This is a genomic window from Alcaligenes sp. EGD-AK7 (genome assembly GCF_000465875.3).
Classification (GTDB): Bacteria; Pseudomonadota; Gammaproteobacteria; order Burkholderiales; family Burkholderiaceae_B; genus Alcaligenes; species Alcaligenes phenolicus.
Window position 1 is genome coordinate 1 of sequence record NZ_AVOG02000008.1, and the last position, 49,041, is coordinate 49,041.

The following is a 49,041-nucleotide window of genomic DNA, read 5'->3' on the forward strand; positions in this document are numbered from 1 at the left end:
GACGATTTACCACCGCGCCCATGGACTGGGCCGCGATCTGCGCACACTGCATGGTTTGCTGATTCGTCGTGGAGCTGGTCAGCAGGGTCACGGTTTGACCTGCTTGCAGCTTGGACAGACGTAGAACCTCTTGCCATGCTTCGATAAGTTGATAATCACTCACTGCCATTTTGTCTCTCCTAGTGAGACACCTCGGCTTCAAACCGACATGCCTAATCACGACAGGGCCGCCTTGGCGGCCCCTGCTCAACATCACACCAAGCGCTGGCCCAGGAAGTCACCGAAGGCTTCGTAAAAGCCTGCTTCGTTATCCCAAGGAATCATGTGACCGGCATCAGGCACGCGAACGTGCTGAACGCCAGGGGCCAACTGCTGAATCTCGGCTACGTCTTCATCGCGTACCACATCCCCGCGCTCGGCTGTCATCAGCAAGGCAGGCACGGTCAAATGCGGGAAGTCGACATGAATATCGTCGGTATGAAAGCCCTCAAAGCTGGCCAGAATCGCAGGCTCGTAACAGGTGTGCAGCCACTGGGCACGCAATTGCAATTGCTCTTCGGTCCAGGTCGGGCAGAAGGCACGCATATCGTCAGCCGTGCAACCCTTGCGAGCCATCGCCATGGAATCCACGTACCAGGGCAACTTGGAGGGATAAGCGCGACGACCTGGGCCAGACACTGGCGGATCAACCATCACCAGACGATTCAGGCCCTCGCTGTTCTTGTGAGCGGCACGCAAACCAATGCGGGCACCCATGGAGTGACCAACCACGATGTAGTCCTTCAGGCCCAGCGCCTGAGCCAGTGCAATCAAGTCATCCGCCTGCGCATCCAGGCTGTAATCCATACCTTCAGCCGCTTCGCTCAAGCCGCGACCACGCACGTCTTGAATGTAGGTATCAAAATGCTTGCCGAATTGTTCACCCACAAAACCCCAGGTCACCGCCGGGCTGGTAATGCCGGGAACGATGATGACGGCAGGACGCTGGTCACGCCCACCAACGGAACCACCAAAACGCAGGTAATGCTGACGAATGCCATTGGCGTGCACATGAGCGCCGTACAGAAATGTGCTCATGCTTAGCTCCGGTCCAGCTTGAACAGACGGGCAGCGTTGCCGTAGCAAACCAGCTCGCGTGTCTTGTCATCCATAGGCGCTGCCTCGATGAAATCAGCGGCCAGCTCGGTGGACTCGTAGGGGTAATCAACCGAGAACAGCACGGCTTCGGCACCCATTTCACCAATTGCGCCCATTAGCGTTGGGGCAGAACAGACACCCGAAGTAGTGATCAGGATGTTGCTGCCGATGTACTCGGAAGGCTTGCGCTTCAAGGTCACACCATGTGGGTACACGGCAAAGCGGCTGTCGTAGCGCCAGCGCTGGAACGGCAAGCCTTCACCCATATGACCCAAGATCAACTTCACATCCGGGCAGCGATCAAACACACCACCGAACAACATGCGCAGCGCGTGGGTGCCGGTTTCCACGCCCCAGCCCCAGGTTGCACCCATCAGCTCCGGGTGGCCCGTGTAAGCGTGCGGCATTTCATAAGCATCAAAGGGGTGCAGATAGAACGGCACATCCAGCTTCTGCACGGTTTCCCAGAAGGCATCATATTCGCGGCCATCGTAGTACACGCCATGCGTGTGACCGTTAACCAAAGCGCCTTTCAAGCCCAGATCATGCACCGCACGCGTCAATTCCTGCGCGGCAGCAGCCGGGTCTTGCATGGGCAAAGTGGCAAAGCCGCCCAGACGATCGGGATGGCGTGCAATTTGCTGCGCCAGGAAATCATTGTTCTGACGTGAACGCTCGATAGCGACGGACACATCCTTTTCCACCTGTACCCCAGGGCCGGTCTGCGACAGCACAACGTACTCGATACCGGCACGATCCATCACCTCCAGACGCTGGGCGTCGAAGTCATGCAAACGAGCCATCAGTTCACGCGCGTCGGCACTGTCAATATGTTTGACAAAGGCCTTGGAATAATCCTCAAAGCCAACGGCGTTGAAGTGCTCCTCCAGTGCTATTTTTTTAATACGTTTCACCGTAAATTTTCCCTAAATTATTGATTTACATAAGGTCAATCGTTTGACCCCCCAACAATATCTATCAGTATGCTGATTATTATTGTTTTCAGCAAGTCGGGAAATCACATATACTTTGGGGCGTGGACAGCGCCTGTAGAAATGACTGCAAATCAGAAATCAGGGCTTTTGTTCACGTTAGCGTAGCCCTGCTTTCCTTGTAGACGCCGACCTTGCAGCCGTACCCTTTGCAGGTCGTCCCGCTTTCAGTGTGCTGCCTTGTTGGCAACGGGCTGAAGGCCACTCAATCGATGACTGACTTATCCATGAAGAATCACGCCGAGCTAAAGCAAGAAGAACGACTGGAAGCCGACGAGGCCGAAATCCTGGGTCCAGTGGAAGAAGAAAATGCCGAGCTGTATCGACGCAAACTGTGGTCCCGGCCTGGTTTTCTGGTCCGCCGTCTTAACCAGATTCACTACGCCATGTTTTACGAGGAGTGCAAAAGTGACCTCACCCCTGTCCAGCACGGTGTCCTGTCCGTGTTGATGGGTTCACCCTGGCTGGATCAAACCACGATCGGCTACGAGCTGGGGCTGGATCGCACCACCTCGGCCGATGTCATCCGCAGGCTGGAGGAAAAAGGTTTGCTGGGACGCCGTATCAACCCCGAAGACCGCCGCTCCCGCCAGACCTACATCACCGAAGCAGGATTGGCGGCGATGAAGGAAATCAGTGCGGGCATGAACCGCGCCCAGGAACGACTGCTGGACCCACTGACCGCCAAGCAGCGCCAGACCTTTATGACCATGCTGACGCGTGTAGTGGAGCACAACAACCAATATGGTCGTGCTGCCTTGAAAAACATGTGAGAAGCTCGGGGGGCCTCAGGCCCCTCGCGCATACCAATCAGGTAGTTCAAAGGCATGCGCTGGCAGTTGGTACAGCTGGCGCAAACTGGCCTGACTAAGCATGTCGCGGGGCTCTCCCTGCGCCAATATGCCCCCCTCCCGGTACAAGATCACCCAGTCCGCCACGCGGGCCGCATGTTCGGGTTGATGCGTACACAAAAGCACACCCAGACCTTCCTGACGCAAGTGCGAGACTTGATCCAGTACCCGTAATTGATTCGCGAAGTCCAGGCTGGAGGCGGGTTCGTCCATGATCAAGAACTGTGAACGCTGCACCAAGGCCCGTGCAATCACGCACAGCTGGCGCTCTCCCCCGCTGATCTGATCAATGCGCTTTTGAGCTAGCTGCCCGATGCCCAACCGCTCCAGGCAAACGCCTACCCATTGCCGGTCGGCGGCCCGAGGTTGGGTGTACCAGGCCAGCTCACTGGCACAACCTAGCAAGACCCATTGTTCTACCGTGAAGGCAAAGGCCGACTCCTGCGCTTGCGGTACATAGGCCAGTTGTCTGGCCAGGGCACGCGCACTCCATCGCTCCAGGGGCTTGCCCTGCACCTTCACCTGCCCTTTTAAAGGCGGCTGCAGGCCCAGCAAGGTGCGCAGCAAGGTGGACTTACCGCTGCCATTGGGCCCGAGCAAACAAACGACCTGCCCGGTCTGTACGCGCAGATTCAAATTACTGGCGACTTGCTTGCGCCCGTAGCCTACAGCCAGATCAATCGCTTCCAAGCCTTGTTCGCTCATCGCTGCCTCGCACCACGAGCCAGCAACAGCAAGAAGCCGGGAGCACCCACCAAGGCCGTCAGCACACCCAAGGGCAATTCCAGCGTGCCTATGCTGCGTGCCAAGGTATCGGTTAACAAGAGGAAGGCGGCGCCCACCAACAAGCAAACGGGCAATAGACGGGAGAAGTCCGGGCCAACCAATAAACGGGCCGCGTGCGGGATCAGCAAACCGACCCAACCTATAATTCCAGCCAGGGCCACGCACACCGCCGTCATCAAGGTCGCGCAAACGATCAGCAGACAACGCAAGGCAGAGACGGACATACCCAAGGAGCGGGCCTCGTCATCTTGCAGGGCCAGGACATTGATACGCCAGCGCAAAAGCCAGACAGGGACGATGCACGCCAATACCATCAATGCAGCGGGCCAGACTTCGTAAGAGCGCACAGCGCTTAGCCCACCCAGCAGCCAGAAGGTCATGGAAGGCAATTGGGAGTATGGATCAGCCAGAATCTTGATAAGCGATAGGGCAGCACCCAGCAAGGTACCCACCGCCATCCCGGCCAGAACCAGTATCAGGATAGGTGGATGATGGCGCAGCATGCGCGCCAGACTCAAGACAATGCCCACCGCTAGCAGGCCGCCAACAAAGGCCGCCATCTGTACGCCGAACAAGGAAAAATTCAAATAAATGGCCAGAATCGCCCCCAGACCTGCACCCGAGGACACACCCAGGATATCGGGTGAAACCAGTGGATTGCGAAACATGGTTTGATACGCCGCGCCTGCGGTCGAGAGCGCCGCCCCCACCAGCAAAGCCGCTGCAATACGTGGCAGACGCAAATCCCAGACCACGCGTACGGCCTGACCCTGCCCCGCTTCTGGATCGCTACCAAAACCGGCGACCAAGGCGCGCAGCACTTCTGTTCCGGACAAGGGATACGCCCCCTGCCCCAGGGCAAACACCACCAATACGGCCAGAACTAGCCCCAGTAAAAGCAGTAGTAGCCCGTAGGACAAACCTGACTTCATGCTCCTTGCTGCGAACCCAGCAGGTCCAGCCCTTGTACCAATCGCTTGACCTGCTCGTCGCTCAAGGACATGCCGTAAAAAGCCGAGTAAAACTCCTGCAACTCTGAATACATGCGTGGCATGGCAGCACTGCCTTCCAGCAAGGCATTAAGCCAGATCACCCCGGCCAGACGATTGACTCCCGGCGGGCCATCCAGCCAGCCAAAGGGCAAGGCGGGTACGCGGTACAAGCGTCCTTCCTTCACTGCCTTGAGCTGATTCCAGGGAGCCTGAGTACGGGCCAGCTCAAAGAAAGCATCATCCTGAGCAAACAGCATGTCCGGGTCCCAGGCCAATAATTGTTCGTAGGAAATACGGCCCAGGCGATTATCGGTTTTCTCGTCACCCATTACCGTCAAACCGCAAAGCCGCAGCACCTCGGTATGAATGGATTGACCCATGCCGGTTTCCAGACCATCGTTACCGCGTGCCAAATAGGCTTTCAAGCCTTTGGCGCGGGGGTTGGCGGCCTGATGTGCGGTATCCAGAATCGCTTGTGCACGCAAGGCCAATTGCTGGCCGCGCTCGGCCTGCCCCAGGATATGACCTGCCTGACGCAACTGCGCCGGGCTGTCTTTCAGGCGACCATCCAGCAAGACATAAGGCACGCCCGTCTGCTCTTGCACGGATTTGGCGGCAGACTCGTAATAGGGATTCACATCGCCTATATCCACCACCATATCGGGCTTCAAGGCCAGCAGGCTTTCCAGGGACAAGGTACTGCCCCGACCGGCCAGACGGCCAAGATACGGCAAGGAAAAACCAGCGGCCTCCATCATGCTGCGTGCAGCAGGAGCCAGCTGAAAAGGCCAACCTAAGAGCGCGTGGGGTGCCAGGCAATACACCAGCACAGAAGCGGGCGGACCGGCTGCCACTACCCGCCCCACTTGAGCCGGATCAGGCAGCTTGCCCGCCACACTGATATGCAAGCTGATAGAGCGGCTGGTCCCGGCCTGTTCGGACCGGGCCAGCAAACGGGCATGAGGCGCCAACATAGTCAGTGCCACCCAGGCACGCAATACATCACGACGCTTCATTTATGCCTCTCCCCCTTTAACTGCAAATCACAAAACGGCTTTAGAAACGATAGCTTCCGCCCACAAACCAGACACGTCCGGGCATGGGGTAGCCTTCTTTGTATTGGTACAGCTTGTCGCCCAGATTACGCACACCGGCTTCCAGTGTGATGTCCGAATTCGGACGCCAGATACCTTTCAAGCTCAACAAGGCAAAGCCCGGTGTTTTTTCGTAGATCTGATCACCCTTGCTATTGGCGTAGGAGTAGTAGCGGCCGCTTTCGGTTTCCACCGAACCCATCACTTCCCACTGCGCAGTGGGCTTCCAGCTCAGGTGAGCAAACAGGCGATGATTGGGTGTATCCACCAATTTGACGTCCGGGTCAGACTGGTTGCGACGATTCAAATATGTGTACGCCAGGCCTGCCGACCAATGAGCAGAAAGCTCCTGCTGCAAAGACAGCTCCAGACCCATTTGACGAGCCTTGCCGACGTTGGTGGCCTGATCACAAAAACCCACTGGACGGTACTTGTCACAACCGGGAGCCTGAATAACCGTGCTTTGAATCATGTCACGCACCTGGCTCAAGAACAGCGCCGATTCCAGCTGTGCACCTTCCCATGGCTGACCGCGCAAGCCCAGTTCATAGTGAATGGCGTGCTCGGGTTTCAGATCCGGATTAGGTTGGGCGTAGCCCATGCGGCTGGAGTAGCGATCTTTAATCGTGGGAAAACGAGTCTTGTAAGCCACGCTACCGTAGACCTGCATGGCATCGCTCCAGTCGTAACCCAGCTCCAGCAAACCGTTGGTGGCATCGGTATCGCCGGTTTCAAAGTTGTGCGCTTCTTTGGCTTTGCGACGTTCGTGGCTGGCACCCACGCGCAACTGCCACAGCTCACCCACAGCAATACGGTCTTCAAACGCCAGAGACGTGGTCACGTCCTTGTAGTGCTCAGTGCCCGATGGCTTGGGATCACGGTGCTGATCTTCCTTGTAGTGCAAGGCAAAATGCAGCTCGTGATTGTCCAGGCTGGTGTTGACCCATTCCAGGGCAGCGCCACGGGTACGGTCCGTGTACTCGCTGGTCGGGCCAGTCAGGGTCGCGTATTGATCATTGCTATACATATCCAGACCGTTCTTGTACTTGTCTTCGTACACGCGGGTCTTGATCGTGTTGCTCTCGCCAATCTGTGTGGAGCTCAGGAAGTACAGGCTTTCCTTGTCCCAGTATGGCCAGCGCCAGTAGCGTTGACCCAGCTTGGCATCGTTCACGCCGGTGTAGACCGGATTGTCTTTCTGACCTTTCTGGTTCACGTAGCCAATAACGTATTCATCCGTCGCATTGGGAGTGATACCCAGTTTGAAGGACGCTTTCTTGTCCATTTGAGAAGCATTGCTGCGCATGCCACCCGTGTCGGTAGGACGTGCTTTTTGATCTTCAAACCCACGACCCAAGGGGAAGCTGCGTTCGCCTGACCAGGACAAGCCTGCCTGCATGTACCAGGAACCCTGATTGGTGCCCACGTTCAAGGCACTGTAGCGTTGATCGCCCGTAGCGTAACCGGCGCGGAACTCGCCTTCAAACTCTTTGACGGGTTTACGGGTCACCAGGTTGATGGCACCGCCCATGATATTGGGGCCATACAGTAAGGAAGCTGCTCCCTTGGCCACGCGAATTTCGCTCAGGTCCATGGTGGTGAAACGGGTAAAGTCCACATAGCCGTCGTACGGCACGTACTGTGGAATACCGTCAAGAAACAAGGGCACCTGACGCGAATCGAAGCCACGCACATAGACCATCTGTTCGTTACGAGCACCGCCCGCCGAAACGGTCACGCCGGGTTGCACACTAACGGCGGCACCCACATCGCGCAAATCAAAAGCCTGCATTTCTTTCTGGCTGACTGCGCTCTCCCCCAAAGGAGCCTCGCGATCCAGGCTGGACTGAACAACCACTTTGCCCAGCTGAAACACACGGTCATTGTTTTCCTGAGCCTGAGCCTGGCTAACTGCCAAGGCCCCCATCATGCTCAAGACCAATGCGCGCGGCACAAAGCAGACGGACTGATGACGCGCTGCTGTGGCACGTTTGGACTGATGTCTCATTCCCCTTCCCTATTCGATCTTTCTAATTGATTTATGAACTGACGCCACGCAAAGATGCGGCACAAAAAAAAACGGACCCCAAGGGGCCCGTAAATAGAACCCATCATCGAGCGATGAGTGATGGTTCTTTCGAAAACACCGCTATATAGTAGAGCATATAGCGAAGAACTACAACTAGCCAGAAACTTTAAGGTTCAGGTTTTCCCGTCTTCCCAATTTGCGGCTTCTCGCCAACAATACGGCTGTACTGAGCATTCCTATCAAAATGCTGCCAGCAAAGTGCCTGCACAAACAGGCATCAAAACGATCCCAAGACATCTGGACCCGCGCAAATACTGGCGCAAATCCACAGGAGCACAATTTATGTTTAAAGCCATGACGCGCGGTTCGGTCCGCCTGGTTGAACGCTATCTACCCGATCCGTATATTTTCGTCATCCTGCTCACACTGATTGCCGGTATTGCGGCAATGGCGTTTGAGCAACGCTCTCCCATGGAGATCATCCAATATTGGGGTAACGGCTTTTGGGGTCTACTGACCTTTGCCATGCAAATGTTGCTGGTCTTGCTGACCGGTCACATGCTGGCCAGCACGCCACTGGTAAAAAGCTGGTTGCGTGGCCTGGCCTCGCTGGCCCGTTCGGCTGGATCCGCCATCATTCTGGTGACCCTGGTGTCGCTGGCGGCCAGCTGGATCAACTGGGGTTTCGGCCTGGTGGTCGGTGCCCTGTTCGCCAAAGAACTGGCTCGTCAGGTCCGCGTGGACTACCGCTTGCTGGTTGCCAGTGCCTACTCGGGCTTTCTGGTCTGGCACGGTGGCCTGGCCGGTTCTGTACCACTGACCATTGCCACCTCGGGCCACTTCTCTGAAGACAAGATCGGCATCATCAGTACATCTGACACCATCTTCGCCTTCTTTAACCTGGCCATTGTGATCGCCCTGTTCATTCTGGTGCCGCTGATCAACCGCTTGATGCTGCCCAGCGACAAGGAAAGCATTTACGTCGACCCCAAGCTGCTGGAAGACACGCCAAACGACGTCAACCAGACCACCGATCGCCCAGCAGACCGTCTGGAAAACAGCCGTCTGATCTCCATCGTGATTGGTGTCGCTGGCCTGGCCTACCTGTTTGACTACTACGTGCTGCGTGGTGCAACCCTGAACCTGAACGTGATCAACTTCACCTTCCTGATTCTGGCCATCTTGCTGCACGGGACTCCACGTCGTCTGCTGAAAAGCCTGGATGAAGCCATTCGCGGCGGTGCCGGGATTGTGATTCAGTTCCCCTTCTACGCAGGCATCATGGCCATCATGATCGACTCCGGTCTGGCTGCCAGCCTGTCCGAGTGGTTGGTGTCCTTTGCCACTGCTACCACCCTGCCCTTCTGGACCTTCATGAGCGCCGGTCTGGTCAATATCTTTGTGCCCTCGGGCGGTGGCCAGTGGGCGGTACAAAGCCCGGTCGTGATTGCTGCCACACAGGCTCTGGATGCTGACATGGCGCGCACCGCCATGGCCGTTGCCTGGGGCGACTCCTGGACCAATATGCTCCAGCCTTTCTGGGCCTTGCCGGTATTGGCGATTGCCGGTCTGAAAGCCAAGGACATCATGGGCTTTTGCCTGATTCAGCTGATTGTCTCGGGTATTGTTATCTCGATTGGTTTGACCTGGTTGTAAGACAGGCCGGGATGCCTTCATCAGGCACCGTATCCTGACTGGCAATAAAAAACGCCCCGTGAATATCCATGGGGCGTTTTGCATTGAGCAGGCAGCAATTAGCCCAAGCATAAGCAGGACGCAAACAAGCCGCCACAAAAAAGGGCAATGACACTATGAGGGGGAATTAAATGAAGGTAGAGATGGTGGGCGGTACAAGGTTCGAACTTGTGACTTCCACCGTGTGAAGGTGGCACTCTACCACTGAGTTAACCGCCCGGAGCTTTAAAGAACTACAAAAGCTGCGAAGAAAAAAACTATAGCATGGCCCTGATTGATTTACAAGTTCAGGGCCAGCTCTTTTCTTAAATAATTACTCCGTTGCCGGGTTGAGCATCTCACGCCACATGGGCGGCTTCTTGTTCTGCTTTTCCAGCACGTCCATGTATTTCTCATGCTCGGCCTGATCGGCTTCGGACGCGCGCAGCACTTTCAGCACGCTGGCGTCAAACTTGCCCAGGCTCAGATTGCTGCCATCCCCACCTTGCCCATCAGACTCGTCAAAGTCCATCAACAAGGCGTCCTGGCCACGGGTCATGGCCAGCCAGACATCAGCCAGCAACTCCGAGTCCAGCAAAGCGCCGTGCAAGGTACGGTGGGAGTTGGAAATGCCGTAGCGTTCGCATAGGGCATCCAGGGAGTTCCGTTTGCCGGGGTGCATTTCCCGCGCCACCAACAAGGAGTCGGTGATGCTGTCGCAGTACTGGGAGAACGGGCCTTTACCTACCTTTTGCAGCTCGGCATCCAGAAAGCGTGTATCAAAAGAGGCGTTATGAATAATGACTTCCGCACCCTGCACAAAATCCAGCACCTGATCCACCACATCCTTGAAACGTGGGTGGCCGGACAGAAATTCCGTGGTCAAGCCGTGAATTGCCAAAGCTTCAGGATCAGAGTCCCGGTCCGGGTTTAGATACAAGTGCAGATGGCGGCCCGTCAATTTACGATTGAACAGCTCTACCCCACCCACTTCAACAATGCGGTGCCCTTCACGAGGCTCCAGACCGGTGGTTTCAGTATCCAGAATAATTTGACGCATTCACTTTCCCTACAAATTCAATCACAGTAATGGCACTCGACAAGGAGGCTATACAAACAGCTTCCCCGCAGACCAGCACCACAGGTTCAGACAGAGGCCTCGGGCTTATCAATCAATTCCAGTTGCTTGTCCTGCCCTTCTTTCTTGCCCGCAATCAGCGTATAGGCCACCGGCACCACAAACAAGGTCAACAAGGTTCCCAGGGACAAGCCGCCCACCAGCACCCAACCAATCTGCTGACGGGATTCGGCACCCGCCCCGGAGGCATAGGCCAGCGGCAAGACCCCCAGCACCATGGCGCCGGTTGTCATCAAGATGGGGCGCAGGCGCATCTCGCAAGCGCGCACCACGGCATTGTACAAACTGGCCCCCGCTTCGCGTTGTTGAGTGGCAAATTCCACAATCAAGATACCGTGCTTGGTAATGAGCCCCACCAGGGTAATCAAACCGATCTGACTGTAAATGGACAAGGTCCCGCCCGACAGCCATAGGGCCAGCAAGGCCCCTGTCATGGACAAGGGCACGGACAGCATGATGATGAGCGGGTTGCGCCAGCTTTCAAACTGCGCGGCCAGCACCAGATAAATAAAGGCCAGTGCCATCAGGAAGACCAGATAGATACTGCCCGAGGAATCCCGGAACTCGCGCGACTGGCCATCCAGGTCTGTCTGCACCGTTTCCGGCAAAGTCTTGCGAGCCACCTCATTCATGTGTTCGAGCACCTCACCCAAGGCATAGCCGGGGGCCACCGATGCTTCCACAATGACCGCTCGCAAGCGGTTGAAGTGGTTCAGCGATTGCGGCGATACGCTCTCGCGCACATTCAGGAAGTTGGAGGCCTGCACCATGCCACCATCTTTAGTGCGCACGTAAATATCCAGAATGTTTTGCGGGCTGGAACGAGCCTGCTTGTCCACCTGCACAATCACGTCGTACTGCTCGCCATCACTCTTGTAGCGCGTGACCTGACGCCCACCCAGCATGGATTCCAGAGTGCGGCCTACCGCTTCCACCGATACGCCGGTATCGGCCAGCTTGTCGCGGTCCACATCAATACGGATTTCCGGCGTGTTCAAGCGCAAGTCCGTGTCCACGTTCAACAGCCCTGGATAGTCTCGCAGCTCAGCCAGAAAACCGTCCACGATCTTAGCCAGCTCCGGATACGGTGCCTGGCTCATGATCACAAACTCCACCGGCTTGGACGTAGCCCGCTGTCCCAACGACGGCGGGTTAGTGGGGAAAGCACGCGCACCGGGAATGGCGGAGAAATGCGGTTGCAGTTCACGCGCAATGGATTGCTGGTTACGTGTACGCTCCTCCCACGGCTTCAAGCGCAAAATTGCAAAGGAATCGGTGACGGTAGGGAAACCAATAATGGACTGATACCCCTCTGTCTCCGGTATGCCGCGATATAGCTCTTCCACCCGCTCCACATTGCGCAAGGTGTAATCCAGCGTAGCGCCTTCGGGCGAATTCACAATCCCGAAAATCACACCTCGGTCTTCAATCGGAGCCAGTTCGCTTTTGATGACCGTAAACAGCAGCCCACTGGTCGCGGCAACGGCCACACCAATGAACAGGACCAGAAAACGCCAGCGCAAGGCGCGAATCAGGATACGGCGGTAGCCTCGAGTCAGCCAGACCAGGAAGTTTTCGATACCCTGACTGACGCGGCCCACTTTCGCACCATGTGGACGCAGCATGCGCGAGCACATCATGGGCGTCAGGGTCAGGGCCACGAAACCGGATACCAGCACGGCAGCCGCCAAGGTCAGGGCAAACTCAATGAATAATCGCCCGGTACGGCCTGTGGCAAAAGCCAGTGGGGCATACACCGCCACCAGGGTTAGCGTCATGGCAATCACGGCAAAGGCAATTTCACGCACACCCAAAAAGGCAGCCTGCATGGCCGTCTTGCCCTCTTCGATATGGCGGTACACGTTCTCCAGCACCACAATCGCATCGTCCACCACCAGGCCAATCGCCAGCACCATGGCCAGCAAGGTCAGCGTGTTGATGGAAAAGCCCAGCATGTACATGATGGCGAAGGCCCCGATCAGGGAGATCGGAATCGTCACAATGGGAATCACACTGGCGCGGAAACTGCGCAGGAAAAACACAATCACCAGCACCACCAGCAAGATGGCCTCGGCAATGGTGGTGTACACCGAATCAATGGATTTCTGAATGAAGATGGAGCTGTCGTAAGACACGGACAACTTCATATTGCCCGGCAGGCTTTCGTTGATGCGCTCCACTTCTGCCCGCACGGATTTGGACAGATCCAGCGGGTTGGCGGTGGACTGTTTGGTCACGCCAATGTTCAAACTGTTTTGCCCATTGAATCGGGCCAGTACCCGCTCTTCGGCAGGCCCGATACGCACGTCGGCAATGTCGGAAATGCGCACCGGATAACCGGCTGCCTGACTGATGATGATGTTGCGAAATTCCTCGGGCGTTTCCAGGTCGGTGGAGGAAACCACGGAAAACTCGCGGGCATCGGACTCGATACGGCCCGCCGGAATCAGCACGTTTTGTTTACGCAGAGCATCTTCCACATCCTGCACGGTCAGCTGGTAGGCTCCCAGGCGGGTGCGATCCAGGTCGATACGCATGGCGGGCAAGCGCTCGCCAAACACGCGCACTTCAGCGGCACCAGGCAAGACGGACAGGCGCGTTTTAATGTAGCGGTTGATGTAGTCCGAGGCCTCCAGCATGCTGTAGTCGCCGGTATCCACACCTACATAAATAATCGGGGTGGAGTCTGCTTCCACCTTATTGATGATGGGCTCGTCCACCTCATCGGGCAGGAAACGTCGGGCACGCGACACCTTGTCGCGCACATCGGCGGCAGCGGCATCGGGGGCCCGGTCCAAATTGAATTTAATGTTGATCAGGCTGCGCTCGGAACGGCTGCGTGAAGTCATCACGTTCACGCCCTCGATCCCGGACAACTGATCTTCAAGAGGCTTGGTCACCTGGGACTCGATCACCTCCGGTGAGGCCCCTTTATAATTGGTGATGACGGAGACTACCGGCTCGTCAATAGCGGGGTATTCGCGTACGGTCAGGCGTTCATAGGAAATAAAACCGACCAGCACAATCACCAAAGACAGAACCGTGGCAAATACCGGGCGACGGATACATAAGTCAGAAAGAACCATGATTCCGTCCTATTGCTGCGGCTGTGTTTGGACGTCGATCACTTCCTGAATATCGACCGGCACTCCATCACGAACCTTTTGCAGCCCAGCCACCAGCACATTGTCGCCCGCTTTCAGATCGCCTGTGACTTGTACCCAGCCCTGCTCGCGTACACCAACCTGCACCTGACGGCGCTCTGCCCGGCCGTCTTTCACAATATAGATGTACTGATCCTGCCCCGAAGGAGCCAAGGCGGTTTCAGGCACCATCAAGGCCTGATAACGCGATAGCTCAAGGCGTACACGGCTGAACAAACCGGGGCGCAGAGCGCCATCTTCATTCGGTACCTGGGCCCGCAGCAAAATGGAACGGCCAGCCGTATCCACCGCCGGGCTGACAGCCAGCACCGAGCCATGGCGGGTTTCGCCCAGGAAGGCATCAAAGCGCAGTTCGACCGGCATGCCGGCCTTCACATCGGCCAGATATTGTTCGGGAATACGGAAGTCCACGTTCAAGGTCGAAACCGCTTCCAGCTGCACCAGATCCGTACCCGGCCCAACATAATCACCCACCGAGACATTACGCAAGCCGGTCACACCATCAAAGGGGGCACGGATACGGGTCTTGTCCAGCTGCACACGCGCCAATTGCACTTCGGCTTGCTGAACAGCCAAGCGGCTACCGGACTCGTCTTTGGCCTGCTGGCTGATAAAGCCCTGACGGCTCAATTCCGAAGATCGCTTGTGCTGACTATTGGCCAGATTCAAATTTGCCTGTGCCTGATTCAGTTGCGCCTGCGCCATGGCCGGGTCCAATTGAATCAGGAGCTGGCCTTTTTTGACGGGCTGACCTTCTTCAAAGCTGATCGCTGAAATACGGCCACTGATCTCGGGCCGCAGCACGACGGACTCTCTGGCCACCAGGGTTCCCACCGCCGCCACATCACGAATCAACTCACTTTGCCGCACGGGCAGCACTTCCACCCGCGTGGCATCAGACTGCGCCCAACTGGGGCTGCTACTGGCAAACAGTACAAGAAACAGAGAAAAAATCGTGGGACGCAGCGTGGAAATCATGGGCGGCTTATCCTGACCGGCCAGGCCGGTGAAGCTGTCTGACAAAATATGACGGGTGGCTAATAGTACTATCAGCGGGCTACAACTCTGCCCAAGATCTTATAACTGCCTGGCGATTTCCACCCCTTCATTGGCCAGTTGATCCGCACGCTCGTTACCGGGATCACCCGCATGGCCACGCACCCATAACCAGGTCAGTTCATGTTTTGCGGCCTGCTGCTCCAACTCCTGCCACAGGTCGGCATTCTTGACGGGCTTTTTATCGGCAGTACGCCAGCCGCGGGCTTTCCAGCCGGGCAACCATTCGTTCATGCCTTTCTGTACGTACTGCGAATCGGTGTGTACCCGCACCTGGCAAGGGCGTTTCAAGGCTTTGAGTGCCTCGATCACGGCCATCAGTTCCATGCGGTTATTGGTAGTATTGGCCTCGCCACCGCAAATGGCTTTTTCACGTCCGCCATGACGCAACAAGGCGCCCCAGCCCCCCAAACCGGGGTTGCCCTTGCAGGCACCATCGGTCCAAATATCGACAACATCAGTCATGTCTTGCTAATTCCTTCATCGGCAGCGCGTCCAGCAACCACCATTGGCCGACGCACACGCCGACGGTTTTTCTTCCACTTGGGCCCGACCATACGCAAGGCCGGCGTGCGTTTGACCGCACTAATCATGTAGACGGCCCCCGCAAAGCTCCACCAGCGCGCACCGCTTTGCTCCATCCAGGACCAGCGGTCCAGCCAGGACTGCTGACGGCACAACGGTGCATAACAGCCCATCTGCGTACTTTGCACATCAAAGGACAAAAGCTTTAACCAGTCGCGCAAGCGCGAGGGTGACATCACATCTCCCGGCAAGGTAGGCGTGCCCCGCTCCAGACCCGGAATCCAGTCGTGGGCACCCCACAAACTCAAGGGGTTGAAACCCGTCAGGAGAATGCGCCCTTCTGGCACCAGAACGCGCTCGGCCTCTCGCAACACCTGGTGCGGGTCGCGGGCGCTTTCCAATGTATGGGGCAGGATTAAAAGATCAATGCTTTGCGTATCAAAAGGCAGATGCTCGGGTTCGGCATAAACCAGGTTCTTCTGCTGGGCGGGCAGGACGCCGGCCTGAGCCGTACATACCTTGCAGGAGATGCGACTATGCGCCAGGAGGTCCCAATGCGGCAATCCAATTTGTATGGCATGATACCCGAAGGTGTTGACCACCTCCGCATCGATTCCGGCTTGTTCCCAAGCCCGCACATATCGCCCCGGTACGGTTTCCAACCACTGGGCAAATTGATCATTCAAAGTCTGCTCCACTGGCGCTCTCTCCCTCTACCATGATGAATGCATTTACCTGGCCTGTGCCAAGCGATGTTCGCCTGATTCCACTACCAGCCCTGAACGACAACTATATATGGGCTTTAAGTCGAAACGGTCATGCCCTGGTTGTGGACCCCGGCCAGGCCGCCCCGGTTCTGGATTGGCTGGAACGCGAGTCCTTACAACTGGATGCCATTTTACTGACACACCACCACGGAGACCACGTTGGAGGTGTCATGGATATCCTGGCCAGGCACCCGGCTCGCGTCTGGGGCCCCGCCAACGAGCGTCTGCCTGCCTGTGACGTGCCTGTCGGCCAGTCCGATAAGGTCGAGTTACCTACTCTGGAACTGACGCTGGACGTGCTGGACATCCCCGGCCATACCGCCGGACACGTTGCGTACTTTGGTCAAAATGAGGTAAAACAGCCCTTTGTTTTCTGTGGTGATACCTTGTTTGCTGCTGGTTGCGGACGCCTGTTTGAAGGCACCCCGGCACAAATGACGGATTCCCTGGGCAAGTTGGCAAAACTGCCATCGGACACCCTGATCTGCTGTGCGCACGAATACACTTTATCCAATTTACGCTGGGCTCTACAGGTAGAGCCGGACAATCCCCAGCTGCATGAACGTTGGGAACAGGATAATCTCAAGCGTCAGCAAAACTTGCCTACGGTGCCCTCCACCTTGAAAACAGAATTGGCTACCAATCCATTTCTGCGTTGCGAGACGACTGCTGTTATCAAGGCTGCCGAGCACCATGCTGCCCAGTCCCTTAATAATCCTGTCGAGGTATTTGCCAGCCTGCGCGACTGGAAAAACAATTTCTGAAGATTCCGCAATGAACCTAATGAGACTTTTTGCGCTGCTATGCGCTTTCGTGCTGGCAGGCTGCGCCACAGGCCCCAAGGTCAGCCCTCAAAAAGCCGCCAAGACCTCCACCAGCATTGCCGCCGATACGTCTCGCACCATTGATCTGACCCACCCACCCAAAGACGCGTGGGACCGGATGCGCCGGGGTTTCTCCATCCCCAACCTGCATACCGATCTGGTTGATTACTGGACCAACTACTACGCTTCGCACCCCGAATCCATCCGTACCATGAGCCAGCGCGCCTCGCGCTATCTGTACCACATCATGGACGAGCTCGATGCCCGTGGCCTGCCTTCCGAACTGGCCTTGCTGCCTTTTGTGGAAAGTGCCTATAACCCCGTCGCCTATTCGCGCTCCCATGCGTCCGGTCTGTGGCAGTTCATCCCCAGCACCGGCACACAATACAAGCTGGAGCAGAACTGGTGGGTAGACCAGCGCCGTGACCCGGTCGAGTCCACTCGCGCTGCTTTGGACTACTTGTCTTACTTGTACGAGTTCCAGGGCGACTGGTATTTGGCCCTGGCCTCCTACAACTGGGGTGAAGGTTCGGTACGCCGCGCCATGGAGCGTAATGAACAGGCCAACCTGGATGTTGACTACTTATCGCTGAAGATGCCGGACGAAACACGTAATTACGTCCCCAAACTGCAAGCGATCAAAAACATTGTGGCTAACCCGGAGCGTTATGGCATTACCCTGCCCCCAATCAGCAACACACCGTATTTCACGGCCGTGCGCAAGAACAAGGACATTGACGTAGCCCTTGCTGCTGAGCTGGCTGAAATCTCCGTGGACGAGTTCAAGGCCTTGAACGCTGCCCACAATCGCCCCACGATCCCTGCCGATCGCGGCACCTTGCTGCTGCCCGCCAACAAGGTGGATATTTTCAATGCCAATCTGGCGGCCTATCAAGGCAAGCTCAGCAACTGGAAGGCCTACCAATCCAAGCGCGGCGAAAGCTATCTGTCCATTGCCCAGCGTCACGGCATTACCTTGTCGCAGCTGCGCTCCATCAACGGTTTGGGTAGCAAGAGCACCAAGGCCGTGGCCCAGACACTATTGGTGCCCAGCACCACCTTGGGTGAAGGCAGCCTGCAACTGGCTTCTCTGACCAATACACCTGCCGCCCCGGTAGCGCAAAGCACACGCCGTGCTCGTACGCAAACGGCCAGCGTCAACCGCAAGAATGACACTGTTGTTTTGCGTCGCGGCGCCAATGTGCGCACCCATACGGTTCGACAGGGCGATACACTTTACGCCTTGGCCAAACGGTACGACACTTCGGTGGCAGAACTGCGACGCCTGAACAATATCAAAGGCAGCTCTCTTTCCAGGGGGACACGTTTGCGTGTTCCCGGTTCCAATATTCGTGGCTAAGTCCACCCACTAATTACATAAAGGATTTTCAGCATGGGTTTCCTGCAAGGAAAACGCATCCTGGTCACAGGCGTCCTCTCGAATCGCTCTATTGCTTACGGGATTGCGCAAGCATGTCGCCAACAAGGTGCTGATATTGCCCTGACCTATGTGGGCGAGCGTTTTAAAGAACGTGTTGAAGGCTTTGCCAAAGAACTGGGCACGGATATCGTGCTGCCCTGTGATGTGTCTGAAGACGATCAGATCGAACAGGCCATGGCCTCGCTGGGCGAGCGCTGGGACGGTCTGGACGGTTTGGTGCACTCCATCGGTTTTGCACCCCGTGAAGCCATTGCCGGCAACTTCCTGGACGGCCTGTCGCGCGAATCGTTCCGCGTCGCTCATGACATTTCCGCCTACAGCTTTCCCGCACTGGCCAAGGCTGCCCTGCCCTTGCTCAAAGGCCGCAAGAGCTCGGTGCTGACCCTGACCTACCTGGGCGCTGAAAAAGCCATTCCCAACTACAACACCATGGGCGTGGCCAAAGCTGCGTTGGAAGCCTCGGTGCGTTACCTGGCGGTGGCGCTGGGCGAGTACGGCATTCGTGCCAACGCCATCTCGGCCGGTCCTATCAAGACCCTGGCTGCCAGCGGCATCAAGGACTTCTCCACCATTCTGAAATTCGTAGAGACGCACGCTCCCTTGCAGCGCAACGTCACCATTGAAGAAGTGGGCAATGTGGCCTCCTTCCTGATGTCCGAATTGGCCAGCGGTATCACAGGCGAGATCACGCATGTTGACGCCGGTTTTAACTGCATCGTTCCGGGTATGCAGGAGTAAGGCCCCACGCCTTGATGTAAAAAAATAGCGGCCAAGGCCGCTATTTTTATTGCTCAGGGACGTCTAGACAAGGCATAGGCAAGCTGCCGTTTGCCTCCAGGAGTACAACCCGAACAGAGCCTGCCCAAATCAGACAGGGTAGAAAAGCCTGTAAGGGTCTAGCGAATCAATCACCCTGCGCCCCCTCTTCCACAAAGTCGCTACGCAAAATGCCATGCCGCTGCAACTTGTCGTAAAAGGTTTTGCGCGGGATACGCAGATCCTGCAAGGTCGCCTTGATATCACCACGATGGCGTGCCAGCGCCTGACGTATCTGCTGCGACTCGAACTGCTCCATGCGGGCGGGCAGGCTCAAGTCCTCGTTTTCCAGCTCCTTGATCTCCGGGTGCTGCACCCCCAGCACTTCACGTTGCGCAAAGTGTGCCAGCTCGCGCACATTGCCCGGCCAGTGATGTGACTGCATATAGGCCAGACTGCGCGCATCGGGCATCTTTTGCGGCATGCCGTACTTCTTGGCAGCCAGCGCCGCAAAGTGGGCGAACAGCATGGGAATATCCTCCTTGCGCTCCCGCAAAGGCGGCAGTCGCAAGGTGACCACGTTGAGTCGGTAATACAAATCGGCGCGGAAGTTCGCACGCTGGGCGGGGTCGGACAAATCCACCTTGCTGGCGGCAACGACGCGGATATCTACCGGGTGCTCTTCGTTGGAACCCAAAGGAGTTACGCAACGGGTTTCCAGCACACGCAGCAAGCGCACCTGCGCAATCATGGGCATGCTTTCGATTTCATCCAGAAACAGCGTGCCACGGTGTGCATGTTCAACACTGCCTACACGTCTGCGCTGCGCGCCCGTGAATGCCCCGGCTTCGTGACCGAACAGCTCGCTTTCAATAATGGTTTCAGGCAAGGCACCACAGTTCAGTGCCACAAAACGATGCTGTGCTCGGGCGCTCCAGCGGTGCAGCAACATGGCCACCACTTCCTTGCCCGTGCCGGTTTCCCCTTCCACCAGCACATCCACATCGGACTGGGCCAGATGCCGCAAGGTAGTGCGTAAATTGACCATGACCTCGGAATTACCCAGGAGCGCCGGGCCTTGGCCGTCCTCGTCCAATTCCTCGCGCAAGGCACGGTTTTGCAGCACCAAACTGCGCTGCATGGTGGCATGACGTATTACCGTCAGCAGGCGTTCGGCCTGATAAGGCTTGGTCAGAAAGTCAAAGGCGCCATCGTGCATGGCCTGCACGGCCATATCAATATCGCCGTGGCCGGTAATCAGCACGACGGGCTGCTCGGGATCGCGAGCATGCAAGGCCTGCATCAGCGCCAGCCCGTCCATGCCCGGCATGCGAATATCCGTCACCACCACGCCGGAATAATCCTTGGGCAAGCGGCTCAAGGCCTCCTGCCCGCTGGCACAGGCCACTACTTTCAGGCCCGCCAGTTCCAGACTTTGCACCACGGCGGCACGCAAGTCCGCATCATCATCAACAAACGCGACTTCCATTCTTATCTCTCTCCCTGGCCCAGCTCGCTATCGGCATTGCGCAGCACTATATGGAACGTGGCGCCACCCAGGCGCGAAGGCCCTTCTTCCAAACGGCCACCCAAGGCCGCCACAATATCGTGCGAGATCACCAGCCCCAAGCCCACACCTTGACGGCGGCTGGAGCTAAAGGGCGTAAACAGACGCTGGCGGATTTCCGGGCTCAGGCCGGGGCCGTTGTCGGAAACAACAATGCGCACATGCTGCTGCTCGCTCATGACTTCTATACGGATACGCCCTTGACGGCTCCCATCCAGAGCATCGAGCGCATTACGCAGTAAATTCACCAGAACCTGCTCCAGACGTACCGGCAAGGCCCATACACGCACAGACTCGCTCACGCCCTCCAGTTCCAGGCCCACACCTTGGGCCCGCGCCCTGTGCTCCAGCAATTGCCAGGCGCTATCCACAGCCGAACGAACCCGTACCGGGCCTTCCTGTTCCTGGGGCTTGCGGGCGTAATGACACAGTTGGGAGGTAATACTGCCAATGCGTTGGGTCAGCGTCTGGATGCGGGACAGGTTCTGCCGTGCCGTTTCCGTCTGGCCCTGATCCAGCAAGCGCAAAGTGTTGTCCGCATAGACTTCAATCGCCGCGACAGGCTGGTTGATCTCGTGAGCCACCCCGGCCGTCACCTGCCCCAGAAAGGACAGCTTCTCGGCCTGCTCCAACTGCTCACGCAGATCACGCGCACGCGTACGGGCTTCTTGCAGGGCCTGCATCTCCTGCTCCAGGCGACGACGCGCCACCTGCAACTGAGCGGTCCGGGACTCTACCGCTTCTTCCAGCGCATCACGCAGTAGCTCCTGACGCGCCTGTGCTTCCCGGCGCTGTTGATTGCGTTGCAGGGCCAAGGCCGTCAGTACCAGCGCTGCACATAACAACCCCATCACCGTCAGACGGGATTGAAAGGCCTGGGTCTGCAATGCAGCATCCATGGGAGCCATCGCGTGCAAAACCCAATCACTGCCTGCGACAGGCTGCTGCACATGCAAAAAGCGCTCCTGCCCCAATGTCCAGAAGGAGGCCCGTTCGCCGGAATCCGACATATTCAAGCCCACTGACTCCAAGGGCTCATTACCAAACTGCTGACTGGCCCGCAGCTTGACCAGTTGCTCGGGCGCGGCTTGATCCAGACTATGCAAACGCCAGTCCGGTTCACCGCTTAGCAAGATCACGCCATTGGGATCGCTTACAAACATGCGATCGCCATAACCTTCCCATTCTTTTTCCAGCAGATCGAATACCAGCTTGATGACGACCACACCAACCGGCTTGCCGTCCTGATCTTGCACCATGCGTGAAATGTACAAACCCGCCTTGCCGCTGGCAGTCCCCAAGGCAAAGTATTCCGCATGCCCCTGCTCCAGGGCTTTGGTGAAGTAAGGGCGGAAACCGTAGTGATTGCCCACGAAGCTGTCGGGCTCCTGCCAGTTACTGGACACCAGCGTCTGCGAACGAATATCCAGCAGGTACAGAACAGGAGCGCCCGTATCTTCGGCCAATTGCTGGAACTTGCGATTCAAAGCCTCGGCATCACCATAGGCAGGATTGCCCATCAGGTATTGGCGCAGAGCCTCGTCCTGGGCCAGCGCAAAGGACAGGGTACGAAATTTGTCTCGGATAGTCCTGATCCAGCCGGCATTACCGCGCATCAAGGAATCAAGCCGCTGTTCGCTTTGTGTCAGCAAACGAGCCGTGCCCAAATCGGCCGAACGCCAGAAGGCAAACAGCCCCAGCACGACGGCCAAGCTCAGCAGCAGCAACCATTCGAGCCTGAAGCGCCGCCGCATGCTCGAAGAAACCGGAATGGAGTTCATGAAACCTGTGCGAAATATCGCCAAAAATTAGTAATAGCTGTGCGGATTTTCGCACACATAAGCAGATAGCGGGGAAGTCTCCTGTCCGCAAGCCGCTTATTTACTGGTTTTCTGCCGGCGAACAGATTGGCACGGATGTTGCTTTAGTCATGAGCTTATGGGCCGGGACAAGGATCCCGGCGAGCTTAAACCGCCTGCCCACACACAATTCCAAGCAGGCCACCAGCTGACTGCCAGGTCGGCTACATCAAGTCACGGAGACGACATCATGATGGATATAAGCACAGGAGACCGTTCGGTACCGCAGATCGTCAAAATCAAGTGGTATCGAATTTTGTACGTACAGGTCATCATCGCCATCACTATCGGGATTTTGCTGGGCCATTTTTACCCCTCGCTGGGCGAGAGCATGAAACCTTTGGGCGATGCCTTCATCAAGCTGGTCAAAATGATTATTGCGCCCGTCATTTTCCTGACGGTAGCCACCGGCATTGCCGCCATGACAGACCTGCAAAAAGTGGGCCGTGTGGTGGGCAAGGCCATGATTTACTTTCTGACTTTCTCCACGCTGGCCCTGATTGTAGGCTTGGTGGTCAGCAATATCGTGCAGCCCGGCCATGGCATGAACATTGACCCCAGCACCCTGGACCCCAGCTCTATCCAGGGTTACGTGCAGCAAGCCCATGACAGCACGCTGACGGGCTTTTTGATGAACATCATCCCCGCCACCCTGATCAGCCCCTTTACCGGCGGCGACATTCTGCAGGTGCTGTTTGTGGCCGTGCTGTTTGGTATTGCCCTGGCCGCTGTGGGCGATCACGGCAAACCCGTGCTGAAACTGCTGCAAGCCTTGATGACGCCTGTTTTCAAGCTGGTTGCCATCCTGATGAAAGCCGCTCCCATCGGGGCCTTCGGTGCCATCTCTTTCACCATCGGTAAATACGGGATTGAATCCGTGTCCAGCCTGGCGCTGCTGGTGGTGACTTTCTACGTCACCTCCGTGCTTTTTGTGCTGATCATTCTGGGTGCCGTGGCCCGCTACAACGGCTTTTCCATCACCAAGCTGATCCGCTACATTCGTGAAGAACTGCTGCTGGTGCTGGGTACCAGCTCCTCGGAAGCGGCTTTGCCTACCTTGATGCAGAAGATGGAACGCGCCGGGTGTGCCAAGTCGGTTGTCGGCCTGGTTGTACCTACCGGCTACTCCTTCAACCTGGACGGCACCAATATCTACATGACCATGGCGGCCCTGTTCATCGCCCAGGCTTGTGATATTCCACTGACCTTGCAGCAGCAGGTTCTGCTATTGCTGGTTGCCATGCTCAGCTCCAAAGGCGCGGCGGGTGTAACGGGGGCCGGTTTCATTACCTTGGCGGCTACCCTGTCCGTGGTGCCTTCGGTACCTATCGCTGGCATGACTCTGATCCTGGGGATTGACCGCTTCATGTCCGAATGCCGTGCGCTGACCAATCTGGTGGGCAATGCGGTTGCCACCATTGTGGTTGCCCGCTGGGAAGGCGAACTGGATACCGATCAACTCAACAGCGCCATGAATGGCGAGCTGCCACCGCTGGATACCAGCGTCACCTTGCATCAGCGCGGTGACATGGAGATTCCCGCACAAGAGGCCAGCGAGCCGCGCGCGACTGTTGCAGCCTGATTCGGGCACTTGAAAAAGAAAGGCCGGTTTTCAATTGAGAACCGGCCTTTTGCTTGTCTGCTTGTTCTTGCCAAGCTGCTCCCGCTCGTATTGCTTTGGGCAGGTCGTTAGCGACTCAGTCAGACAGAAGGAAACCGCACAATCTCGCTGTCTGGCGTCCAGGCAGGGTATTTATCCATGATGCTCAGGAACAAAGGGCTGGACTGAAAGTTCAGCAACCAGGTCGACAAGTCCGTCCAAGGCTGCGCATCAAACCAGTCCCTGTTCACTTGTGCGAATTGCCGCACAAAGGGGGCAATCGCCAAATCTGCCAGACAAGGACGCTGTCCCATCAGGTAGCCCTGCTGTTCGATGCGGGCATTCAGGCCCATCAATAATTCACTGGCTTGGGCTCTATGCAGGGCCGAAAAACTGGCGGCATCCGTGAATTGTTCATCCTCGGTATGGCGATCCGGGTATTTATAGCAATCCAGATGCCGCTTGAAAGGCCCGTCATTGGCCGCAATCAGGGCCAGCATTTGCTCGACATCGCCCTGCTCAGGCTGCAAATACTGCTTGGGATCTTGAATCGCCAAAGCCCAACGCATGATGTCCAGGCTTTCATCAATAACCTTGCCATCGGGCAAGACCAGCACCGGGACGGTGGCTTTGGGAGAGGCCAGGCGCAGGGCCTCGGGTTTGTCGCGCAGTACGACTTCACGCAACTGACAAGTTACGCCGCTGGCCGCAATAGCCAGCCGTGCCCGCATGGCATAGGGGCAACGGCGAAAGGAATACAAAATGGGCAGATCAGATAAGGACATGCTCAATCCCGTTAAAAAGCCGCGCCACAGGCACGGACTTAAAGCGCTGGCGTTTATGCAAAGCGCCCTTCTGTAGCAGAAGGGCGGACTATAAACGACGCAGCGCCAGAATCAAGCTAGTAGAGGTAACACAGTGGCCCGATCAGGGCTAGGCGTCCTTGCCTTGCTGAGCCAGCAGGCGTTGCTCTTCCGCCTTGCGGCGGGCGGCCTCACGGCGCTCGGTCAACTCGTCCATGCTGACGCCAATGTGACGCTCTTCACGCTCGCGCGCCAAGGCCACTTGCTTTTGACGCTCACGGAAACGCTCGATCTGCTCGGGGGAACTGTGGCCGTGGCAGTAGGGACAGCTGACGCCTTCTTCGAACTGGGGCGAGGCTTTTTCCTCTTCGCTGATAGGCATGCGACAGGCACGGCAGAAATCATAATCGCCGGGTTCCAGACCGTGACGCACCGATACGCGCTCGTCGAACACAAAGCAGTCACCATCCCACAGGCTTTCTGCTGCTGGAATCTCTTCCAGATATTTCAGAATGCCGCCTTGCAGGTGGTAAACCTGATCAAAACCCTGCGAGCGCATGAAGGCCGTGGATTTTTCACAGCGGATACCGCCAGTGCAGAACATGGCCACACGGGGCTTGCCATGCAAGACACCGCCTTCCTTGGACTGCTCGGCCACCCACTGAGGAAACTCGGTAAAGCTTTGGGTCTTGGGGTTGATGGCACGGTTAAAAGTGCCAATACCCACTTCGTAATCGTTGCGGGTATCCACCACCACCACGTCCGGATCGCTGATCAGGGCATTCCAGTCTTCGGGAGCAACATACTCGCCCACCATTTCGGCGGTTTTCAGATCCGGTACACCCAGGGTAACGATCTCTTTTTTCAGCTTCACCTTGAGGCGGTAAAACGGAGCCTTGTCGGCATAGGATTCTTTATGCACCAGGCCAGAAATACGTGGATCGGAGTTCAGATATGCCAAGACGGCACGAATACCCTCCTGAGGGCCGGCAATCGTGCCGTTAATCCCTTCGCGCGCCAGCAACAGCGTGCCTTTGACTTCATGCTGCTCGCAAAAAGCAAACAAGGGGTCGCGCATTTGTGCGAAATCGGGCAATTCCACGAACTTATATAAAGCCGCGATCAGGTAGGTAGACATAGGTAAACGAATTCTCTGGATAGAAGCGGTGGCGCAGCCCGCAGGCGGTAGGACAGCGTAGGCCGTCGTACACTATACGCGACTGATACCCCTTGGGCCTTTGACGCCCGTCAAAAAAATAGGGCGGGCCGGGGATTCAACTTTAAAATCATAACGCTAAAGCCGTCAGGCCGCATCTGGCCCCGGTCCCTGTTTCACTTTGCACGAGAGCTATGGATTCCGTAACACAAGCAGTCCTCGGTGCCAGCATCTGCGGCTCCCTCCTCGGGCGGCAGTATGGCCGCAAGGCGATCCTGTCCGGTGCCATCATCGCCACCCTGCCCGATCTGGATGTCTTCATTCAATATGGGGACCCGATTACCTCCATGGTCAGTCATCGCGGTTTCTCGCACTCTTTATTTGTGTTGAGCGCGGCAGGCATCCTGATCACCCTTTTATGGCGACTGCTGTTTCCACAAGCACGTGCCTCTGCGGGGAGGCTGGGGATGGCGGTCTGGCTGGCGCTGATTACCCACCCTCTTCTGGATGCCTTCACCAGTTACGGAACGCAATTGCTGTGGCCTTTGGCCGCTACCCCGGCAACCTGGTCCAGCATCTTCATTATTGACCCGCTCTATACCGTGCCCTTACTGATCGCCACGATCATAGGCTTGATACGTGGACCGGCACCCGCAACGATACGGGCCTGCAACTGGGCCTTGCTCTTGAGCAGCCTGTATCTGGCAGCCTCGGTAGGTGCCAAGTTCTGGGCCGAGCAACAGGCGACCGCACAGCTCAAACAAGAGCAGGTGGAAATCACGCGGGTATACTCCGCCGCCCAACCCATGAACATCCTGCTCTGGCGTGTACTGGTGCGCGACACACAGGACCGGGAATGCGAAGTCATGGTGGGCCTGCTGGACCGGCTGCGTGCACCCAAGGGGCATCAATACGAATCCCTGTGCCTGCCCGTTCATAGCGACTACACCCAGTTGTTCCCCCCCTTGAAACAGCTGGAGCAACTGCGCTGGTTTTCGGACGATTGGCTGCGCTACGACATCATCGATGACCTGCTGGTGGTCAGTGATATACGCATGAGCCTGGGCCCCGGCCAGTACAGTTTCCGCTTTGTCGTAGCCGAACGCATTGCAGACGACACCTGGTTGCCCGTGATTCCGTATCGTTGGGCCAGTGGCCACAATATTGCTTTGCTAAAGCCCGTTCTGCGTCGTATTTGGGAGCCGACTCCACCGCTACCGCTACAAGAATGGGCCAAACGCATTGATGCCGGTGTACCTATTCCCAGGGCAAGCCCAGATTTCCAGGACATGGATTAAGCAAGGCCAAAAACCAGAGATGGAGACGGGCCTGTGCAAGGTGGGCATAGCCAACTGTTGCTAGCCCGCCCGGCCGCGTGTAGCACGCGCTCCTGAAACATAAGGTCCTAGCTTGATACAAAATACGAAGTGGTGAAGCTATAAAATTGCGTCCTGCCCGATAGGGGTTTTAACGTATTGCCAACGCATCAAAAGCATCAATCACTTTCATCATGAATTTAAAAAAAATATCTGTTTTCGCCACGCTGGGCCTTTGCATCGCTATTGCGGGCTGCAACAGCGAAGAAGCGACAGAAGCACCATCTCAAGCGGTCTCATCCGAGCAAGGCTTTATCCAGAAATACAATGCCTATGTTGAAGTTGCCAATAGCTTGCATACGCCTTTCTACCGTGCGCTTTCCGATTATCAAACCGTCTACGAGCCTGCCGTGCGCTCGGGCAAGAAGCTGGATAACTATTCCGTTGTTTCACTGGTAAGCATCAAGAACACCCAGGAAAAACTGAAGTCCGCCTTGGCACTGGAAGCCAACATGCCGGAAATAGATGGACCAGCAAAGCAGTTTGACGACTCCTTGACCAAGCTGGCACCTCTCAATTCCGAGTTGAACAACTATGCCGAATCAAAAGAGTTTCTGACGGATGGCGGCAAAAAGGCAGCCGACAATAACGAGGCGTTCGTCAACGCCCTGACAGAAGTCGTACAGGCAGAGGCTGCATTTCTCCAAGGCATTCAGAAACAGGATGAGATAAACATCCAGACCTCTTTCGATAAAGCTCCCAAGGACTCCATGGAGCATTACCGTTTGGGTGCCGTGCTGTTCAGCAAGCAGGCCATGAACAAAGTCGACGCTATTTTCGAGCAGCAGGGGGCAAAAGAGAGCATCCCCCCCTTCCAGGAAAGTCTTGACCAGGCAGCTGCGATGATCAGTAACTGGGATAAAAAATTCAAGGAAGAAACGCCGCAAGGATGCCCACGAATCATGTCGAAAATGAATGAATTCCTGGCCCAGGGCAGAAGCGTCATCCAGCATGCCTCTGAAGGCAATTACGTACCTCAGGAAGGCTCGATCAGCTGGCAGATCAATAACCCCATAAAAAATGACGCCAGCAGCTTGCAATTGAAATTCAATGCAATGATCGGGGCGCTTAACTATCCCCGTTGCTAATGGCACCCAGAGACTGAGCTTGAAGCCGTAAACCTGGCGTCAGGCTCCAGTCTCAATGCAGGCAGTCATGCCGGCTCTGGCGGGCACGCTTCGTCTTGAAGCGATCCACACAACAAGCCCCCACGCTGCGCCTTTGGCTTAGTGCCTCCGAGGGGCTTTTTACCGGGGGCGCCGAGCTTTAGGGCAGCACGGCGCCAAAAAAAACCCTGGACGATTACGTCCAGGGTTTAAATTTACCCACTACGGTCACTACAAAATGACACCCGGCGCTCTGTCAAACCCGAGGATCACAAACAAGCCTTATTTCAGCATCCCTTCAACACGCTGGCGCAAGGCCGGGTCCTGCTGAATCGCCAGACTGATGCCGTTGTAGTCCGCCAGATCCATGCCATTGGCACTGACCACGCCTACCAGGCGCTGGTCGGCTTCCTGAACAATAGCCTGACGCTCTGCATCACTTTTGGCCGCATCCAGACGCGGCTGATATTCCGAAGCAGTTTGGGCGACCTTCTTGTAGGTGCGCGCATATTGCTCCAGCTGAGAATCCGTAGGTTTAACGATCTGGGTGGCAGCAGGGGCTGCCGAGTTGGCCGGAGCCGCATTGCCCTGGGCCATCGCAAAAGGGCTGTACATGCCAAATGCGACTGCGGTAGCAGCAAGAAAAGCTTTAACTGGGGGCTGCATGGATAGAACCTCCTAAACAGAGTCAATGAACGATCATCATGACAAGAGCGGCAGCAGCTTACAAGTTTCTCAATGTAGTTTCGTGTATCTGCATGCCACCCTTCCCGTTACAGACTTCAGTCGCGCGAGTAAGGACGTCCATTAAAGTCCACGGTTACCAAATTGCCGTCCATCTGGCCCATGCCGGGTGAATTGGCGGGCATGCCTGGCGCGGCCACCCCACGCACACTGCCATCATTCATCATGCGTTTGACGACCTTGGCAGGCACATGGCCTTCAATCAATTGCCCCGTCTCTTCAATCATCGCGGTGTGGCAGGACGCCAGGTTCTCCGGCACTCTCAAAAGCCGCTTCACGTCTTGAATCTTCACGACCTTGACCTCTTTGACCTCAAAGCCTTCATCGCGCATGTGCTGTGCCCAGCCCCCACAACAACCACAGTTAGGATCCTGGTACATCGTAATAGCGGGACCCTCTGCCAACGCCATGGAACTGAAGGCCATCAGGCTGGCCGTCAACAATAAAGGTTTAATCACAATTACATTCCTGTTTTGCAGCGCCACGGCGCTCTGGTTGACACTCTCATGCACTTGACTAAGACTAGGCACTCGCAAAAAAGTTTAACAAAACACACTAATCCGTCCTGATCCGCCATGAGTCTTGATTCCGTCAAACAGTTTTTTAACGAACACGCTGCCGATATTCAGGTAATTGAAACCACCGAAAGCACAGCCACCGTCGTGCTGGCTGCGCAAGTGCACCAAGTCGAGCCGGGACAAATTGCCAAGACGCTTAGCTTGAAAGTGGGCGATAAAGTAGTACTGCTGGTCGCTCGAGGTGATGCCCGTCTGGACAACAAGAAGCTGCGTACCGCCTTCGGTACGCGCGTAAAAATGCTGGACCTGGAAAGCACTGAAGCCTTGACGGGTCACCCGGTTGGCGGGGTCTGCCCCTTTGGTCTGGCTACCCCGCTGGAGATTTACTGCGATCTGTCCTTGCAGGACTACGACACGGTCTTGCCCGCAGCAGGCTCTATTAATTCTGCGGTACGCATCACCCCGCAGCGCCTGGCCGAGCTGACCCGCGCGCAATGGATTGATGTGACTCAGCCGCCTCCAGCTCAGTCCTGACCCCCACCTGCGATTGGGTCAGAGGTTGACCTGCTGCCTTGTGCCCCCCAGGCGCAGGCAAACCTGCCCGTCGCTGACAGGTAAACAGATGTGTAAGTTGAATACGTACATGACCAGGCGACAAAAAACGCCATAAGAGCTCAAGGCATGGGGACGCGGCCATAAGGTATTTTCAGAAAATAAGCGGGTTCGTCCTTGCCATATCTGGTAACGAATGCCCTTTCTATCCTGATTAGGATAAGACATCGGATCTCAAATTAACTTTGTCTATCCCAGAGGAAAAAATGCCCCACCTATTATTGCTGGAGACAGATTCAGCTTTTATAAGCCTTTTTTTGGCATTGGCGCGGCAGATGAACTTTTCCGCCATCGCTGCAAATACGCCAGAAGATGTTCTGATCCGTTATCACCAGAAAACTCCTGATGCCCTGCTGTTTGGCCCCAGTGTCAGCGCCCTGCAGGCTCAGGAGTTGAGCCGTCGCATCGGACTGGATGCGGTGGAAAGCTATACCTTGCACGCCTACAGTGGCTCGACCCGGCAAGACCAGGCGCAATTGCGCACCTTGCTGGAGCAATTAAAATCCAAGTATCAAAACGGTGCCTGTGCTTTTCAAGCCGAGCAGCATCATGACTTTGGCGAGTTTGTAGGCTGTTCCGCCCCCATGAAAAAACTCTATGAAAAGATCAGCAAAGTGGCCAGCACCGACCTGCCTGTGCTGCTGATTGGCGAGAGTGGCACCGGCAAGGAACTGGCGGCCCGGGCCATTCACCGCTGCAGCGCTCGCAAGGAACAGGCGTATGTACCCATCAACTGTTCAGCCATTTCAGAACAACTGATCGAAAGCGAGCTGTTCGGCCACGAAAAAGGCAGCTTTACCGGAGCCGAACGTAATCGGCAGGGCTACTTTGAACTGGCGGACCAGGGCACGCTGTTCCTGGACGAAATAACCGAAATGCCCATAGACGCCCAAACCAAGCTGCTGCGCGCATTGGAAAATGGCGAATACATGAAGGTAGGTGGCGACAAGTTGATCAAACATGATGCCCGCATCATCGCTGCGACCAATCGCACGCCCATGCGCGCTATTGAGGACAAGAAACTGCGCGAAGATCTGTATTACCGCCTGGGGGTCTTTCCGATTCAAATTCCCCCCCTGCGTGAACGCGGCAACGATGCCGTCCTGATCGCCAAGCACTTGGTAGAACAGCTGAACCAGGAGCATCAGCAGAACCGCTCACTGAGCCTGGCCAGCATGAAGGAGATCGAGCGCTATCACTGGCCGGGCAATATACGCCAGCTACGCAATGCAGTATTGCGCAGCTATGTAATGAGCAACAGCGATCAAGTGGAAATCAATATGGAGGCCGACCCCATGGAATAAATGCTTGCCCAGTGTGGAACTGAGCAAGCTTGGCAAAAGCTTACTGGGCCACGGCAGGCTTCATGGAGTCTGCCAGCGCATGAGCATGCCGCAAGTGTTGCTGCAGCATGGGCAAAGCGTCCTGAGCAAAACCCATGACTTCCTTGTCTTTGCCATCCTTGATGTAGTCCTCAAAGAGCTTGATGGTGTCCTCATGCGCTTTGACTGCCGCTTCGTTGGCATAGTCCGCATCGAACTGTTCACCCTCCGCGCCCTCTAGCATGGAGATCTTGCCGCGCTGCATCAGGCTGGGCTCGGTGGGCAGTTCCACCTTGCGGGCCTGTGCCAGCGTCTGCAATTCCTTGGCCAGCTGCTCGTGGTCGTCGATCATCATTTGTGCAAATTCGACCACTCTATCGTTGTTGCTGCGCTCCAGAGCCAGCTTGGCAGCCGTCACTTCAAAATGTCCCGATTGTGCCGCATCTCTCAAAAACCCTTTATCCGGAGAAAACAGCTCAATGGCAGAAGCACTGCGAACACTCAAACCCAATACCAGACCCGCCGCCAGCGCCAAACACATCAGATGTCTTACTCGCATCGCACACCTCCAAAAACGTCAGTCATTGCCTGAAGCCAGAACATCTTTGCTGACCTGAGGCCAATCCGCATGGCCAGCAAAGCCTTGACGGTGTCCTAGCAAGGGCCGTACCCGCGCCTTCAACCTTGGGGCAGGAACGGAACTTGCTATGTAGATAGCACAGGGCCCGGATCATCCCGGCAACTGTGTCCGAAGAACTGTCGGTTCGCATCACCAAGCACAAGGAGACGCCACCATGAAGCTGGAAATGGTTCCGCAGCTGCACATGCAGCAAACCCTCTCGCAGCGACTGCAACAGTCCGCACAAATCCTGCAGCTCTCGGCGCAGGAGCTGCAAACGCTGGTACAAGACAGCCTGCAAGACAATCCCCTACTGGAACCCGCTCCAGAACCCGCCGCCCCCGTACGAGAGGGCCTGTCCCATCCTGGGTCCAGCCAAAGCGCTCACCTGATCGATAAGCACGACATAAGCCCGGCTCCGCGCAGCCGTGACGAACAGATCCTGGAGCATGTACGTTTGAGTCACGCCAGTGAGCGCTGCAAGGCCTTATGTGCCCTGATCGTGAACGCCCTGGATGACAACGGATACTTGCGCGATCACTTTGAAGACCTGCTCCCCACCGGCTACGAACACATCCCCCTTGCCGAATGGCAAACCGCGCTGGCGCTGGTCCAGTCCCTTTCTGTTCCCGGTACAGGTGCCCACTGCCTGTCCGACGCGTTGCGCTTGCAGATCCAGGCGCGTCAGTCTCTAGACCCGGTTCTGAAACAGAGACTGCTCAAGTTAGTGGCTACCGAGCTGCCCGCGCTGGCGCAAGGCGAGTGGTCACAAGTGCAGAGCCGCCTGAATCTGTCCGATGCAGACTTTCATCAGGCGCTGCGCGAACTGCAAAGCCTGGACCCCAAGCCCGGTCTGGCTTATCTGGAGCCGTTACGCCAGGCCATTACGCCAGACGTCCACGTCTACCGCGATGGCAAGCATTGGCGTGTGCTCGCGGACCCTCGCAGCCTGCCACGCGTTCAGGTGCATCAAGAATATGCCGCCACCCTGGAGCAACAGGCACGCACGCAACAGAACCGCCCTTTGCACAGCGCCCTGACTCAGGCTCGCTGGCTGGCCGAGAGTCTGGCGATGCGACGCAGCACGGTGTGCCGTGTCGCTGAATTCATCGTCCGGCACCAGATCCTTTTTTTCGAGCTAGGTGAGCAAGGCTTGCAACCCCTGCGCATCAGCGATCTGGCCAAGGAGCTGGATCTGCATCAATCCACCATCTCCAGAGCGACTGCCAACAAGTACATGAGCACTCCCTTTGGCACCTTGAGCTTCAGGCATTTTTTCTCCGGCGAGCTGGAGACTGATTTCGGTGGCAGTTGCTCCACCGCCCTGGTCAAGGAGCAGATACGCCGGCTGATTGCCAGCGAACCAGAACGTCAGCCTTTAAGCGATGTCGACTTGCATCAGGCGCTGCGTCAGAACAGTGTGGAGCTATCCAAACGAACCGTCACCAAGTACCGCCTGCAACTGGGTATTCCCAATGCCCGCGAACGTTTGCAACGGGCACGCCTGCGTGCTGTCAGCGGGCAGGATGTGCACCCCTTGAATTGAACGGGTACGCAATTTGCTGATTCTCCAACGAAGATCCCTTAATAAAACAAAGCGAGAATCAGCATGAGCAAAATCATTGTGGTGTCCGTACGCGTGGCCAGTTCCGATCAACCTTGCACAGGCGGGCTGGCCGTCGCAGTAGATCAATTGTTAAAGCACCCGCAGACCCAGGGCATCTGGCTGGGGTGGAACGGTCAATGTGATTCACAGCCGGGTTCGCTGCGTACCGAAGATCGGGGCAGCTACCAAGCCGTCACCTTCTCCTTCACCCAGGAGCAATACGAACAGTTTTACTGCGGTTACGCGAACACCTGCCTTTGGCCCGCCTTTCACTACCGCCTGGACCTGATGGACTTCCAGACCCACCACTTCCAGCAATACCTGGAGATCAACCGGCAAATTGCCGCTTATTTGCGCCAGATTGCCGAAGAGGACGACTTGATCTGGGTCCATGACTACCACCTGATGCCATTAGCCCATTTTTGCCGAGAGCAAGGAATGCAGCAGGCCATTGGCCTGTTCTTTCACACCCCCTTTCCGTGCCCGGAGATTCTGCGCTCCATTCCCCGCTATGAACAATGGCTGCCCATGCTGCACCATTACGACCAGATTGGCGTCCAGAGCCGTGGCGACCATCATGCGCTGACAGCCGCACTCCAGACATTAGTGCCACCGCGCACGAGCGAGTCAGGCGCCCGTACCGTCAGCACGGACGTCTATCCCATCAGTATCGATGTGGATCTGGTTCAGGCTCTGGCCAAGGCCCCCTCATGGACCGACAGCGCCACACCAATCGAGCCAGTCAACGGGCCTGACACCATTATCAGTGTGGACAGGCTGGATTACACCAAGGGTCTGGCCTATCGGCTGCGCACCCTGGATACGCTGCTGCGCAGCTACCCGACGCTGCACGGGCAAACAACGTATGTCCAAATCGCCCCTTCTACCCGCGGCGATATTCACGATTATCAAGTCATGCGTGAAGAGCTGGAAAGTCTGGCCGGACAGATTAACGGTCAATTTGCCACGCCAGGCTGGAGTCCGGTGGTGTACATGAACCGCGCCTTTCCGGCCGGCCAGCTGATGCGCATGTTGCGCCGCGCCCGCGTCGGTTTTATCGCACCCTTGCGTGACGGAATGAATCTGGTGGCCAAAGAATATATCGCTGCCCAGGACCCCGCCGACCCCGGTGTCCTGGTTCTGTCCACCTTTACGGGCGCGGCACAATCCCTGCAAGGCGGCTACCTGCCCGTCAACCCATTTGATGCGGACGCCACCGCCCGCAGCCTGTATCAAGCCTTGAACATGTCGCTAGAGGAACGACGCCGACGCCACCAGCATTTAATGATGCAACTGCGACAGCAGGACCTGAGGCAGTGGTGCGAACAGTTCCTGCATGATCTTGGCATCAGCTCGGGCTTGAATCAGGCCCATGACCCTCTGGCTGAGCTTCCAGCATCCTGACGCGTACAAATGCATCCGGTTGGTGCTGACCCAGATAGGCCACCAAGCGCTCGCGCAACAAACAGCGCAAGTCGAACAAACGGCCCGAGTCGGCAGCACTGACCAGAAAGCGCAACTGCATCCCCCACTCATTGGTATCGGTCACCTGCAACACCTGAACGCGCCCATCCCACAATTCAGAGGACTCGCACAAGTCCTTGAATGCCGTGTTCAAGCCCTGGATTTCAACCTTGTAGTCCACCCATAGAAATACCGTGCCCAGCAAAGAGGCGCTGCGACGGGTCCAGTTCTGGAAGACAGTTTCTACAAACCATTGCAAGGGAACGATCAGACGGCGCTCGTCCCACACACGTACCACCACATAAGTGGCCGTGATTTCCTCTATCCGGCCCCACTCCCCTTCCACAATCACCACATCGTCAATGCGTATGGGCTGGGTGAATGCGATCTGCAAACCGGCAATAAAGTTACCCAGCACCGGCCGGGCAGCAATACCGGCTACCAGCCCCGCTACCCCGGCCGATGCCAGCAGGCTGGTGCCCAGTTGCCGTGCGCCGGGTAGAACCATCAAAGCAAAGGACAAGCCCAGCAAGACCAGCAAGAAATGCACACTGCGTGCCAGCACACGCGCCTGGGTGTAGATCTGACGCGAACGCAGATTGTCGGACACATTCAAGGGGTGACGCACCACCACAAGCTGGAACAGAGATTCGACTGCACTCATCAGCATCCAGGTCGTGCAGATAATCAGCACCAGCATGTCCCCAACGATCAGATAGGACTGCCACTTGGCCGAGATGGGGGCCAGCGGAATACATATGCGCAAAAATACGGCCAGAAAAAACAGCCGCGACGGCCAGCGTATCCGTTCGCTGAAAAACCGCAGAAAGTGCTCTGGCGAGGCCAGTCTTTCAATAATCTTGCCACCCAGAAAATGCACCAGCAGCAGTATCGCCCAGCCGCCCAGCAATAACAGCAGCCACATCCACCACGTCATTGACATCATGATTGCTCTCCTGAAAACCATGTCTCCAGATACAGCAACTTGTGTGCCGCGCCCCGCCCCCAGGCAGTCAGGCACGCTTTGTGCTGGGTCAGTCATAACCAATCACGTGATTGGTGTTCTTTCTCAAGGAGAGTTATATGACCCAGCACACCAACAAACAGGATCATAAAGATCAACGTGGCTTTGCCTCCATGGACGACAAAAAGCAGCGCGAGATTGCTGCTGAAGGTGGGCGTGCCTCGCACGAAAAAGGCACCGCGCACGAGTTCACCCCGGAAGAGGCCCGTGAGGCTGGCGCTAAAGGCGGCCGTGTAGCCCATGAACGCGGTACGGCGCACGAGTTCACTTCTGAAGAAGCCCGTGAAGCCGGTGCCAAGGGTGGCCGGGCAGCCCATGAAAAGGGCACGGCCCATGAGTTCGACTCCGAGGAGGCCCGCAAGGCCGGCGCCAAAGGTGGCAAGGCCACCCAGGACCAGCGACGCTAAGCCTTAACCAAGCCCCAGTTGGACGCGGCGCACCCACCAGGGCCGCCGCGCCCTGTCCCATTCCTTGTCTATTTCAGGAGCCGTCATGACAACGCGTCAAACAGTGAAAGAGCAACGTCACCTGCAAGAACAGCAGGACCAGAAGGACAAGAACGGGGTCGGCCAGAACGAGCCCGTCACGCACGATAAGAGCCACCCAGGCAGCGATTACCCCACTCCCCCCCTGCCGCAACAACACCTGGAAAAGCCTGGGTGTGAAAGTGATCTGGACCCGGCCCCCCGCTACGAAGCCTCCAGCTACAAGGGCAGCGGCAAGCTGGAAGGAAAAGTAGCCGTGATTACCGGTGGGGACTCGGGCATAGGCCGGGCCGTTGCCGTGCTCTATGCCCGAGAAGGTGCCGATGTGGCGATTGTGTATTTGCACGAGGATGAAGATGCCGGACGCACTCGTCTGGCCGTCGAGGCCGAAGGCCGCCAATGCCTGACACTGCGCGGCGATGTGAAAGACCCTGAATTTTGCCGACAAGCGATTGAGCAGGTACTTGACCGCTTCGGTCACCTGAATATTCTGGTCAACAATGCCGGCTTTCAGGAACATGCCCAATCCTTGCTGGACCTGACCCCGGAGCGGCTCAATGAAACCTTCCACACCAATATCTATGGCTATATCTACATGGCCCAGGCCTGCCTGCCGCACCTTCACGCGGGCGATGCCATCGTCAATACCAGCTCGGTCACAGCCTTGCGCGGGGCCGCTCATCTGCTGGACTACTCCAGCACCAAGGGCGCCATTATTGCCTTCACGTACTCCCTGGCGGCCAACCTGGCGCCCAAAGGTATACGTGTAAACGCGGTCGCTCCCGGACCCGTCTGGACCCCCTTGAACCCCGCTGACTCCCCGGCCGAAAAAATCCCCGAGTTTGGTGCCGATACGGTCTTTGGCCGCCCCGCCCAGCCGGAAGAACTGGCGCCTGCCTATGTCTACCTGGCCAGCCCGATCACCGCCAGCTACATCACCGGCACCGTGCTCCCCATCACGGGTTACCCAGGAAGCTGATATGAATAACGCTCTGCATTTGGATCAGACCGCCTTGTTTCTGGATCTGGACGGTACCCTGGTCCCCTTGGCTGCGCGGCCTGACCAGGTATTTCTTCCCCCGTCCACCGCCGGCCTGCTGCTGAATCTGCACGCTGCCTGCGACGGCGCGGTGGCACTGGTTTCAGGCCGCGACCATGACAGCCTGCATATCGCCTGCACCAAGCTTCCGCTTGCCATGATCAGCAGCCACGGCGCAGCCATGTATGACGCCGAGGGTCAGGAATGCTGGAACATCCCGATCAACCCGGCTGAGCACCACAGCCTGTCCCGCTCTGTCGCCGCCCTGATCCACCCCTACTCACTGGTTTGGATGGAGCGCAAATCGCACGGTGTGGCTGTGCACTTTCGGCAACGCCCTGAAGTTGGCGAGGCCTTGGCCACGGAACTGCACGTGCTGTGCTCGGAATATCCCGGCTTTGATCTGATCCGCGGACATTGTGTCATCGAACTGCGCATGAGCGGCTTTGACAAAGGCCAAGCCCTGGCCCGGGCCCAACGCCTGCCCGCGTTCGCCGACCGCAAGCCCGTCATGATTGGCGACGACTTGACCGATGAGGCCGCCTTTGAGTTTGTGAACCAGAAAGGCGGGCTGAGCATACGCATCGGTCCTCAGGAGCCAGCCAGCGCGGCCCAGCTTTCCTTGCCACACCCCTCTGACCTGCTGACACTTTTGCAAACCAGTCTGCTGGAGACGCGCTTTTTCTCCGAGCTGGCACAGCGAACGCCCTCAGGCGCCAAAACGGTTGCGCCATGACTCGCTGACACTGGCCGCACTCTCTTTACTTAAAAGGATGGCCCCATGAGCAAGATACTTACCTCTACGCCCAAGACCTCCTTGCAAATCAGCCTGCCCAGCAAGGGCTGCAACAAGGGCGCGCTCCAAAGTCTGGAATTCATGGCCAGGGAACTGGCGCAATTCCTGGATCTGCCTCGAGTCCATATTGACTATGAAGACCAGCTAAAGCCCAGCTCCGGAAACACTTACTACCTCCCCCTGCAGACCTTGAGCCTGGAGCAGGCGCGACAACTGGGTATCGAACAGGCCTCCCAACTGTATGGGGGTGTAGTGCCATATGACTTTCTGGCCCATAAAACCGTCGCCCATCCCCTTCCCCAGGACGATATGGACCGCCCGGAAGGCTGGAACAATGAGCTGGGCCTGGCGTTACGGCACACGGTCTTGCCAGGCTACAGCGTCTTTTCAAGAAACGACGCGCTACGCACAATGAGCCTTCTGGATGAAGCAGGCCAGACCGGCATACGGGCCAAACTGGCCAGTGCTAATGCAGGCAAAGGCCAGAAGGTGATCTACAGCCGTCAAGAGCTGGAAGAGCTCTTGAACCTGCCGCCGTGGCAGAGTCAACTGGAACAGGGTCTGGTACTGGAGGAGAACCTGCTCGATGGCGAGACCTTCAGCATCGGCCAGACCCAGGTGGGCGAGCATCTTTTTTCCTATATCGGCCAGCAACACCAGACCACCAACCTGCAGCACGAGTCCGTATATGGCGGCTCCAGCTTGCTACTGGTTCGCGGCGGGTTTCAGCAGTTGCTGCAGCTCTCGGGCATGAAGCGCATTGAGCATCTGCTTGAGCTGACCATAAGCTACGAAAAAAACATCAGGCAGGCCTTTCCTGAACTGTATGCCTCACGTCGCAACTATGACCTCATCGTCGGTAAAAATGCGCGTGGCCACTACAAGGCAGCCGTACTGGAACATTCCTGGCGTTTTGGCGGAGCGTCCATTGCAGAGATTCTGGCCATCCGCACCCTGCAACGCCACCCTGAGCTCCAACATACTCACGCATGGACACGCGAGCGCTATCTGGACGATGCCAGCCTGGTGAAAAACTCCCCTCATCTTTACAGCCTCGACCAAGAAGACGAGGCGTATCTTGCCCGCTTCGGCGGCCCACTGCCATCATGAGTACGGAAATTTTCAACACCACCATCAAAGTGCCCCATCAGCACCTGGATGCACGCCTGCTAGTCCCCCAATCCCCTGTCCCTGGCATTTTGTTCGTGCACGGTTGGGGCGGCAGCCAGCACTTTGACCTGAAACGCGCCCACACCATTGCCGGTATGGGCTGTATTTGTCTGACCTTTGATCTTGCCGGACACAATTCCAATCAGCACGAGCGCGAGAACGTCACCCGAGAACAGAACTTTCAGGATATCTGCGCGGCCTTCGACACCTTGAGCAGCCACCCTATGGTGGACTCCAGCTCCATCGCCATTGTGGGGCACAGTTATGGCGCCTATCTGGCCTGCCTGTTAAGTGAATTTCGATCGGTACGCTGGCTCAGCTTGCTGGCTCCTGCCTTGTACCCGGACGACGACTGGCTGTCTCCAAAGGATCAGCTCAATCGAGAGTTGCTGCAGGACTACCGTCTGCATACTCATTCTCCGCAAGAGAACCGCGCCTTGCAGGCCTGCTCCAAATTCACGGGAGATGTTTTGCTGTTTGAAGCGGAATACGATGAGCTGATTCCCCGCCAGACCTTGCTAACGTATCGCCAAGCCTTCAGTCAGGCTCATTCCCTGACACATCGAGTGCTGGAAGGCAGCAACCACGCACTGGACGAGAAAGTCGCCCAGCGTGATTACTCCGTGCTGCTTTACCGCTGGATTCAGGAAATGATTATTGGCGCCCGTATTGGGCACCTGCCCAACAACACCACTTGACTCACGCGACAGCCGGACGGTTGGCATAGCCGGAGACAAACTCCTTGGCCTGCCCAGTCTGCGGGTCAAAGACGTGACGGCGTACCTTGCCGATATCCGCACCATAAACGTGAATGCTGATGGATACCTGGTCGTCATACATATTGGAGACCTCGTGTATATCACCCACCGTGGGTGACACCACTTCCACCACGCCTGGTTCCAGAGTCTGTGTGTCTTGTTCTGTCATATGGCCGGTATCGGGATCACGGTCAAAAGGCCGGGAGCGTTCCGCGCCACGCAACATACCAATCAAGCCCCACACGGTATGGTCGTGGATAGGGGTTTTCTGGCCGGGACCCCACACAAAGCTGACCACGGAAAAGCGTTCCTGCGGACAGCAATACAGCAAGTACTGCTGATAAAACTGGGGATGGGGCTGGGTGTACTCCGGGGCCAGCCAATCGTCCTGGGCCACCAGTTCGCCCAGCAGGACACGGCCATCACGCAGGATATCCGCCTCGGCGACAGCCGGGCGGACGGTCAATTCATTCATCCCTTGAATAAAACGCTCAAAACGGGGGTGCATAAGGGGATGTCTCCATAGTTGACTGGGCCTTGCGGCCCAATTCGTGAATCAGTTCTTATTTGTTCAGATACACCGGGGCACGTTTTTCTTTGAACGCGTTCATCCCTTCCTTGGCATCATAACTATCCTCGATCGCTTTCAGTTGCCGCATGGTGCGCGCCATCTGCTCGGACGGGCCGCGCGTCAGCACTTCATTATTGATAAAGCGCTTCAAGGTTTGCAAAACACGCGGCGACATCTTGGCCAAGTCCTGCGCCATACGCACAGCAGCCTGGACTTGCTCGCCTACCGGCACCACTTCATTGGCAAAACCCAGATCGTAAGCACGGCGGGCTTCCAGCGTGCGGCACAACAAGATCACTTCCATGGCGGCATGATGCGGAATGCGCGAGGCCAGGCCCGAGATGATGCCGCCGGTAAAGCCCAGCTTGGCTTCGGGGTAAGAAAACTTGGCACTCTCGGACGCTACCAGCAAGTCCGTCATCATGGCCATCACCAGGGCTCCCCCCACGCACCAACCGCTGACGGCCGCAATAATGGGCTTGTCGGTTTCAAAGCCTACCGTGGGAATGGCGCGCCACAACTCGGGCCACTCATTAATATCCGCCCCGGCAGAAAAAGCGTCATTGCCTGCCCCGGTCAGCACGGCTACGCGGCGTGTGGGGTCTTCGTCAAAGGCCAGAAATGCCTGCTGCAGTTCCTTGACCACGGTAGCGCTCAAGGCATTGCGGCGATCAGAACGGTTGATCGTGAAGATGGAAACACCGTCATCATGGTTTTCTACAAGAATGCACTGATAATCCGACATGGTTTACTCCTCCTGGGTATTTTTCAAAGAATAGGTTTTGGTTTTATTCGCCTATGGACAGGCGGGCATCGACGGCGTGACAGCGGGTAGCCGCCACGATCAAGGGGTTGATGTCCAATTCAAAGTTGGTGTCGCGCAAGTCGTGGGCCAGGAAGCTGACACGCATAATCGCATCGAGCACACCGTCACGATCCAGCATGCGTCCCCGGTACCCCTTCAGCAGCTTGTCGATCATCAAGGTAGATAAAAGTCGATCTGCATCAGCCAGGGTTAAAGGGGCCGCGGCAATCACCCGGTCCGACAGCATTTCCACCAGAATGCCGCCTGCACCAAACACCACGACCGGGCCAAACTGCGCATCCTGACGTGCCCCGATCAGCAGTTCCACATCCCCTTTGGCCATGGCCTGTACCAAAACGCCTTCCAGACGGGCATCTGCTTTATAGGCTTTGGCATTGGCGTAGAGCCGGGCAAAATCGCGTCGCAAGCTGGCGTCGTCGGCCACATCCAGCGCCACCCCACCCGCCTCGGTTTTATGGACGATGTCGGGAGACACAATCTTCATCACCACCGGATAGCCAATCTGCTCGGCCTGCACCACGGCCTGTTCCACGTCCTCGCACACCTGGCCCAGATTCACGGGCAGGCCGTAATGCGCCAGCAGACGTTTGGACTGATCTTCATTCAAAACACCGCGCGGCATGACCGTGGGCGCTTGGCAGGCACTGGGACGCAAGGCTTGCTGGCGCGGCACAAACTGACCGTGACGTTTCCAGGCGGACAAGGCCAGCGCTGCTTCCAGGCTGGAGCTGGCATACGCATGGCCATGCTGGGCCAGCTTCTGCCGCAAAGGCTCGGACGTTACGCCCGCATCAAACGCCACCATGACGGGCTTGGCCCAGTGCGGTTCGGGATGGATGATTTTTTCAATCAGGGCCGCCATCCACTCCTGCGGACACATGGAAGCCGTGATCAATACCGCGTCACTTTGCTGATCCTGCATCAAGGCATCCAAAGTAGCGCGGGCCACTTCGGTGGAGTCCTGCGTCAGACGCGCTCCCAGATCAACCGGGTTATCCGCCTGCCCTGCCGGGTAGTGGGCAGCCAGAGCCTGCTTGGTAGTAGCGGAAAAACTGGACAGTTCCACGCCATGCTCTGCCAAAGCATCTGCAGCCAAGGCCCCACCGCCACCCGAAGGCGTCACAATCGCAACTTTGGAGATCTTGTTGCTGGTAAAGCGCACCATGCTGTTTGCCAGCAAGAGCATGGCCCCCATATCGTCCATCAGGCTGATGCCTTCATCGCGACAGACACTGGCAAACACATCATGGTCGCCCGCTACGCTGGCAGTATGCGAAAAGGCGGCCGCCTTGCCCGCACTGGAGCGCCCTGCCTTGACGGCCAGCCAGGGCTTGCCCGCGGCCTGCGCCCGACGAGCTGTGCGACGCAAAGACTGGGTATCTTTAATGCCCTCTATATAAGTACAGATCACTTGCGTCTTGGGATCATCAATCAGGAAATCCACAAAGTCGCACAGATCCAGGTCAGCCTGATTACCCACCGAAAAACCGTAGGTAAAGCCACCGCCCATCGCCCAGGCCCGATCAAAATAGGTAGTCATCAAGGCACCGCTTTGGCTGACAAAACCAATAGGCCGCTCCGGCAGGCTGTCTCTGTCCAGCACCGGCGAAGAGCACAGCACCAGACTGCGGCTGGGGCTGATCATGCCCAGGCAATTGGGGCCGATCAGTCGCATGCCCGAGTCACGACAGATACGCAGCAAGGCCTGCTCGCGTTCCAGCCCGCGCTCGCCTGCATCAGCAAAGCCTGCGGAGATCACCAGCAAACCGCGTACCCCCATTTGGGCCGCAATCTGCGCCTGTTCCAGAACGGTATCGGCCCCCACCGTAAACACGGCCAGATCCGGAGCGCTATCCAGTGCAGCCAGACCGGGCACAGCGGGCAAACCAAACAAACTGCTGCGGCTGGGATTGATAGGCAGGACCTTGCCGCCATAACCGTGCTTGAGCAGCATACGGAACAGTCGCCCGCCAAACTTGGACTGATCTTCCGAGGCGCCGACCAAAGCTATGGATGCCGGGTCCAGCAAAGCGTCCAGCGTGCTGGCGCAAGTGACGGTTTCCATCACGTTTGTCTCCTGTTGGTGGTTCTGTGAGCGTTTAGTCATCGCTCATCTTGATGGTCTTGAGCAGCTCGCTGTAATAAGCCCGACTCTGCTCCAGATCCTTGGCATACGCATCGCCGTCTTTCCAGCTGGCACTGACACTGATGCGGTGGAAACGCTCTTGAGTCTGCGGCTCGGCCAGAATTTCTTCGGTAGCCTTAGCCAGCTTCTTCATGACATCGTCAGGGGTGCCAGCCGGCACCGCCAGCCCCCAGAACCCTTCAAAAGGCAGGGCCAGATCAAAACCGGCTTCTTTCGGTGTGGGCACATCCGGCAATTCGGGATGACGCACGCTGGCATAGGTCACCAGGGCTTTGGCCTTGCCGCTCTTCACCAGCTCCAGCCCGACTCCATCAATAAAGAAATCGATGTGATTGCCCATCAAGGCCGTCATGGTGTCTGCCGAGCCTTTGAACGGCACATGCAGCAAGTCCAGTTTCTCGGCTTTTTCCAGAATCTCTCCCGCCAAATGACCGCCAGACGCTATACCTGCCGAACCATAGGTCAAGGTGCCGGGCTCCTTGCGGGCCAGCTCGACAAACTCTTTCAAATTGGAGACGGGCAAATCATTGCGCACCGTCATGATGGGAAGGTAACCGGCCAGACTGCCTACAAAATCAAAGCCCTTGATCGGGTCATAAGGCACGTCTCGTATATAGGGCAGCACGGTAAAGGCGGTGCTGGTGGCCAGCAACAAGGTGTAGCCATCGGGTTTGGCGCGACCCACGATAGACGTGCCCAGTGAGGTGGTGCCGCCGGGCCGGTTTTCAATCACGATGGGAACGCCAAGCTTGACGCGCAGACGGTCGGCAAACAGACGCGCCAGATTGTCGCTGTTACCACCTGGGGGATAGGGAACCACAAAGGTCACTTCACGGCTGGGATAGGTATCGGCCGCGATGGCCGCCGGGGCAGAAAAGCTGCTGACTGCCGCCAGTCCCGAGACCAGCACTGTGCGTAGAAGCCCTGTGCGCGAAAAAAAAGAACTGAACATGATCCTTGCCTCCTGTGTGAGAGTTTTTCTCTCTTTGTGTTCCAATATATAGAACGCTGTTCTTGTTTTTGATATTAAAAATGCCGTGAGAACGGCTTGAATACAACAGACAGCAACAACACAAGTAACTTAGGACAACGGTTCAAATAGTGGGATATTTGATTTCAGGTGTCAACTATTAAACCCCTTCGGGATTTCCCCAGTTCGATCATCTGGTCGCATTGGGCTTGACCGCAACGAGCTTCTGGATAAAATGAAAACACTGCTTTTCCATGTCAATTTAAAGAACGCTGTTCCAAATATCAGAACACAAACCCTTAACTGATCGAAGGAATTCACTCATGTTCTCTGCCATCGTCATCGACAAAACCGACGGCCAATACAAAGCCAGCCTGCAATCCCTGGACGAGTCCGCCCTGCCCGAAGGCCAGGTTACCGTCCGCATCGACTACTCCACCCTGAATTTCAAAGACGGCCTGGCCATGACGGGTAAATCCCCCGTAGTGCGCCAGTTCCCCATGGTGCCCGGCATCGACTTTGCTGGCACGGTGACCGACAGCAGCGACCCGAATTTCAAGTCCGGCCAGAAAGTGGTGCTCAATGGCTGGGGCTTGGGCGAAGTACATTGGGGTGGCCTGGCACAACAGGCACGCGTGAAAGGCGATTGGCTGATTCCCCTGCCTGAGGCCTTCTCTACCCAGCAAGCCATGATGATAGGCACCGCCGGCTATACCGCTGCCCTGTGCGTGCGTGCCTTGCAGCGCCAAGGCGTCACGCCGGACAAGGGCCCGATTCTGGTGACAGGTGCCGCGGGTGGCGTGGGCAGTGTCAGCGTGGCCCTGCTGCATGCCCTGGGCTACACCGTCATGGCCAGCACAGGCCGACCTCAGGAAGAAAGCTATCTGAAGGCGCTGGGCGCCAGCGAGATTGTGGACCGCAACACCTTGAGCGAACCGGGCAAGCCACTGGGCAAGGAGCGCTGGGCCGGAGCCATCGACAGCGTAGGCAGCCATACCCTGGCCAATGTTTGTGCAGGCACGCAATACCTGGGCGCAGTCGCCGCTTGCGGTCTGGCCCAGGGCATGGATTTCCCCGCTTCCGTGGCCCCCTTCATTCTGCGTGGTGTGCAATTGATTGGGGTGGACAGCGTCCATTGCCCCAAACCCGAGCGCCTGGCGGCCTGGGACTTGCTGGCCAAGCATTTGTCTATCGAAGCCCTGGAGCGCATCGGCGCCAGCACCATCACACTTTCCCAAGCCATTGATCAAGCCGGCCAGTTACTGGAAGGCAAGGTACGCGGCCGCATCGTGGTTGATGTGAACGCATAAGGCCCTGTCGGCCCCCATCTACCTATCATGCTCTGGAGCTGATTCATGGATACGACACTGCCCCTGAACGGGGTTCGGATACTGGAATTTTGCAATGTGGCCGCTGGCCCGTACTGCGGTATGTTGTTGGCCGATATGGGGGCTGACGTCATCAAGATCGAACACCCCAAAGGGGGTGACACCTTGCGAAGCTGGCCGCCCATCAACCAAGGATATAGCGAGAACTTTGCTTCGCTGAACCGCAACAAGCGCTCGGTAACGCTGGATCTGAAGAACCCCGAAGATGTAGCCAAGGCACGCCAACTGGTACTGGATGCAGACGTCTTGCTGGAAAACAATCGGCCCGGCGTCATGCAGCGCTTGGGGCTGGATTATGAAAGCCTTAAGGCCCTGAATCCCAGACTGCTGTACTGCTCAATTTCTGCCTACGGACAAAGCGGCCCCCGCTCGCAGGAAGGCGGTTTTGACCTGACGATTCAGGCCATGAGCGGCGTGATGAGCGTGACGGGCGAAGCAGGTGGAGCCCCCGTCAAATGCGGAGTTCCACTGGCGGACTTTGCGGCCGGTTTGTATGCGGCGTTTGCCATCAGTGCCGCCTTGCCTCAAGCCCGCGCCACCGGTCAGGGGGCACATATCGACGTGCCCATGCTGGGGACCACCCTGGCCATCGCCGCACTGCAAACCTCCGAGTATTTCGGCAGTGGTCGCGACCCGGACAAGCTGGGTTCCGCCCACCCACGCAATGCCCCCTACCAGGCGTTCCAGTGCAAAGGCGGTTACTTCGCCATGGCAGCGGGCAACGATGCGCTGTGGCGCTCCGTCTGTCAGGTTGTAGAACGCCCGGACCTGATCGAGGACGAGCGTTTCACCAGCACCACCCTGCGCGCCAAACATCAAGACGCCTTGCGTGAACTGCTGGAAGCCATTTTTGCGCAGCACGACTCCGAACATTGGCTGACGCAATTCCGTGCCCAAGGCGTACCCTGCAGTCCCATCAACCGCTATTCCGACGTGCTGCGAGACCCGCAGGTCGAGCACATGGAGTGGGTGCAAAACATTCGCCTGCCGGGCACAGACACCGAGACGCGCACCTTTGTCTCGCCCCTGCGTATCAATGGAGTGGGCTTGCCCGTCCGCATGGCCCCCCCGGCATTGGGCGAACATAACGACAGCATCTTGCACGGAGTTACCCCATGACAGAGCCGTATTGCAGCAGCAGTCCCGGCTTGATCGTGGACTGCGCGGGCAAAGTCTGGACACTGACGCTGAACCGGCCTGACAAGCGCAATGCCTTGTCGGCCGATCTGGTCGAAGCCTTGATCGCGGCCGTGCAGGCCGCGGAAAAGGCCCAGGCGGATCTGCTGATATTGCGCGGTGAAGGCCGCAATTTCAGTGCCGGTTTTGACTTCAGCGACTACGAGCAAGAAAGCGAGGGGGACCTGGTACTGCGCTTTATCCGCATTGAAACCCTCTTGCAGATGCTGGCCTATACGCCCTGCGCCACCCTGGCCCTGGCGCATGGGCAGAACTTTGGCGCAGGCGTGGACTTGATTGCCGTGTGCCGTCAGCGCATCGCCAGTGCCGACGCCCGCTTTCGCATGCCTGGACTGCAGTTTGGTCTGGCGTTGGGAACGGGCAGACTGGCTGCCCTGATCGGCGGCCAGCAGGCTCATCAACTTCTGGCAGGAAGCCAGATTTTTGATGCTGCCAAAGCGGAGCAGCTGGGTTTTATTAACGGCATACAAGAACCCGATACATGGCCTGCTGTCATCGAGCAGGCTCAACAGACTGCGGGCTTGCTGGACGCCACCAGTCGCACCTATCTGCATCAGTTAACGGGCTGCCCACAACAAGCTGATCGGGATATGGCAGCCTTGGTACGCTCTGCTTCCGCACCCGGCCTCAAACAAAGAATTGCGGCCTTCCGGCAAGCCGCAAAATCTTGAACTTTCTTTCCTGAATGGAACTGCCCCCAAAAACTGGAGACGCATCCAGATTTTGGGGGCAATTGGCATCCGGGCGGCTTCTTGCAGCCAGGGCAAGCTGACTGGGGCTGTAGCAGCTTAACGGCCGCTATAGCCCAAACGGCGCGAGATCTGTGCCGCTGCCGTCATCAAGGTTTTACCGGCCTGAACCAGCCGGGCTTCCTCCAGACGTTCCGCAGGCCCGGAAATACCCAAAGCCGCCACCACCATTCCACGACTATCGTAAATAGGCGCAGCCGCCCCCACGACCTGCTCACGCCATTCGCCACGGTTAATGGCATAGCCCTGTTCACGCACCTGCTCCAACTCTCGCCGCAAATCACCAAACTTGACCAGACTGCGAGGCGTATAAGGCTTGAGGCGGTTCTTGACCAGATTCAAGG

Annotated in this window: 44 protein-coding genes, 1 tRNA gene and 1 pseudogene; 20 read left to right on the forward strand and 26 right to left on the reverse strand. The window is 57.1% G+C overall.

The genetic code is table 11. The features are described 5' to 3' along the window. From N879_RS20395 to N879_RS07975, 3 genes and pseudogenes are all read right to left on the reverse strand, one after another. Nucleotides 1-169 (reverse strand): annotated as a pseudogene (locus N879_RS20395) (2,5-dihydroxypyridine 5,6-dioxygenase); the annotation flags it as partial. Nucleotides 170-252: 83 nt separating this feature from the next. Beyond that, the gene (locus N879_RS07970) at nt 253-1,077 is read right to left on the reverse strand and encodes an alpha/beta fold hydrolase (protein ID WP_009460846.1); all 825 of its coding nucleotides are present in this window, start codon (nt 1,075-1,077) and stop codon (nt 253-255) included. Nucleotides 1,078-1,079: 2 nt separating this feature from the next. Further along, the gene (locus N879_RS07975; protein WP_009460844.1) at nt 1,080-2,051 is read right to left on the reverse strand and encodes an amidohydrolase family protein; all 972 of its coding nucleotides are present in this window, start codon (nt 2,049-2,051) and stop codon (nt 1,080-1,082) included. A gap of 290 nt (nt 2,052-2,341) precedes the next feature. Between N879_RS07975 and N879_RS07980 the strand changes: the two genes are divergently transcribed. Then, nucleotides 2,342-2,902: a MarR family winged helix-turn-helix transcriptional regulator gene (locus tag N879_RS07980; RefSeq protein WP_009460842.1), complete on the forward strand. Its 561-nt coding sequence runs from the start codon at nt 2,342-2,344 to the stop codon at nt 2,900-2,902. A 15-nt stretch (nt 2,903-2,917) separates the two neighbouring features. Here the strand turns inward: N879_RS07980 and N879_RS07985 are convergent, their stop codons facing one another. Genes N879_RS07985 through N879_RS08000 form a run of 4 tightly spaced genes read right to left on the reverse strand, consistent with a single transcriptional unit; the run spans nt 2,918 to nt 7,860 of the window. After that, entirely contained in the window at nt 2,918-3,685 is a 768-nt protein-coding gene (locus tag N879_RS07985; protein WP_009460840.1) for an ABC transporter ATP-binding protein, read from the reverse strand. After that, the gene (locus N879_RS07990; protein WP_009460838.1) at nt 3,682-4,698 is read right to left on the reverse strand and encodes a FecCD family ABC transporter permease; all 1,017 of its coding nucleotides are present in this window, start codon (nt 4,696-4,698) and stop codon (nt 3,682-3,684) included. The genes N879_RS07985 and N879_RS07990 overlap by 4 nt, the downstream gene beginning before the upstream one ends. Then, nucleotides 4,695-5,774 (reverse strand): ABC transporter substrate-binding protein, encoded by a 1,080-nt coding sequence (locus N879_RS07995; RefSeq protein ID WP_009460836.1) that lies wholly within the window; start codon nt 5,772-5,774, stop codon nt 4,695-4,697. The genes N879_RS07990 and N879_RS07995 overlap by 4 nt, the downstream gene beginning before the upstream one ends. A gap of 40 nt (nt 5,775-5,814) precedes the next feature. Next, a complete protein-coding gene (locus tag N879_RS08000) occupies nt 5,815-7,860 on the reverse strand; it encodes a TonB-dependent receptor plug domain-containing protein (RefSeq protein WP_022983313.1) in 2,046 nt (681 codons plus the stop codon). Nucleotides 7,861-8,223: 363 nt separating this feature from the next. Between N879_RS08000 and N879_RS08005 the strand changes: the two genes are divergently transcribed. Continuing rightward, nucleotides 8,224-9,537: a short-chain fatty acid transporter gene (locus N879_RS08005; protein WP_009460835.1), complete on the forward strand. Its 1,314-nt coding sequence runs from the start codon at nt 8,224-8,226 to the stop codon at nt 9,535-9,537. Between the two features lie 183 nt (nt 9,538-9,720). On the opposite strand, the gene N879_RS08010 is transcribed toward N879_RS08005, so the two are convergent. The 6 genes from N879_RS08010 to N879_RS08035 all read right to left on the reverse strand — a co-directional run bounded on the left by N879_RS08010 (nt 9,721) and on the right by N879_RS08035 (nt 16,136). Next, a tRNA-Val gene (locus N879_RS08010) sits at nt 9,721-9,795 on the reverse strand. Between the two features lie 94 nt (nt 9,796-9,889). Then, nucleotides 9,890-10,615 carry a DNA polymerase III subunit epsilon gene (gene dnaQ, locus N879_RS08015; RefSeq protein ID WP_009460833.1) on the reverse strand — a complete coding sequence of 242 codons (726 nt, stop codon included), beginning with the start codon at nt 10,613-10,615 and terminating at the stop codon, nt 9,890-9,892. A gap of 86 nt (nt 10,616-10,701) precedes the next feature. Further along, nucleotides 10,702-13,779, reverse strand: a complete 3,078-nt coding sequence (locus tag N879_RS08020) for an efflux RND transporter permease subunit (protein WP_009460831.1) — start codon at nt 13,777-13,779, stop codon at nt 10,702-10,704. A gap of 9 nt (nt 13,780-13,788) precedes the next feature. Further along, complete coding sequence (locus N879_RS08025; protein ID WP_009460829.1) at nt 13,789-14,835, reverse strand: efflux RND transporter periplasmic adaptor subunit; 1,047 nt, start codon at nt 14,833-14,835, stop codon at nt 13,789-13,791. Nucleotides 14,836-14,934: 99 nt separating this feature from the next. Further along, nucleotides 14,935-15,378, reverse strand: coding sequence for a ribonuclease HI (rnhA, locus tag N879_RS08030; RefSeq protein ID WP_022983314.1), 444 nt, complete (start codon nt 15,376-15,378; stop codon nt 14,935-14,937). Continuing rightward, nucleotides 15,375-16,136, reverse strand: a complete 762-nt coding sequence (locus N879_RS08035) for a class I SAM-dependent methyltransferase (protein ID WP_009460825.1) — start codon at nt 16,134-16,136, stop codon at nt 15,375-15,377. Before N879_RS08035 ends, rnhA begins: the two co-directional genes overlap by 4 nt. Nucleotides 16,137-16,159: 23 nt before the next feature. Between N879_RS08035 and gloB the strand changes: the two genes are divergently transcribed. Genes gloB through fabI form a run of 3 tightly spaced genes read left to right on the forward strand, consistent with a single transcriptional unit; the run spans nt 16,160 to nt 19,208 of the window. Then, nucleotides 16,160-16,969 carry a hydroxyacylglutathione hydrolase gene (gene gloB, locus N879_RS08040; RefSeq protein ID WP_031232534.1) on the forward strand — a complete coding sequence of 270 codons (810 nt, stop codon included), beginning with the start codon at nt 16,160-16,162 and terminating at the stop codon, nt 16,967-16,969. 10 nt (nt 16,970-16,979) lie between these two features. Continuing rightward, on the forward strand, nt 16,980-18,389 hold the full coding sequence (locus N879_RS08045) for a transglycosylase SLT domain-containing protein (RefSeq protein ID WP_031232537.1): 1,410 nt from the start codon (nt 16,980-16,982) through the stop codon (nt 18,387-18,389). A 33-nt stretch (nt 18,390-18,422) separates the two neighbouring features. Beyond that, nucleotides 18,423-19,208 carry an enoyl-ACP reductase FabI gene (gene fabI / locus N879_RS08050; protein ID WP_009460819.1) on the forward strand — a complete coding sequence of 262 codons (786 nt, stop codon included), beginning with the start codon at nt 18,423-18,425 and terminating at the stop codon, nt 19,206-19,208. A 166-nt stretch (nt 19,209-19,374) separates the two neighbouring features. Here the strand turns inward: fabI and N879_RS08055 are convergent, their stop codons facing one another. Both N879_RS08055 and N879_RS08060 read right to left on the reverse strand, forming a co-directional pair. Further along, entirely contained in the window at nt 19,375-20,715 is a 1,341-nt protein-coding gene (locus N879_RS08055; protein ID WP_009460817.1) for a sigma-54-dependent transcriptional regulator, read from the reverse strand. Between the two features lie 2 nt (nt 20,716-20,717). Beyond that, complete coding sequence (locus N879_RS08060; RefSeq protein WP_128831681.1) at nt 20,718-22,574, reverse strand: sensor histidine kinase; 1,857 nt, start codon at nt 22,572-22,574, stop codon at nt 20,718-20,720. A 268-nt stretch (nt 22,575-22,842) separates the two neighbouring features. Here N879_RS08060 and N879_RS08065 point away from each other — a divergent pair, with 268 nt between their 5' ends. Continuing rightward, entirely contained in the window at nt 22,843-24,234 is a 1,392-nt protein-coding gene (locus tag N879_RS08065; RefSeq protein WP_009460813.1) for a dicarboxylate/amino acid:cation symporter, read from the forward strand. A 119-nt stretch (nt 24,235-24,353) separates the two neighbouring features. Here the strand turns inward: N879_RS08065 and N879_RS08070 are convergent, their stop codons facing one another. Both N879_RS08070 and trhO read right to left on the reverse strand, forming a co-directional pair. Beyond that, nucleotides 24,354-25,037, reverse strand: a complete 684-nt coding sequence (locus tag N879_RS08070; protein WP_009460811.1) for a glutathione S-transferase — start codon at nt 25,035-25,037, stop codon at nt 24,354-24,356. Between the two features lie 148 nt (nt 25,038-25,185). After that, a complete protein-coding gene (trhO, locus tag N879_RS08075) occupies nt 25,186-26,193 on the reverse strand; it encodes an oxygen-dependent tRNA uridine(34) hydroxylase TrhO (protein WP_022983316.1) in 1,008 nt (335 codons plus the stop codon). 212 nt (nt 26,194-26,405) lie between these two features. Between trhO and N879_RS08080 the strand changes: the two genes are divergently transcribed. Together N879_RS08080 and N879_RS08085 are read left to right on the forward strand one after the other, a co-directional pair. Continuing rightward, nucleotides 26,406-27,509 (forward strand): metal-dependent hydrolase, encoded by a 1,104-nt coding sequence (locus N879_RS08080; protein ID WP_009460807.1) that lies wholly within the window; start codon nt 26,406-26,408, stop codon nt 27,507-27,509. 212 nt (nt 27,510-27,721) lie between these two features. Further along, nucleotides 27,722-28,675 carry a DUF3829 domain-containing protein gene (locus N879_RS08085; RefSeq protein WP_009460805.1) on the forward strand — a complete coding sequence of 318 codons (954 nt, stop codon included), beginning with the start codon at nt 27,722-27,724 and terminating at the stop codon, nt 28,673-28,675. A 300-nt stretch (nt 28,676-28,975) separates the two neighbouring features. Here N879_RS08085 and N879_RS08090 read toward each other — a convergent pair whose 3' ends face one another. Beyond that, complete coding sequence (locus N879_RS08090) at nt 28,976-29,359, reverse strand: DUF4168 domain-containing protein (RefSeq protein WP_022983317.1); 384 nt, start codon at nt 29,357-29,359, stop codon at nt 28,976-28,978. A gap of 116 nt (nt 29,360-29,475) precedes the next feature. Further along, complete coding sequence (locus N879_RS08095) at nt 29,476-29,895, reverse strand: DUF411 domain-containing protein (protein ID WP_009460801.1); 420 nt, start codon at nt 29,893-29,895, stop codon at nt 29,476-29,478. Nucleotides 29,896-30,012: 117 nt separating this feature from the next. Between N879_RS08095 and N879_RS08100 the strand changes: the two genes are divergently transcribed. Together N879_RS08100 and N879_RS08105 are read left to right on the forward strand one after the other, a co-directional pair. Next, the gene (locus N879_RS08100) at nt 30,013-30,489 is read left to right on the forward strand and encodes a YbaK/EbsC family protein (RefSeq protein WP_009460799.1); all 477 of its coding nucleotides are present in this window, start codon (nt 30,013-30,015) and stop codon (nt 30,487-30,489) included. Between the two features lie 353 nt (nt 30,490-30,842). Further along, nucleotides 30,843-31,871: a sigma-54 interaction domain-containing protein gene (locus tag N879_RS08105; protein ID WP_022983318.1), complete on the forward strand. Its 1,029-nt coding sequence runs from the start codon at nt 30,843-30,845 to the stop codon at nt 31,869-31,871. Nucleotides 31,872-31,911: 40 nt separating this feature from the next. On the opposite strand, the gene N879_RS08110 is transcribed toward N879_RS08105, so the two are convergent. Continuing rightward, nucleotides 31,912-32,448, reverse strand: coding sequence for a DUF4142 domain-containing protein (locus tag N879_RS08110; protein ID WP_031232544.1), 537 nt, complete (start codon nt 32,446-32,448; stop codon nt 31,912-31,914). A gap of 235 nt (nt 32,449-32,683) precedes the next feature. On the opposite strand from N879_RS08110, the gene rpoN reads away from it, so the two are divergent. After that, nucleotides 32,684-34,054: an RNA polymerase factor sigma-54 gene (gene rpoN / locus N879_RS08115; RefSeq protein WP_022983319.1), complete on the forward strand. Its 1,371-nt coding sequence runs from the start codon at nt 32,684-32,686 to the stop codon at nt 34,052-34,054. Nucleotides 34,055-34,117: 63 nt separating this feature from the next. After that, nucleotides 34,118-35,518 (forward strand): alpha,alpha-trehalose-phosphate synthase (UDP-forming), encoded by a 1,401-nt coding sequence (locus N879_RS08120; protein ID WP_009460787.1) that lies wholly within the window; start codon nt 34,118-34,120, stop codon nt 35,516-35,518. Here N879_RS08120 and N879_RS08125 read toward each other — a convergent pair. Further along, nucleotides 35,463-36,524, reverse strand: a complete 1,062-nt coding sequence (locus N879_RS08125) for a mechanosensitive ion channel family protein (RefSeq protein ID WP_039942255.1) — start codon at nt 36,522-36,524, stop codon at nt 35,463-35,465. The two genes, N879_RS08120 and N879_RS08125, sit on opposite strands and share 56 nt — an antisense overlap. Before the next feature lie 137 nt (nt 36,525-36,661). On the opposite strand from N879_RS08125, the gene N879_RS08130 reads away from it, so the two are divergent. From N879_RS08130 to N879_RS08150, 5 genes are all read left to right on the forward strand, one after another. Further along, nucleotides 36,662-37,009, forward strand: a complete 348-nt coding sequence (locus tag N879_RS08130; RefSeq protein WP_009460783.1) for a KGG domain-containing protein — start codon at nt 36,662-36,664, stop codon at nt 37,007-37,009. An 85-nt stretch (nt 37,010-37,094) separates the two neighbouring features. Then, nucleotides 37,095-38,066: an SDR family oxidoreductase gene (locus N879_RS08135; RefSeq protein WP_022983321.1), complete on the forward strand. Its 972-nt coding sequence runs from the start codon at nt 37,095-37,097 to the stop codon at nt 38,064-38,066. Between the two features lies 1 nt (nt 38,067). Then, entirely contained in the window at nt 38,068-38,862 is a 795-nt protein-coding gene (otsB, locus tag N879_RS08140) for a trehalose-phosphatase (protein ID WP_022983322.1), read from the forward strand. Between the two features lie 45 nt (nt 38,863-38,907). Beyond that, nucleotides 38,908-40,032 (forward strand): DUF3182 family protein, encoded by a 1,125-nt coding sequence (locus N879_RS08145; RefSeq protein WP_009460777.1) that lies wholly within the window; start codon nt 38,908-38,910, stop codon nt 40,030-40,032. Then, nucleotides 40,029-40,790: an alpha/beta hydrolase family protein gene (locus N879_RS08150; protein ID WP_009460775.1), complete on the forward strand. Its 762-nt coding sequence runs from the start codon at nt 40,029-40,031 to the stop codon at nt 40,788-40,790. Before N879_RS08145 ends, N879_RS08150 begins: the two co-directional genes overlap by 4 nt. Nucleotide 40,791: 1 nt before the next feature. Here the strand turns inward: N879_RS08150 and N879_RS08155 are convergent, their stop codons facing one another. From N879_RS08155 to N879_RS08170, 4 genes are read right to left on the reverse strand one after another with little or no spacing between them, the layout of a single operon-like run. After that, entirely contained in the window at nt 40,792-41,358 is a 567-nt protein-coding gene (locus N879_RS08155; protein ID WP_009460773.1) for a hypothetical protein, read from the reverse strand. Nucleotides 41,359-41,413: 55 nt separating this feature from the next. Next, a complete protein-coding gene (locus N879_RS08160) occupies nt 41,414-42,166 on the reverse strand; it encodes an enoyl-CoA hydratase/isomerase family protein (protein ID WP_009460771.1) in 753 nt (250 codons plus the stop codon). A gap of 43 nt (nt 42,167-42,209) precedes the next feature. Beyond that, nucleotides 42,210-44,312, reverse strand: coding sequence for an acetate--CoA ligase family protein (locus tag N879_RS08165; RefSeq protein WP_009460768.1), 2,103 nt, complete (start codon nt 44,310-44,312; stop codon nt 42,210-42,212). A 34-nt stretch (nt 44,313-44,346) separates the two neighbouring features. Further along, nucleotides 44,347-45,345 carry a Bug family tripartite tricarboxylate transporter substrate binding protein gene (locus N879_RS08170; protein WP_022983323.1) on the reverse strand — a complete coding sequence of 333 codons (999 nt, stop codon included), beginning with the start codon at nt 45,343-45,345 and terminating at the stop codon, nt 44,347-44,349. Nucleotides 45,346-45,686: 341 nt separating this feature from the next. Here N879_RS08170 and acuI point away from each other — a divergent pair, with 341 nt between their 5' ends. Genes acuI through N879_RS08185 form a run of 3 tightly spaced genes read left to right on the forward strand, consistent with a single transcriptional unit; the run spans nt 45,687 to nt 48,619 of the window. Next, nucleotides 45,687-46,673, forward strand: coding sequence for an acrylyl-CoA reductase (NADPH) (gene acuI / locus N879_RS08175; RefSeq protein ID WP_009460764.1), 987 nt, complete (start codon nt 45,687-45,689; stop codon nt 46,671-46,673). Between the two features lie 45 nt (nt 46,674-46,718). Beyond that, a complete protein-coding gene (locus N879_RS08180; protein ID WP_009460762.1) occupies nt 46,719-47,870 on the forward strand; it encodes a CaiB/BaiF CoA transferase family protein in 1,152 nt (383 codons plus the stop codon). Further along, nucleotides 47,867-48,619 (forward strand): enoyl-CoA hydratase/isomerase family protein, encoded by a 753-nt coding sequence (locus tag N879_RS08185; protein ID WP_009460760.1) that lies wholly within the window; start codon nt 47,867-47,869, stop codon nt 48,617-48,619. The genes N879_RS08180 and N879_RS08185 overlap by 4 nt, the downstream gene beginning before the upstream one ends. A gap of 117 nt (nt 48,620-48,736) precedes the next feature. Here the strand turns inward: N879_RS08185 and N879_RS08190 are convergent. Further along, nucleotides 48,737-49,041, reverse strand: a 305-nt coding sequence (locus N879_RS08190) for an IclR family transcriptional regulator domain-containing protein (protein ID WP_022983324.1), incomplete at its 5' end; no start/stop codon positions are given.

Bases quoted from the DNA above. Each gene is read 5' to 3' on its own strand.
- N879_RS07970 (WP_009460846.1), bottom strand. From the start codon at position 1,077: ATGAGCACATTTCTGTACGGCGCTCATGTGCACGCCAATGGCATTCGT.
- N879_RS07980 (WP_009460842.1), top strand. From the start codon at position 2,342: ATGACTGACTTATCCATGAAGAATCACGCCGAGCTAAAGCAAGAAGAA.
- N879_RS07985 (WP_009460840.1), bottom strand. From the start codon at position 3,685: ATGAGCGAACAAGGCTTGGAAGCGATTGATCTGGCTGTAGGCTACGGG.
- N879_RS07990 (WP_009460838.1), bottom strand. From the start codon at position 4,698: ATGAAGTCAGGTTTGTCCTACGGGCTACTACTGCTTTTACTGGGGCTA.
- N879_RS07995 (WP_009460836.1), bottom strand. From the start codon at position 5,774: ATGAAGCGTCGTGATGTATTGCGTGCCTGGGTGGCACTGACTATGTTG.
- N879_RS08000 (WP_022983313.1), bottom strand. From the start codon at position 7,860: ATGAGACATCAGTCCAAACGTGCCACAGCAGCGCGTCATCAGTCCGTC.
- N879_RS08005 (WP_009460835.1), top strand. From the start codon at position 8,224: ATGTTTAAAGCCATGACGCGCGGTTCGGTCCGCCTGGTTGAACGCTAT.
- dnaQ (WP_009460833.1), bottom strand. From the start codon at position 10,615: ATGCGTCAAATTATTCTGGATACTGAAACCACCGGTCTGGAGCCTCGT.
- N879_RS08020 (WP_009460831.1), bottom strand. From the start codon at position 13,779: ATGGTTCTTTCTGACTTATGTATCCGTCGCCCGGTATTTGCCACGGTT.
- N879_RS08025 (WP_009460829.1), bottom strand. From the start codon at position 14,835: ATGATTTCCACGCTGCGTCCCACGATTTTTTCTCTGTTTCTTGTACTG.
- rnhA (WP_022983314.1), bottom strand. From the start codon at position 15,378: ATGACTGATGTTGTCGATATTTGGACCGATGGTGCCTGCAAGGGCAAC.
- gloB (WP_031232534.1), top strand. From the start codon at position 16,160: ATGAATGCATTTACCTGGCCTGTGCCAAGCGATGTTCGCCTGATTCCA.
- N879_RS08045 (WP_031232537.1), top strand. From the start codon at position 16,980: ATGAACCTAATGAGACTTTTTGCGCTGCTATGCGCTTTCGTGCTGGCA.
- fabI (WP_009460819.1), top strand. From the start codon at position 18,423: ATGGGTTTCCTGCAAGGAAAACGCATCCTGGTCACAGGCGTCCTCTCG.
- N879_RS08055 (WP_009460817.1), bottom strand. From the start codon at position 20,715: ATGGAAGTCGCGTTTGTTGATGATGATGCGGACTTGCGTGCCGCCGTG.
- N879_RS08060 (WP_128831681.1), bottom strand. From the start codon at position 22,574: ATGAACTCCATTCCGGTTTCTTCGAGCATGCGGCGGCGCTTCAGGCTC.
- N879_RS08065 (WP_009460813.1), top strand. From the start codon at position 22,843: ATGATGGATATAAGCACAGGAGACCGTTCGGTACCGCAGATCGTCAAA.
- N879_RS08070 (WP_009460811.1), bottom strand. From the start codon at position 25,037: ATGTCCTTATCTGATCTGCCCATTTTGTATTCCTTTCGCCGTTGCCCC.
- trhO (WP_022983316.1), bottom strand. From the start codon at position 26,193: ATGTCTACCTACCTGATCGCGGCTTTATATAAGTTCGTGGAATTGCCC.
- N879_RS08080 (WP_009460807.1), top strand. From the start codon at position 26,406: ATGGATTCCGTAACACAAGCAGTCCTCGGTGCCAGCATCTGCGGCTCC.
- N879_RS08085 (WP_009460805.1), top strand. From the start codon at position 27,722: ATGAATTTAAAAAAAATATCTGTTTTCGCCACGCTGGGCCTTTGCATC.
- N879_RS08090 (WP_022983317.1), bottom strand. From the start codon at position 29,359: ATGCAGCCCCCAGTTAAAGCTTTTCTTGCTGCTACCGCAGTCGCATTT.
- N879_RS08100 (WP_009460799.1), top strand. From the start codon at position 30,013: ATGAGTCTTGATTCCGTCAAACAGTTTTTTAACGAACACGCTGCCGAT.
- N879_RS08105 (WP_022983318.1), top strand. From the start codon at position 30,843: ATGAACTTTTCCGCCATCGCTGCAAATACGCCAGAAGATGTTCTGATC.
- N879_RS08110 (WP_031232544.1), bottom strand. From the start codon at position 32,448: ATGCGAGTAAGACATCTGATGTGTTTGGCGCTGGCGGCGGGTCTGGTA.
- rpoN (WP_022983319.1), top strand. From the start codon at position 32,684: ATGAAGCTGGAAATGGTTCCGCAGCTGCACATGCAGCAAACCCTCTCG.
- N879_RS08120 (WP_009460787.1), top strand. From the start codon at position 34,118: ATGAGCAAAATCATTGTGGTGTCCGTACGCGTGGCCAGTTCCGATCAA.
- N879_RS08125 (WP_039942255.1), bottom strand. From the start codon at position 36,524: ATGATGTCAATGACGTGGTGGATGTGGCTGCTGTTATTGCTGGGCGGC.
- N879_RS08130 (WP_009460783.1), top strand. From the start codon at position 36,662: ATGACCCAGCACACCAACAAACAGGATCATAAAGATCAACGTGGCTTT.
- N879_RS08135 (WP_022983321.1), top strand. From the start codon at position 37,095: ATGACAACGCGTCAAACAGTGAAAGAGCAACGTCACCTGCAAGAACAG.
- otsB (WP_022983322.1), top strand. From the start codon at position 38,068: ATGAATAACGCTCTGCATTTGGATCAGACCGCCTTGTTTCTGGATCTG.
- N879_RS08145 (WP_009460777.1), top strand. From the start codon at position 38,908: ATGAGCAAGATACTTACCTCTACGCCCAAGACCTCCTTGCAAATCAGC.
- N879_RS08150 (WP_009460775.1), top strand. From the start codon at position 40,029: ATGAGTACGGAAATTTTCAACACCACCATCAAAGTGCCCCATCAGCAC.
- N879_RS08155 (WP_009460773.1), bottom strand. From the start codon at position 41,358: ATGCACCCCCGTTTTGAGCGTTTTATTCAAGGGATGAATGAATTGACC.
- N879_RS08160 (WP_009460771.1), bottom strand. From the start codon at position 42,166: ATGTCGGATTATCAGTGCATTCTTGTAGAAAACCATGATGACGGTGTT.
- N879_RS08165 (WP_009460768.1), bottom strand. From the start codon at position 44,312: ATGGAAACCGTCACTTGCGCCAGCACGCTGGACGCTTTGCTGGACCCG.
- N879_RS08170 (WP_022983323.1), bottom strand. From the start codon at position 45,345: ATGTTCAGTTCTTTTTTTTCGCGCACAGGGCTTCTACGCACAGTGCTG.
- acuI (WP_009460764.1), top strand. From the start codon at position 45,687: ATGTTCTCTGCCATCGTCATCGACAAAACCGACGGCCAATACAAAGCC.
- N879_RS08180 (WP_009460762.1), top strand. From the start codon at position 46,719: ATGGATACGACACTGCCCCTGAACGGGGTTCGGATACTGGAATTTTGC.
- N879_RS08185 (WP_009460760.1), top strand. From the start codon at position 47,867: ATGACAGAGCCGTATTGCAGCAGCAGTCCCGGCTTGATCGTGGACTGC.